Origin of the sequence: Pseudomonas sp. R11-23-07, assembly GCF_003852295.1 — a bacterium.
Classification (GTDB): Bacteria; Pseudomonadota; Gammaproteobacteria; order Pseudomonadales; family Pseudomonadaceae; genus Aquipseudomonas.
On record NZ_CP027761.1, the window covers coordinates 2623680 to 2680480 of the forward strand.

The 56801-nt window shown below is 61.0% G+C and carries 54 protein-coding genes and 2 pseudogenes (2 of these 56 cut by a window edge); 33 read left to right on the forward strand and 23 right to left on the reverse strand.

Annotated features, from left to right (window positions below):
- Positions 1-454: the 3' portion of a murein L,D-transpeptidase gene (locus tag C4J84_RS11915; protein WP_124429508.1), read on the forward strand. It extends 1148 nt beyond the left edge of the window; 454 of the gene's 1602 nt are visible here — the last part of the coding sequence; the start codon falls outside the window, past its left edge; it ends in the stop codon at positions 452-454.
- A 113-nt stretch (positions 455-567) separates the two neighbouring features.
- Here the strand turns inward: C4J84_RS11915 and C4J84_RS11920 are convergent, their stop codons facing one another.
- Entirely contained in the window at positions 568-1959 is a 1392-nt protein-coding gene (locus tag C4J84_RS11920; protein ID WP_124435394.1) for a HAMP domain-containing sensor histidine kinase, read from the reverse strand.
- Entirely contained in the window at positions 1937-2620 is a 684-nt protein-coding gene (locus tag C4J84_RS11925) for a response regulator transcription factor (RefSeq protein ID WP_122539638.1), read from the reverse strand. Before C4J84_RS11925 ends, C4J84_RS11920 begins: the two co-directional genes overlap by 23 nt.
- A 389-nt stretch (positions 2621-3009) precedes the next feature.
- On the opposite strand from C4J84_RS11925, the gene C4J84_RS11930 reads away from it, so the two are divergent.
- Positions 3010-3915 carry a hypothetical protein gene (locus tag C4J84_RS11930; protein ID WP_124362694.1) on the forward strand — a complete coding sequence of 302 codons (906 nt, stop codon included), beginning with the start codon at positions 3010-3012 and terminating at the stop codon, positions 3913-3915.
- A 224-nt stretch (positions 3916-4139) separates the two neighbouring features.
- Here C4J84_RS11930 and C4J84_RS11935 read toward each other — a convergent pair whose 3' ends face one another.
- Entirely contained in the window at positions 4140-5048 is a 909-nt protein-coding gene (locus tag C4J84_RS11935) for a MurR/RpiR family transcriptional regulator (protein WP_124362695.1), read from the reverse strand.
- Positions 5049-5130: 82 nt separating this feature from the next.
- The gene (locus tag C4J84_RS11940; RefSeq protein WP_124362696.1) at positions 5131-5334 is read right to left on the reverse strand and encodes a hypothetical protein; all 204 of its coding nucleotides are present in this window, start codon (positions 5332-5334) and stop codon (positions 5131-5133) included.
- Here C4J84_RS11940 and iolC point away from each other — a divergent pair.
- The 14 genes and pseudogenes from iolC (at position 5333) to C4J84_RS26725 (ending at position 20729) form a co-directional block, all read left to right on the forward strand.
- A complete protein-coding gene (gene iolC, locus C4J84_RS11945; protein WP_124435395.1) occupies positions 5333-7270 on the forward strand; it encodes a 5-dehydro-2-deoxygluconokinase in 1938 nt (645 codons plus the stop codon). The genes C4J84_RS11940 and iolC overlap by 2 nt on opposite strands.
- Positions 7271-7455: 185 nt before the next feature.
- Complete coding sequence (iolE, locus tag C4J84_RS11950; protein WP_124435396.1) at positions 7456-8343, forward strand: myo-inosose-2 dehydratase; 888 nt, start codon at positions 7456-7458, stop codon at positions 8341-8343.
- A gap of 2 nt (positions 8344-8345) precedes the next feature.
- On the forward strand, positions 8346-9134 hold the full coding sequence (gene iolB, locus C4J84_RS11955) for a 5-deoxy-glucuronate isomerase (RefSeq protein WP_124366901.1): 789 nt from the start codon (positions 8346-8348) through the stop codon (positions 9132-9134).
- Positions 9135-9160: 26 nt separating this feature from the next.
- Positions 9161-9976, forward strand: coding sequence for a TIM barrel protein (locus C4J84_RS11960; protein ID WP_124435397.1), 816 nt, complete (start codon positions 9161-9163; stop codon positions 9974-9976).
- A 10-nt stretch (positions 9977-9986) separates the two neighbouring features.
- Positions 9987-11918: a 3D-(3,5/4)-trihydroxycyclohexane-1,2-dione acylhydrolase (decyclizing) gene (gene iolD, locus C4J84_RS11965; protein WP_124435398.1), complete on the forward strand. Its 1932-nt coding sequence runs from the start codon at positions 9987-9989 to the stop codon at positions 11916-11918.
- 19 nt (positions 11919-11937) lie between these two features.
- Positions 11938-12948: a Gfo/Idh/MocA family protein gene (locus C4J84_RS11970; RefSeq protein ID WP_124435399.1), complete on the forward strand. Its 1011-nt coding sequence runs from the start codon at positions 11938-11940 to the stop codon at positions 12946-12948.
- A gap of 136 nt (positions 12949-13084) precedes the next feature.
- Positions 13085-14113 carry a Gfo/Idh/MocA family oxidoreductase gene (locus C4J84_RS11975; RefSeq protein ID WP_124435400.1) on the forward strand — a complete coding sequence of 343 codons (1029 nt, stop codon included), beginning with the start codon at positions 13085-13087 and terminating at the stop codon, positions 14111-14113.
- A gap of 128 nt (positions 14114-14241) precedes the next feature.
- Entirely contained in the window at positions 14242-14418 is a 177-nt protein-coding gene (locus C4J84_RS26275) for a hypothetical protein (protein WP_163001556.1), read from the forward strand.
- A gap of 49 nt (positions 14419-14467) precedes the next feature.
- On the forward strand, positions 14468-15403 hold the full coding sequence (locus C4J84_RS11980; protein WP_124404074.1) for a sugar ABC transporter substrate-binding protein: 936 nt from the start codon (positions 14468-14470) through the stop codon (positions 15401-15403).
- 65 nt (positions 15404-15468) lie between these two features.
- Positions 15469-17022, forward strand: a complete 1554-nt coding sequence (locus C4J84_RS11985; RefSeq protein WP_124362705.1) for a sugar ABC transporter ATP-binding protein — start codon at positions 15469-15471, stop codon at positions 17020-17022.
- 25 nt (positions 17023-17047) lie between these two features.
- Positions 17048-18070 (forward strand): ABC transporter permease, encoded by a 1023-nt coding sequence (locus tag C4J84_RS11990; RefSeq protein ID WP_124362706.1) that lies wholly within the window; start codon positions 17048-17050, stop codon positions 18068-18070.
- Between the two features lie 338 nt (positions 18071-18408).
- Entirely contained in the window at positions 18409-18813 is a 405-nt protein-coding gene (locus C4J84_RS11995) for a TraR/DksA C4-type zinc finger protein (protein WP_003191666.1), read from the forward strand.
- A 544-nt stretch (positions 18814-19357) separates the two neighbouring features.
- Positions 19358-20590: a methyl-accepting chemotaxis protein gene (locus C4J84_RS12000; RefSeq protein ID WP_372238207.1), complete on the forward strand. Its 1233-nt coding sequence runs from the start codon at positions 19358-19360 to the stop codon at positions 20588-20590.
- Positions 20536-20729 (forward strand): annotated as a pseudogene (locus C4J84_RS26725) (hypothetical protein). Before C4J84_RS12000 ends, C4J84_RS26725 begins: the two are co-directional and overlap by 55 nt.
- Here C4J84_RS26725 and C4J84_RS12005 read toward each other — a convergent pair.
- Together C4J84_RS12005 and C4J84_RS12010 are read right to left on the reverse strand one after the other, a co-directional pair.
- Positions 20695-20937, reverse strand: a complete 243-nt coding sequence (locus C4J84_RS12005) for a DUF2789 domain-containing protein (protein WP_124362708.1) — start codon at positions 20935-20937, stop codon at positions 20695-20697. The pseudogene C4J84_RS26725 and the gene C4J84_RS12005 overlap by 35 nt on opposite strands.
- 71 nt (positions 20938-21008) lie before the next feature.
- A complete protein-coding gene (locus C4J84_RS12010) occupies positions 21009-21239 on the reverse strand; it encodes a hypothetical protein (protein ID WP_124362709.1) in 231 nt (76 codons plus the stop codon).
- Between the two features lie 762 nt (positions 21240-22001).
- Here C4J84_RS12010 and C4J84_RS12020 point away from each other — a divergent pair.
- The 4 genes from C4J84_RS12020 to C4J84_RS12035 all read left to right on the forward strand — a co-directional run bounded on the left by C4J84_RS12020 (position 22002) and on the right by C4J84_RS12035 (position 24596).
- Positions 22002-22472 carry a hypothetical protein gene (locus tag C4J84_RS12020; RefSeq protein ID WP_057725140.1) on the forward strand — a complete coding sequence of 157 codons (471 nt, stop codon included), beginning with the start codon at positions 22002-22004 and terminating at the stop codon, positions 22470-22472.
- Positions 22473-22603: 131 nt separating this feature from the next.
- On the forward strand, positions 22604-23620 hold the full coding sequence (locus C4J84_RS12025) for an ABC transporter substrate-binding protein (protein ID WP_124435402.1): 1017 nt from the start codon (positions 22604-22606) through the stop codon (positions 23618-23620).
- Positions 23621-23746: 126 nt separating this feature from the next.
- Positions 23747-24184: a DUF3995 domain-containing protein gene (locus C4J84_RS12030; RefSeq protein ID WP_124435403.1), complete on the forward strand. Its 438-nt coding sequence runs from the start codon at positions 23747-23749 to the stop codon at positions 24182-24184.
- Between the two features lie 82 nt (positions 24185-24266).
- Positions 24267-24596, forward strand: a complete 330-nt coding sequence (locus C4J84_RS12035) for a hypothetical protein (protein ID WP_124362714.1) — start codon at positions 24267-24269, stop codon at positions 24594-24596.
- A 372-nt stretch (positions 24597-24968) separates the two neighbouring features.
- Here C4J84_RS12035 and C4J84_RS12040 read toward each other — a convergent pair whose 3' ends face one another.
- On the reverse strand, positions 24969-25331 hold the full coding sequence (locus C4J84_RS12040; RefSeq protein ID WP_124365144.1) for an NUDIX hydrolase: 363 nt from the start codon (positions 25329-25331) through the stop codon (positions 24969-24971).
- Between the two features lie 125 nt (positions 25332-25456).
- Between C4J84_RS12040 and C4J84_RS12045 the strand changes: the two genes are divergently transcribed.
- From C4J84_RS12045 to C4J84_RS12055, 3 genes are all read left to right on the forward strand, one after another.
- The gene (locus C4J84_RS12045) at positions 25457-26434 is read left to right on the forward strand and encodes a Gfo/Idh/MocA family protein (protein ID WP_124435404.1); all 978 of its coding nucleotides are present in this window, start codon (positions 25457-25459) and stop codon (positions 26432-26434) included.
- Positions 26435-26480: 46 nt separating this feature from the next.
- Complete coding sequence (locus C4J84_RS12050; RefSeq protein ID WP_124370601.1) at positions 26481-27110, forward strand: ribonuclease T2; 630 nt, start codon at positions 26481-26483, stop codon at positions 27108-27110.
- A 104-nt stretch (positions 27111-27214) separates the two neighbouring features.
- Complete coding sequence (locus tag C4J84_RS12055) at positions 27215-27802, forward strand: LysE family translocator (protein WP_124435405.1); 588 nt, start codon at positions 27215-27217, stop codon at positions 27800-27802.
- On the opposite strand, the gene C4J84_RS12060 is transcribed toward C4J84_RS12055, so the two are convergent.
- The 8 genes from C4J84_RS12060 to gloB form a co-directional block, all read right to left on the reverse strand.
- Entirely contained in the window at positions 27744-28637 is an 894-nt protein-coding gene (locus C4J84_RS12060) for an AraC family transcriptional regulator (protein ID WP_124435406.1), read from the reverse strand. The genes C4J84_RS12055 and C4J84_RS12060 overlap by 59 nt on opposite strands.
- Positions 28638-28653: 16 nt before the next feature.
- Complete coding sequence (locus C4J84_RS12065; protein ID WP_124435407.1) at positions 28654-30255, reverse strand: ABC transporter ATP-binding protein; 1602 nt, start codon at positions 30253-30255, stop codon at positions 28654-28656.
- A gap of 1 nt (position 30256) precedes the next feature.
- Positions 30257-31276 (reverse strand): ABC transporter permease, encoded by a 1020-nt coding sequence (locus C4J84_RS12070; protein WP_124435408.1) that lies wholly within the window; start codon positions 31274-31276, stop codon positions 30257-30259.
- Between the two features lies 1 nt (position 31277).
- The gene (locus C4J84_RS12075; RefSeq protein ID WP_124362722.1) at positions 31278-32351 is read right to left on the reverse strand and encodes a microcin C ABC transporter permease YejB; all 1074 of its coding nucleotides are present in this window, start codon (positions 32349-32351) and stop codon (positions 31278-31280) included.
- Positions 32352-34190: an extracellular solute-binding protein gene (locus C4J84_RS12080; protein WP_124429526.1), complete on the reverse strand. Its 1839-nt coding sequence runs from the start codon at positions 34188-34190 to the stop codon at positions 32352-32354.
- Entirely contained in the window at positions 34187-36016 is a 1830-nt protein-coding gene (locus C4J84_RS12085) for an extracellular solute-binding protein (RefSeq protein WP_124435409.1), read from the reverse strand. Before C4J84_RS12085 ends, C4J84_RS12080 begins: the two co-directional genes overlap by 4 nt.
- Before the next feature lie 212 nt (positions 36017-36228).
- On the reverse strand, positions 36229-37629 hold the full coding sequence (locus C4J84_RS12090; protein ID WP_124362725.1) for a transglycosylase SLT domain-containing protein: 1401 nt from the start codon (positions 37627-37629) through the stop codon (positions 36229-36231).
- Between the two features lie 98 nt (positions 37630-37727).
- Positions 37728-38495 (reverse strand): hydroxyacylglutathione hydrolase, encoded by a 768-nt coding sequence (gene gloB, locus C4J84_RS12095; protein WP_124435410.1) that lies wholly within the window; start codon positions 38493-38495, stop codon positions 37728-37730.
- Between the two features lie 65 nt (positions 38496-38560).
- Here gloB and C4J84_RS12100 point away from each other — a divergent pair, with 65 nt between their 5' ends.
- From C4J84_RS12100 to C4J84_RS26730, 4 genes and pseudogenes are all read left to right on the forward strand, one after another.
- Positions 38561-39319: a class I SAM-dependent methyltransferase gene (locus C4J84_RS12100; RefSeq protein WP_124370610.1), complete on the forward strand. Its 759-nt coding sequence runs from the start codon at positions 38561-38563 to the stop codon at positions 39317-39319.
- A gap of 29 nt (positions 39320-39348) precedes the next feature.
- The gene (rnhA, locus tag C4J84_RS12105; protein ID WP_057725161.1) at positions 39349-39801 is read left to right on the forward strand and encodes a ribonuclease HI; all 453 of its coding nucleotides are present in this window, start codon (positions 39349-39351) and stop codon (positions 39799-39801) included.
- 70 nt (positions 39802-39871) lie between these two features.
- Positions 39872-40612 carry a DNA polymerase III subunit epsilon gene (gene dnaQ / locus C4J84_RS12110; protein WP_164485286.1) on the forward strand — a complete coding sequence of 247 codons (741 nt, stop codon included), beginning with the start codon at positions 39872-39874 and terminating at the stop codon, positions 40610-40612.
- A gap of 84 nt (positions 40613-40696) precedes the next feature.
- A pseudogene (locus C4J84_RS26730) lies at positions 40697-40792 on the forward strand (N-acetyltransferase); the annotation flags it as partial.
- Between the two features lie 68 nt (positions 40793-40860).
- Here C4J84_RS26730 and C4J84_RS12115 read toward each other — a convergent pair.
- On the reverse strand, positions 40861-42495 hold the full coding sequence (locus tag C4J84_RS12115; RefSeq protein ID WP_124370612.1) for a methyl-accepting chemotaxis protein: 1635 nt from the start codon (positions 42493-42495) through the stop codon (positions 40861-40863).
- 226 nt (positions 42496-42721) lie between these two features.
- On the opposite strand from C4J84_RS12115, the gene C4J84_RS12120 reads away from it, so the two are divergent.
- Positions 42722-43552 carry an undecaprenyl-diphosphate phosphatase gene (locus C4J84_RS12120; RefSeq protein WP_124362730.1) on the forward strand — a complete coding sequence of 277 codons (831 nt, stop codon included), beginning with the start codon at positions 42722-42724 and terminating at the stop codon, positions 43550-43552.
- Positions 43549-43932 carry a DUF1294 domain-containing protein gene (locus C4J84_RS12125; protein ID WP_124370613.1) on the forward strand — a complete coding sequence of 128 codons (384 nt, stop codon included), beginning with the start codon at positions 43549-43551 and terminating at the stop codon, positions 43930-43932. Before C4J84_RS12120 ends, C4J84_RS12125 begins: the two co-directional genes overlap by 4 nt.
- Here C4J84_RS12125 and C4J84_RS12130 read toward each other — a convergent pair.
- Together C4J84_RS12130 and C4J84_RS12135 are read right to left on the reverse strand one after the other, a co-directional pair.
- Positions 43927-44277, reverse strand: coding sequence for an MmcQ/YjbR family DNA-binding protein (locus C4J84_RS12130; protein WP_124362732.1), 351 nt, complete (start codon positions 44275-44277; stop codon positions 43927-43929). The two genes, C4J84_RS12125 and C4J84_RS12130, sit on opposite strands and share 6 nt — an antisense overlap.
- Positions 44274-45182, reverse strand: a complete 909-nt coding sequence (locus C4J84_RS12135) for a LysR substrate-binding domain-containing protein (protein WP_124362733.1) — start codon at positions 45180-45182, stop codon at positions 44274-44276. Before C4J84_RS12135 ends, C4J84_RS12130 begins: the two co-directional genes overlap by 4 nt.
- A gap of 126 nt (positions 45183-45308) precedes the next feature.
- Here C4J84_RS12135 and C4J84_RS12140 point away from each other — a divergent pair, with 126 nt between their 5' ends.
- Positions 45309-45920, forward strand: a complete 612-nt coding sequence (locus C4J84_RS12140) for an FMN-dependent NADH-azoreductase (protein WP_124370614.1) — start codon at positions 45309-45311, stop codon at positions 45918-45920.
- A 192-nt stretch (positions 45921-46112) separates the two neighbouring features.
- Positions 46113-47150, forward strand: a complete 1038-nt coding sequence (locus tag C4J84_RS12145) for a dienelactone hydrolase (RefSeq protein ID WP_124366929.1) — start codon at positions 46113-46115, stop codon at positions 47148-47150.
- Here C4J84_RS12145 and C4J84_RS12150 read toward each other — a convergent pair.
- The 4 genes from C4J84_RS12150 to C4J84_RS12165 all read right to left on the reverse strand — a co-directional run bounded on the left by C4J84_RS12150 (position 47144) and on the right by C4J84_RS12165 (position 52016).
- On the reverse strand, positions 47144-48316 hold the full coding sequence (locus C4J84_RS12150; RefSeq protein ID WP_124370615.1) for an MFS transporter: 1173 nt from the start codon (positions 48314-48316) through the stop codon (positions 47144-47146). The genes C4J84_RS12145 and C4J84_RS12150 overlap by 7 nt on opposite strands.
- Positions 48317-48433: 117 nt before the next feature.
- The gene (locus C4J84_RS12155) at positions 48434-50020 is read right to left on the reverse strand and encodes an ABC-F family ATPase (RefSeq protein ID WP_124362737.1); all 1587 of its coding nucleotides are present in this window, start codon (positions 50018-50020) and stop codon (positions 48434-48436) included.
- Between the two features lie 142 nt (positions 50021-50162).
- Entirely contained in the window at positions 50163-51401 is a 1239-nt protein-coding gene (locus C4J84_RS12160) for an MFS transporter (protein WP_124370616.1), read from the reverse strand.
- Between the two features lie 228 nt (positions 51402-51629).
- Positions 51630-52016: a TIGR03067 domain-containing protein gene (locus C4J84_RS12165; protein ID WP_124362739.1), complete on the reverse strand. Its 387-nt coding sequence runs from the start codon at positions 52014-52016 to the stop codon at positions 51630-51632.
- A gap of 332 nt (positions 52017-52348) precedes the next feature.
- Between C4J84_RS12165 and C4J84_RS12170 the strand changes: the two genes are divergently transcribed.
- Positions 52349-53686, forward strand: coding sequence for a Wzz/FepE/Etk N-terminal domain-containing protein (locus tag C4J84_RS12170; RefSeq protein ID WP_124366938.1), 1338 nt, complete (start codon positions 52349-52351; stop codon positions 53684-53686).
- 267 nt (positions 53687-53953) lie between these two features.
- Positions 53954-54853: a lipid A hydroxylase LpxO gene (lpxO, locus tag C4J84_RS12175; protein WP_124370617.1), complete on the forward strand. Its 900-nt coding sequence runs from the start codon at positions 53954-53956 to the stop codon at positions 54851-54853.
- Positions 54854-54872: 19 nt separating this feature from the next.
- Here lpxO and ligD read toward each other — a convergent pair whose 3' ends face one another.
- Positions 54873-56801: the 3' portion of a DNA ligase D gene (gene ligD / locus C4J84_RS12180; RefSeq protein ID WP_124370618.1), read on the reverse strand. The gene runs 603 nt beyond the window's last position; 1929 of the gene's 2532 nt are visible here — the last part of the coding sequence; its start codon lies off the right edge, out of view; the stop codon is at positions 54873-54875.

Here is a 56801-nt window from a genome sequence, read left to right on the forward strand (position 1 = left end):
GAACCTGCAAGTGCTCGACGCCGAAGGCCACCCGCTGGCACCCGAGCAGGTCGACTGGGCGCGCCCCGGCAATATTTTGCTGCGCCAGGAGGCGGGGCCGCGTAACCCGTTGGGCAAGATCGTGATGCGCTTTCCCAACCCGTATTCGGTGTACCTGCACGACACGCCGAGCCAGCCGCTGTTTACCAAGGGGCCACGGGCGTTCAGCTCGGGGTGCGTGCGCGTTGAGCAACCGTTGTTATTGCGCGACCTGCTGGTCAGCCCGGCCGAACGCACGCGCACCGACGAGTTGCTGGCCACCGGCGTGACCCATGAATTCAGGCTGGCCACGCCGGTACCGGTGCTGCTGGGCTATTGGACGGTGGAAGTGGATCGCCAGGGCAGCCTGGTGTACGCCCCGGATATCTATGCGCGCGACCCGGTGTTGATCAAGGCGATGGGGGCTGTGCTGTAGTGTGGGAGGGGGCTTGCTCCCGATTGCGGTGGGTCAGACAAGAATGTGTCAGCTGACACCCCCTCATCGGGAGCAAGCCCCCTCCCACATTGGATCTGTATTCATTCAGCTAATTATTCCGGCATCAGTTGCTGACGGCATTCCAGCACAAGCCGTGCGCCGCCCAGTTCGCTGGTGCCGACTTCCAGCTTGAAGCCGTGCAGGTTGATGATCGCCGCGACAATCGATAGGCCCAGGCCGAAACCGCCTTGCTGATCACTTTCATCGACCCGGTAAAAACGCTGGAACACCGAAGCGCGTTCGGCGGCCGGAATGCCCGGCCCGGAGTCGAGGACGTCGATCCGCGTACTGCCCAGGTCATTGACCGCGCGCAGGATTACCTTGCCTTGGGGCGGGGTGAATTTGATCGAATTGCTCAGCAGGTTGGCCAGGGCCTCGAACAACAGGGCGCGGTCGCCGGTAATCCATGGCAGTGAGTCCGGAGTCTGCAGCACCAGTTCCAGCTCACCTTCTTCTGCCAGGGGCAGGTAGAAGTCGTGCAGTTCGCGTAACAGCGGCAGTGGGTCCATCAGCAAAAAGCCTGAACGACGCTGGTGGTCTTCCAGTTCGGAAATGCGCAGTAATCCGCGAAAACGTGCCATCAGCGTGTCGGTCTCGGCAATCGCGTCATCGAGTTTCACCGCATGGGCCGAGTCTTCCTCCGCTTGCTGCTTGATGCGGTACAGCTGTGCGCGCAGGCGCGTCAGCGGGGTGCGCAAATCGTGGGCGATGTTGTCGCACACGCCCTTGACCTCGTTCATCAGCTTTTCGATGCGGTCGAGCATGGCGTTGACGATGGCCGCGAGCATGTCCAGCTCGTCGCGCCGGTCGGACAGGGGCAGGCGGTGCGTCAAGTCGCCGGCGACGATGGCTTCGGCGCTGGCCTGGATCCCGCGAATGCGGCGCAGCGGACGCCGACGCAGCAGGTGCCAGCCGGCGGCGCCAGGGATGATGGTCAATGACACGGCCCACAGCAGGGCATGCCAGATAATCCGGGTCACCCCGAACAACGAACCGTTGGCACGCACCAGCACCAGCCAACGGCCGTCTTCGGTGCGGGTGGCCACGGCGTCGCAGCTGTCCTTGGGCAGTTTCGGGTCATCGGAATCGACGCAGTTGGCCAGGGCGTGGATCTTGCCATCCAGGGGCAGGTCGGGCGGTACTGCGCGGATCGGCCCGCTCAAGGGACGAAACTGCTCGTCGAACAGGCCATAGGCATCCACGCCCTTCATGTCGAAGGTCATGCTGGTGGTCAGTGCGTCTACCAGTTCTTCTCCGTCGAAATGCTGGAACAAATGCTGGCGCTGCATCAGCGAATGGCGCGACAGGTCGCTGAGATACCCCGACACCTCGTAATACAGCACCCCCATGAGGATGCAGCTCCACGCCACGAACAGCGAACTGTACAGCGCCAGCAAGCGGCTGCTGGAAGAGCGCCAGCCCTTAGAGGGGTTCAGCAATGACATAGCCCGAGCCTCGTACCGTGCGGATCAGCGGCGGCAGGCCCGGTGGGTCGATTTTTTTGCGCAGGCGACCGATGTGCACGTCGATCAGGTTGGTGCCGGGGTCGAAGTGATAGCCCCAGACTTCCTCGAAGATCATCATCCGCGACAGGATCTGCCCGGTGTTGCGCATCAGAAATTCGAGCAACTTGTACTCGGTGGGCAGCAGGCTCAGCGGCTGCTCGGCGCGGCTGGCTTCGCGGCTGATCAGGTTCAATTCGAGGTCGGCCACGCGCAGCGCGGTTTCGAATTCCTTGACCGTGCTTTTACGCCGCAGCAGCACCTCGACGCGGGCGGCCATTTCATCGGACGCGAAGGGCTTGGTCAGGTAGTCATCGCCGCCGGCGCGCAGGCCGCGCACGCGTTCGTCGACATCGGAGAGGGCGCTGATCATCAGGATCGGCGTCGACACCCCGATGGTGCGCAGGGTGGTGACGATGGCCAGGCCATCCAGTTCGGGCAACATGCGGTCGAGGGTGATCAGATCGTAATCACCACTGACAGCACGGACCAGGCCTTCGCGGCCATTGTCCACCCAGTCTACGTCCAGTCCATGGCTACTCAGCTCGGCGACGATCTCGCGGGCCGTTACGGCGTCATCCTCGATGGTCAAAATGCGGGTCATAGGATTACCTGGTGAGCGTTCACACTAGAAGTGCGGACATTTTGCCAAGAAGTTGCTGAATGTTTCCTAAATAAAACTTCATCTACGCAAATCGGTACTTCCAAGCCTTGCCCAATTCAGTGTGGGAGGGGGCTTGCTCCCGATAGCGGTGTATCAGTTAAGCATTGACAGAATGACCCACCGCTATCGGGAGCAAGCCCCCTCCCACAGGGAATGCATAACGCCCGCTCTCTATCGGCAATTCTTGCAACTTGCATGACTTTAGGAAGTTCAATTTAGTTAACTTGCTGAAATATAAGGATTTTATTTTTTGTTTGCACTGGCACGCTGCCTGCACTGTCCTTTTTGAGACTTGTAACACTATTTTTCATGCCTGGAGCAAAACAACAATGATCACATCCTCATCCACGCTGCAAGAGTCGAGCGCGCTCTCCGGGGTTTCCTGGGGGGCGATTTTTGCTGGTGCCGCTGCGGCGGCTGCGCTGTCCCTGATCCTGGTGCTGCTGGGCTTCGGCCTGGGCTTTTCGGCGGTATCGCCGTGGGCCGACAGCGGCATGAGTGCCAAGGGGCTTGGCATTTCCACGATTGTCTGGCTGGCTTTCACCCAAATCGTCGCGTCGGGCCTGGGCGGCTACATTGCCGGCCGGTTGCGCGTGAAGTGGGCCAACATGCATGGCGATGAAGTGTACTTTCGCGACACCGCCCACGGTTTCCTGGCCTGGGCAGTGGCGACGCTGATCACGGCGATGCTGGTGGTCGGTTCGGTCAGCAGTGTGGTCAGCGGCGGCGTGAAAGCCGGTGCCAGCGTGGCCTCGGGTGCCGCCAGCAGCATGACTCAAGCCGCCGGCAACGCAGCAAAAGGCGCGCACAGCGGTGATTTTGGCTACTACGTCGACAGCCTGTTCCGCGACGATCGCCCGGCAGCTGTCAGCGATGACGCCGCCCATGCCGTGGTCGGTCGCATCTTCGCTCGTACCCTGAGCAATGATGGCCAACTCGCACCGGAAGACCGTACCTACCTGGCCCAGTTGATCAGCCAGCGCACCAACCTCAGCCAGGCCGATGCCGAAGCGCGTATCGACAAGGTGTATGGCGATGCCCGCAAAGCCATCGAAGATGCCAAGGTCAAAGCCAAGCAAGCCGCTGACACAGCCGCCAAAGTGGCTGCTTACACGTCGCTGTGGACCTTCGTTGCCCTGCTGATCGGCGCGTTCTTCGCCAGCTTCGCCGCCACCTTCGGCGGTCGCCGCCGCGATGCTGTGGTGTACGTCGAAACCGAAACCTACGTTCGTTAATTCAAGGAGAACATGATGCGCTCATTACTGCTGTGGTTCCTCGGCATTCCAATTCCGTTGATCATCCTGATCGCAATTTTCATGCACTAAACCCGAGCATTACTCGGTCCCATGTGGGAGGGGGCTTGCTCCCGATGGCGGTGGAACAGTCGATGCTGCAAGCGACTGACACACCGCCATCGGGAGCAAGCCCCCTCCCACATTTGGTTTGCGGTGAGCCCGCTTCAGTCGTCGAACCCGACTTGCTCGTGAATCTCATCCACCTTCAGTTCCAAGCGATACGCCACCGCAATGAACAATGCCTGGCACAGGCACAACGTTGCGCTCAGTGAGCGGAAGGCGAACGACGATCCTTCATTGACCAATAACACCGCGTTTGCCCGCTTGGCCAGGGGCGACAGGTTGCTGTCGGTGATGATCAGGGTCTTGGCCTGATGGTGCTGGGCGATGCGCAGGCAGTGCTGGGTCTCTTTGCCGTAGGGCGTGAAGCTGATGGCGATGACCAAGTCATTGGCGCGCACGCTGCGCATCTGTTCGCGGTAGCTGCCGCCCAGGCCCGAGATCAGGTGGATACGCTTGTTGGTGTGCTGCAGGTTGTAAACCAGGTAATCGGCCACCGCGAATGAGCGGCGCACGCCGACCACGTAGATATTGTCGGCATTCACCACCAGGTCGACGGCCTTGTCGAAGGCCACGTCGTCGAGCTCCATCCCCAGGCGTTCGATGCCGGACAGCGTCGCGTTGACGCACTCACGCGCCAGGTCGCCGCCGCTGGCCTTCTGCGACTTGTTAGCGATCATGCTGCGGATGCGTTGCTGGTAGTTCTGCACCGGTGTGGTCTTGTGGGTGTACGCCTCGCGAAACAGCGCCTGCATCTCACTGAACCCGCTGAAACCGAACCGCTGGGAGAAGCGCACGATGGCCGAGGGATGCACTTCGCATTCACGGGCGATGTCGCTGATGCGGTCGACCATGATCCGGTCGCTCTGCTGGCTCATGTAGCTGGCGATGCGCTTGAGTTGGCGCGGCAGGCTTTCGTATTCGTCGGTGATCAGCTGCAACAGGCGTTCGGCATTGATCGGAGGGCTGGCGATTGTATCTTCCAGGTGGGTCTCGGGATCGGTGCGGGACATGGGCAATCCTTCTGGCGTGTTCGTCTGGTGCGCTGATGGGTGGCGCAAGTCTACAGGGTAGGCGCAAAAAAATACCTCGGCATCAAGGCCCGCCTGGGCTGCTGAAACGATGCACGACGGCTGCCGCAGCATTATGCTGGCTTATTGGAAAAAATATTCCACTAAAAATAATTATGGAATAAATATTGATTGCGGCCGCCGGACGTTCTAGTCTGCTCCCACCAAGAGCGTTTGCCGTCGCCACGGCGGCACAACGCAGGCTGATAAAAATAACAGGAGCCAGCATGGGCCAGACTCGTTTTGCCAGTGGGCGTCAATTGGATCTGATTTGCCTCGGACGCCTGGGCGTCGACCTCTATGCGCAGCAAGTGGGGGCGCGGCTTGAGGATGTGACCAGCTTCGCCAAATACCTTGGCGGTTCCTCCGCCAATATCGCCTTCGGCACGGCACGGCTGGGGCTCAAGTCGGCCATGCTCAGCCGCGTGGGCGACGACCACATGGGCCGCTTCCTCCTGGAATCCCTGGCCCGTGAAGGCTGCGACGTCAGCGCGGTCAAAGTCGACCCGGAACGCCTCACCGCCCTGGTGCTGCTTGGCCTCAAGGACCGTGAAACCTTCCCCTTGGTGTTCTACCGCGAAAACTGCGCCGACATGGCCCTGCGCGCCGAAGACATCAGCGAAACCTTCATTGCTTCCAGCAAGGCGCTGCTGATCACCGGCACGCATTTCTCTACCGATGGCGTGTACAAGGCCAGCATTCAGGCGCTGGATTACGCGGCCCGGCACAACGTCAAGCGCGTGCTCGACATCGATTACCGCCCGGTATTGTGGGGCTTGGCCGGCAAGGCTGATGGCGAGACCCGTTTCGTCGCCGACCAGCAGGTCAGCGAGCATGTACAGAAGATCCTGCCGCGCTTCGACCTGATCGTCGGCACCGAAGAAGAATTCCTGATCGCCGGCGGCAGTGAAGACTTGCTCACCGCGCTGCGCAAAGTACGCGAACTGACCCCCGCCACCCTGGTGGTCAAGCTCGGCCCACAGGGCTGCACGGTGATCCATGGCGCTATCCCGGAGCGCCTGGAAGACGGGGCGATCTACCCCGGCGTGCGCGTGGAAGTGCTCAATGTGCTGGGCGCCGGCGATGCGTTTATGTCGGGCTTCCTCAGTGGCTGGCTCAACGACGCAACCGATGAGCGTTGCAGCCAGTTGGCCAATGCCTGCGGCGGCCTGGTGGTGTCGCGCCACGCCTGCGCGCCGGCCATGCCCACACCTGTCGAGTTGGAATACCTGTTCAACAGCCCGGTGCCGATTACCCGGCCGGACCAGGACGCGACCCTGCAACGCCTGCACCGCGTCAGCGTGCCGCGCAAAACCTGGAAGCAACTGTTCGTGTTCGCCTTCGACCACCGCTGGCAATTGGTCGACCTGGCCCAACGCGGCGGCCAGGATCTGGCGCGCATCAGTGATGCCAAGCAACTGTTCATTCAGGCCATCGAACGCGTCGAGAAAAAACTGGCTGATCAAGGCATTGAAGCCGACGTCGGCCTGCTTGCCGACCAGCGCTTCGGCCAGGACGCGCTCAACGCGGCCAGCGGCCGGGGCTGGTGGATTGCCCGCCCGGTGGAAGTGCAGAACTCGCGGCCCTTGGCGTTCGAGCATGGCCGCTCCATCGGCAGCAACCTGATCGCCTGGCCTCAGGAACAGATCATCAAGTGCCTGGTGCAATTTCATCCCGATGACGCGCCGCTGCTGCGCCTGGAACAGGAAGCGCAGCTCAAGGCGGTGTACGAGGCGTCGATTGTCAGCGGGCATGAACTGCTGCTGGAGGTCATCCCACCCAAGGATCACCCCTCGACCTATCCCGACGTGCTCTACCGCAGCCTCAAGCGCCTGTACAACCTGGGCATCTACCCGGCGTGGTGGAAGATCGAGGCGCAATCGGCCGAGGACTGGAAAAAGCTCGACGAACTGATCGAAGAACGTGACCCGTACTGCCGGGGTGTGGTGCTGTTGGGCCTGAACGCCTCGGCCGAATGCCTCGCCGACGGCTTCCGGCAAGCCAGTCGAAGCACGACCTGCCGAGGTTTTGCCGTGGGCCGCACGATCTTCCAGGAACCGAGCCGTGCGTGGATGGCGGGGGAGATCGATGATGAGGTTCTGATTCAGCAAGTCCAGGCCACGTTCGAACAGCTCATCAACGCCTGGCGCAGTGCCCGAACCTGATCACAGTTCCAAATATGCAATGCAATTCCAATGTGGGAGGGGGCTTGCTCCCGATAGCGATAGTTCAGTTACAGGAGTGTTGCCTGACACACCGCTATCGGGAGCAAGCCGAATCGTCGCACCGCCCCTCCCACATAAAGCAGAAGCAGATCTCAGTGATACCTGAAAACAATAAAGGTGCAGCCATGCCCGCAATCCGAATTGGCATCAACCCGATCTCCTGGAGCAACGACGACCTGCCGGCCCTCGGCGGTGAAACGCCGCTGAGCACCGCCTTGAGCGAAGGCAAGGAAATCGGCTACGAAGGTTTTGAACTCAACGGCAAATTCCCCAAGGACGCCAAAGGTGTCGGCGACGTGCTGCGTCCCTATGACCTGGCGCTGGTGTCCGGCTGGTATTCCAGCCGCCTGGCGCGTCGTTCGGTGGCTGAAGAAATCGAGGCCATCGCCGGCCACGTCGAGTTGCTCAAACAGAACGGCGCGAGCGTATTGGTGTATGGCGAAGTGGCCGATTCGATCCAGGGCTCGCGCATCCGTTTGATCGAACGCCCGCGTTTTCACAGTGAACAGGCGTGGCAGGCCTACGCCGACAAACTCACAGAACTGGCGCGGTTCACCCTGTCCCAGGGCGTGCGCCTGGCTTACCACCACCATATGGGCGCCTATGTCGAATCGCCCGAGGATATCGATCAGTTGATGGCACGCACCGGCCCGGAAGTCGGCCTGCTGTTCGATTCGGGCCACTGTTACATGGGCGGCGGCGAACCGCTTGAGGTGCTGCGCAAACACATCGGGCGCATCTGCCATGTGCATTTCAAGGACGTGCGCAAACTCGTGGTGCAACTGGCGCGCAACCAGATGTGGAGTTTTCCCGACTGCATCGTCAACGGCACCTTCACCGTACCCGGCGATGGCGATATCGACTTTGCCGAACTGCTCGATGTGTTGTTGGCTGCCAACTACGCGGGCTGGCTGGTGGTCGAGGCCGAGCAGGACCCGGCCGTGGCGCCCAGCTACATCTATGCAAAAAAGGGCTATGACACCTTGCGTGCGCTGCTCAACGAGAGGACTTAACCATGAGCTTGCTGGTCAAGAGCAATAAACGTGGGCAAACCATGGTCGCCCTGGAAGCCGGGCGCCTGGAGTATGTGGGTTTTAGCGCTTATCGCCTGAGCCTGGGCGAAACCCTGCCGGTCAGCGCCGGCGATAAAGAGCTGTGCCTGGTGCTGCTCAGCGGCCGGGTGAATATCGAAGGCGAGGGCTTCGACTGGCAGAACCTGGGGGACCGTCAATCGGTGTTCGAGGACAAATCCCCGTTCGCCGCCTACCTGCCGCCGGGCACCCAGGCCCAGGTCAGCGCCTTGAGTGACGTGCAGATCGCTGTCTGCGCCGCGCCCGGTGCGAGCGGTTACACACCGCGCCTGATCCGCCCGGAGCAGTGCAAGCGCAGCGTGCGTGGCAAGGGCGCCAACACCCGCTACGTGTGCGACATCCTGCCCGACAGCGAGCCGGCGCATTCGCTGCTGGTGGTGGAAGTGCGCACGCCGTCCGGGCACTCGTCGAGCTACCCGCCGCACAAGCACGACACCGATGACCTGCCGCACCAGAGCTTTCTGGAGGAGACCTACTACCACCAGGTCAACCCGCCCCAGGGCTTCGTGTTCCAGCGGGTCTACACCGACGACCGCAGTATCGACCAGGCCATGGCCGTGGAAAACAGTGACCTGGTGGTGGTGCCCAAGGGCTATCACCCGGTCAGCGTGCCGTACGGCTACGAGTCGTATTACCTGAACGTCATGGCCGGCCCCAAGCGTGCCTGGCACTTCCATAACGACCCGCAGCACAGCTGGCTGCTGGACCTCTGAACGGTTTTGCACGGAGAACAACAACAATGAAGTCGCCGTTACGTTTTGCCCTTAACCGCATGGTCGCGCCCAACCTGTCCCTGCCGGATTTCATCCAGTTGGCCGTGGCCTTGAAGTGCGACGCCATCGAGATCCGCAATGACCTCAAGGACCGCCAGATCGAATACGGCGCCCCGGCCAGCCGCGTGCGCCAATTGTGCGCGGCCCAGGGCATCACGGTGCTGTCGATCAACGCGCTGTACCCCTTTGATGTGTGGAATGACCAGCGCCGTGCCCAAGCGATCGAGCTGGCCACCTATGCCCGGGAATGTGGCGCGCAAGGCCTGGTGATGTGCCCGTTCAACGAGCCGGGCGACACCCGCAACGAAGCCCAGCGCACCGCCGGTTTGCGCACCGCCTTGAGCGAGTTGGCGCCGATCCTGCGCGAGTACGGGATTCTCGGTTTTATCGAACCGCTGGGCTTCGAAGAATGCGCCATGCGCCGCAAGCGCGTAGCGGTGGACGCGATCCAGTCCATCGGCGGCCTGGATGTATTCCGCCTGGTGCACGACACTTTCCATCATCACTTGGCCGGCGAGCATGAGTTCTTCCCTGAGCTGACCGGGCTGGTGCACATCTCCGGCGTGGAAGATGCCGAGGCGCCGCTCAATTCGATCCGCGACGGCCACCGCGTACTGGTGGGCGAGGGCGACATCCTCGGTAACGCCGCGCAGATCGACACCTTGCTCAGCACTGGCTACAGCGGCTACCTGTCGTTCGAGCCGTTTGCCACAAGTGTGCATGAGCTGGCGGATATCCAGCAGGCCTTGGGGGCAAGCATCGCCCACCTGCAAAAACGTTAAGGGGCGCGACATGACCACAACCCGACTGACCATGGCGCAGGCCCTGGTGAAGTTCCTGGATAACCAATACATCGAAGTCGATGGCGTGCAGAGCAAATTCGTCGCCGGGGTGTTCACGATATTCGGCCACGGCAATGTGCTGGGCCTGGGCCAGGCGCTGGAGCAGGACAGCGGCGACCTGGTGGTGCATCAGGGCCGTAACGAACAGGGCATGGCCCACGCTGCCATCGGTTTCGCCAAGCAGCACCTGCGGCGCAAGATCTACGCGTGTACCGCATCGGTGGGGCCCGGCGCGGCGAATATGCTCACCGCTGCGGCGACCGCAACGGCCAACCGTATTCCGTTGCTGCTGTTGCCGGGCGATGTCTACGCCAGCCGTCAACCGGACCCGGTGCTGCAACAGGTCGAACAGTTCCACGACTTGAGCATCAGTACCAACGATGCGTTCCGCTCCGTGAGCAAATACTGGGACCGTATCAACCGCCCCGAGCAGCTGATGACGGCGGCGATCCAGGCCATGCGCGTGCTCACCGACCCCGCCGAAACCGGCGCGGTGACCCTGGCGCTGCCCCAGGACGTGCAGGCCGAAGCCTGGGACTATCCCGACTATTTCCTGCAAAAGCGCGTGCACCGTATCGAACGTCGCCCAGCCACCGCCGCGATGCTAGGCGATGCGCTGGCGGCCTTCACGGGCAAGCGCAAACCATTGATCATCTGCGGTGGCGGGGTTAAATACTCCGGCGCGAATGCCGCACTGCAGGCCTTCGCCGAGCGCTTCGATATTCCATTCGCCGAAACCCAGGCGGGCAAGAGCGCGGTGGTGTCCAGCCACCCGCTGAACGTTGGCGGCATTGGTGAGACCGGCTGCCTGGCGGCCAACCTGCTGGCGCCCGAGGCGGACCTGATCATCGGCATTGGCACCCGTTATACCGACTTCACCACGTCGTCCAAATCCCTGTTCAAGCACGCCGAGGTAAACTTTCTCAACCTTAATATCTGCCCTGGCGATGCGTTGAAACTCGATGGCGTGCAAGTGCTGGCCGACGCCAAGGTTGCCCTCGAAGCGTTGGCCGATGCCCTCGGTGATTACCGTTCCGGCTGGGGAGAGCAGATTGCTGACGCCAAGGCGCAGTTGGATGCCGAGGTGGACCGCGTGCATCAGGTCGAATACCACGGTGATGACTTCGTGCCGGAAGTCGACGACCACCTGGACCGCGCGGTACTGCGCGAATTCATCGAGCTGACCGGCTCATGCCTGACCCAAAGTCGAGTGCTTGGCGTGCTCAACGCGACGCTCGCCGATGACGCAATCATCGTCGCCGCCGCCGGCAGCCTGCCCGGCGACCTGCAGCGCGCCTGGCGCAGCAAGGGCGTTAATACCTACCACGTCGAATACGGTTATTCGTGCATGGGCTACGAGATCAACGCCGCCCTCGGCGTGAAGCTGGCCGAGCCGAGCAAAGAGGTGTACGCGCTGGTCGGCGATGGCTCCTACATGATGCTGCATTCGGAGTTGGCCACCTCGATCCAGGAGCGCCGCAAGATCAACGTGGTGCTGCTCGACAACATGGCCTTCGGTTGCATCAACAACCTGCAGATCGGCAACGGCATGGACAGCTTCGGCACCGAGTTCCGCTATCGCAACCCCGAGAGCGGCAAGCTCGACGGCGGCCTGGTGCCGGTGGATTTCGCCATGAGCGCGGCGGCCTATGGGTGCAAGACCTACAAGGTCAGCAGCGTGGAGCAGCTTGAAGCGGCTCTGGCCGATGCGCGTACTCAAACCGTGTCGACCCTGATCGATATCAAGGTACTGCCCAAGACCATGGTGCACGGCTACCTGTCGTGGTGGCGGGTGGGCGTGGCGCAGGTGTCCACCAGCGAACGCACCAACGCCGCCGCGAAAAAACTCAATGAACACCTGGCCAAGGCCCGGCAGTACTAATAACAAGAGGAGTGTTTGTATGTCGTTGAAGCTTGGAGTGATCGGTACCGGTGCCATTGGCCGTGACCATATTCGTCGTTGCAGCCAGACCCTGCTCAATAGCCAGGTGGTGGCGGTCACCGATATCAACCTGGAACAGGCGACCAAGGTGGTGGCCGAGTTGAAGCTGGACGCCGAGGTATACCCGGATGGTCACGCGCTGATCAACTCGCCGCAGGTGCAAGCCGTACTGGTGACCTCGTGGGGGCCGAGCCACGAGGAGTTCGTGCTTGCCGCCATCGCCGCCGGTAAACCGGTGTTTTGCGAGAAGCCCCTGGCCGTCACCGCTGAAGGCTGCCGCAAAATCGTCGAAGCCGAAGTCGCCCACGGCAAACGCCTGGTGCAAGTCGGGTTCATGCGCCCCTACGACGAAGGCTATCGCGCCTTGAAAGCCGTGATCGACAGCGGCCAGATCGGCGAGCCGCTGATGCTGCACTGCGCGCATCGCAACCCGACGGTGGGCGAAAACTACAAGACCGACATGGCGATTACCGACACCCTGATTCACGAACTGGATGTACTGCGTTGGCTGCTCAATGACGACTACGTCTCGGTGCAGGTGGTGTTCCCGCGCAAGACCAGCAAAGCCCTGGCCCACCTGCGCGACCCGCAGATCGTGCTGCTGGAAACCGCCAAGGGCACGCGCATCGACGTCGAAGTGTTCGTCAACTGCCAGTATGGCTACGACATTCAGTGCGAAGTGGTGGGGGAGAGCGGCATCGCCAAATTGCCCGAGCCTTCCCAGGTGCAACTGCGCAGCGGGGCCAAGCTGTCGAATGCGATTCTGATGGATTGGAAGGATCGGTTTATCGGCGCCTATGACGTGGAATTGCAGGCGTTCATTGACAGCGTGCGGGCCGGGCAGGTGGGCGGGCCGTCGGCGTGGGATGGCTATGCAGCAGCGGTGGCGGCGGATGCGTGTATTGAAGCGCAGGGCAGTGGGCAGATCGTCAAGGTCAGCCTGCCAAACCGCCCACACTTCTACGGCTGACACTCGGTCAATGTGGGAGGGGGCTTGCTCCCGATAGCTGTGTATCAGTCACTAAATCTGTACCTGACACACTGCCATCGGGAGCAAGCCCCCTCCCACATTGGATTGGGTTTGCACTTCAAAGAAGGAATAAATCATGCGAATCGGACTGGTCGGCTATGGCCATGGAGGGCGCTTTTTTCATGCGCCACTGATTGCAACATTGCCGGGCGCCACGTTTGTGGGGGTGGTGACCCGTTCACCCGAGCGGCGTCAGCAACTCAATACCGATCTGCCAGGGGTCAGGGCGTTCGACAGCATCGGCCAGATCGTCGAAGCCGGCGTCGATGCCCTGGTCATCTCCACCACCCTCAAGGGCCGCCCGGCGCTGGTGCTGGAAGCCATCGAACACGGCGTGGCGGTGGTCAGCGACAAGCCCTTCGCCGCCAACGCCGAGCAGGCCCAGGCCTTGATCACCGCCGCTGAACGCCAAGGCACGCTGCTCAGCGTCTATCAGAACCGACGTTGGGACTCGGATTACCTGACCCTGCGCAAACTCATCGATGCCGGTGCCTTGGGTGAGATCACCCGTTTTGAGTCCCGTGTCGAACGCTACAGCCCACAGGCAGTGGGCAATGCCAGCGGCGGCGGCTGGTTGCGCGACCTCGGCAGCCACTTGGTGGATCAGACCCTGCAATTGTTCGGCCCGGTGGACAAGGTATTCGCGCAATTGCAATTCACCCCTGAGCACCCCAACGTCGATCACGGTTTCTTCGTGTCCCTGACCCACGCCAACGGGGTGGTTTCCCATTTGTGGGGCAACGCCCTGCAGAACTGCCAGGCCCCGCGTTTTCGCGTCAGCGGCACCTTGGGTTGTTACACCGTGGACGGGCTGGATGGCCAGGAAGAAGCACTGATGGCCGGCAAGTCGCCGAAAACCGAAGGCGAGCACTGGGGCGCGGAGGAGCATCGACGCTGGGGCTGGTTCGAACAGGGGCCGGAACGCGAGCGAGTGCCCTCTGAAAAGGGCTGCTGGACCCAGTTCTATCGGCAATTGCAAACGGCGGTGCTAGGCCAGGGCCCATTGCCCGTGGACGCTTATGACGCGTTGGAAACCACCCGGATCTTGGACGCCGCACACCTCAGCGCCGAGCGCCAGCAGGTGGTTTCAACAAAAATAGAATAAAATTCTAAAACAGGTTGATATGGAAATTATTTTCCAATAAAGTCTTTTCCAGGTTGCATAAAGTACGTCTTGGGCTCGACCCCGGCGACTTAACAAAAACAAGATCAAAAACAACCAGGTACCGTCAGATGAAAATCTTCAACGCTGTACTGCGAGTTTTACGCCCTGCCCACACGCCACGCGCACTGCCCCGCGCCCGGCCGTTCTACTTCTCCTTCCTCAATGTGCTGTGCGTCGAAAACCAGGGCGCGCTGGTCTGCTGCATTCCAGGCGCGCCGGTGGTGCGGGTGCCCGCTGAACGCTGATAAAACGCAACGTCCATAAAACCAACAAGAAAGTGGAGACAGACCGTTCATGAAGACCCCGATCCGTTTTACCGCGCTGGCCCTGTCGATGCTGCTCGCCAGTGGCGTCGCCACGGCCGCCGACATCAAGGTGGGCGTGAGCATGTCCGCCTTCGATGACACCTTCCTCACCTACCTGCGCGAAGACATGGACAAGCAAGCCAAGTCTTATCCCAAGGGCGACGGCGTGCAACTGCAGTTCGAAGACGCCCGCGCCGATGTGGTCAAGCAACTGAGCCAGGTCGAGAACTTTATCAGCCAGAAAGTCGACGCCATCATCGTCAACCCGGTGGATACCGCCTCGACAGCCAACATCATCAAGGCCGCCACCGCCGCGAAAATTCCGCTGGTGTTCGTCAACCGCCGTCCCGACCAGAAAGACTTGCCCAAGGACGTGGTCGCGGTGACGTCCGATGACGTTGAAGCCGGCAAGCTGCAAATGCAGTACATCGCCGAAAAACTCGGCGGCAAGGGCAAGATCGTGATCCTGCTCGGCGACCTGGCGAACAACTCCACCACCAACCGCACCAAGGGTGTAAAGGAAGTGCTGGCCAACTACCCTGGCATCAAGATCGAGCAGGAACAGACGGGTACCTGGTTGCGCGACAGGGGCATGACCCTGGTCAACGACTGGCTGACCCAGGGCCGTGAGTTCAATGCCGTACTGGCCAACAACGACGAGATGGCGATTGGCGCGGCCATGGCGTTGAAGTCGGCAGGCACCAAGCCCGGCACCGTGTTGATCGCCGGGGTCGACGGCACGCCGGACGGCCTTAACGCAATCACCAAGGGTGAGATGGCCGCCTCGGCGTTCCAGGATGCCAAGGGCCAGGCCGTGGGCTCGGTGGAAGCGGCGCGCAAGATGGCCAGGAACGAGCCGGTGGAGCAGAACGTGGTGATCCCGTTCAAGCTCATCACCCCGGACAACGTCAAAGACTTCAAGTAGCCCTGACCTCACAACCCTAAGCCGGCAGGGCGGTCACGGCCGCCCTGCAGATGGAGTACCTTCCTATGCTCGCTCATGCCACTGTCTCGCAGCCGCCGGGTATCCAGCCGCTGGCGCAGGACGAACCCTACCTGCTGGAAATTCTCAACATCAGCAAAGGCTTTCCCGGCGTCGTGGCCCTGGACGATGTGCAGTTGCGGGTGCGCCCCGGCACGGTGCTGGCGCTGATGGGCGAGAACGGTGCGGGCAAGTCGACGCTGATGAAAATCATCGCCGGCATCTATCAGCCCGATGCCGGCGAAATTCGCCTGCGCGGCAAGCCGATTGTGTTTGAAACGCCCCTGGCGGCCCAAAAGGCCGGGATTGCGATGATCCACCAGGAACTCAACCTGATGCCGCACATGAGCATCGCCGAGAATATCTGGATCGGCCGTGAGCAGCTCAACAGCCTGCACATGGTCAACCACCGCGAAATGCACCGCTGTACCGCCGAGCTGCTGGCGCGCCTGCGCATCAACCTCGACCCGGAAGAACAGGTCGGCAACCTGAGCATCGCCGAGCGGCAGATGGTCGAGATCGCCAAGGCCGTGTCCTATGACTCCGACATCCTGATCATGGATGAACCGACCTCGGCGATTACCGAGAAGGAAGTCGCCCATCTATTTTCGATCATTGCCGACCTCAAGTCCCAGGGCAAAGGCATCGTCTACATCACGCATAAAATGAACGAAGTGTTCGCCATCGCCGATGAAGTGGCGGTGTTTCGTGACGGCCAGTACATCGGCTTGCAGCGTGCCGACACGATGAACAGCGACAGCCTGATCTCGATGATGGTCGGCCGTGAGCTGAGCCAGTTGTTCCCGGTACGCGAGACGCCGATCGGCGACTTGTTGCTGTCGGTGCGCAACCTGAGCCTGGACGGTGTGTTCACGGACGTTTCGTTTGACCTGCACGCGGGCGAAATCCTCGGCATCGCCGGGTTGATGGGCTCGGGCCGCACCAACGTGGCGGAAACCATTTTCGGCATAACCCCAAGCAGCAGCGGGCAGATCACCCTCGACGGCAAGCCGGTGCGCATCAGCGACCCGCACATGGCCATCGAGAAGGGCTTTGCGCTGTTGACCGAGGACCGCAAGCTCAGCGGCCTGTTCCCGTGCCTGTCGGTACTGGAGAACATGGAAATGGCGGTGTTGCCGCACTATTCGGGCAACGGTTTCATCCAGCAGAAAGCCCTGCGCGCCTTGTGCGAAGACATGTGCAAGAAGCTGCGAGTGAAAACCCCCTCGCTGGAACAGTGCATCGATACCTTGTCCGGCGGCAACCAGCAGAAGGCGCTCCTGGCGCGCTGGCTGATGACCAACCCGCGACTGTTGATTCTCGATGAGCCGACCCGTGGCATCGATGTGGGCGCCAAGGCCGAGATCTACCGCCTGATCGCCTTCCTCGCCAGCGAGGGCATGGCGGTGATCATGATTTCCTCGGAACTGCCCGAAGTGCTCGGCATGAGCGACCGGGTGATGGTGATGCACGAAGGCGAACTGATGGGCACCCTGGATCGGGCTGAGGCCACCCAGGAAAAAGTCATGCAACTGGCCTCCGGTATGACCGTGGTCCACTGACTCCAGAATAAGAAGGTAATTGGCTATGAACGCAATAACAGACAACAAGCCGGCGATGGCACCGGTCAAGAACCGTCGACGCATGCCCACTGAATTGAGCATCTTCCTGGTGCTGATCGGCATCGGCCTGGTGTTTGAACTGTTTGGCTGGATCGTGCGCGACCAGAGCTTTTTGATGAACTCCCAGCGCCTGGTGCTGATGATCCTGCAAGTGTCGATCATCGGCTTGCTGGCCATCGGCGTGACCCAGGTGATCATCACCACTGGCATCGACCTGTCGTCCGGCTCGGTGCTGGCCTTGTCCGCGATGATCGCTGCCAGTTTGGCGCAGACTTCCGATTTTTCCCGTGCGGTGTTTCCGTCCCTGACCGATTTGCCGGTGTGGATCCCGGTGGCGATGGGCCTGGGTGTGGGGCTGCTGGCGGGGGCGATCAACGGCAGTATCATCGCGGTGACCGGTATCCCGCCGTTCATTGCGACCCTGGGCATGATGGTCTCGGCCCGTGGCCTGGCGCGTTATTACACCGAAGGCCAGCCGGTGAGCATGCTCTCGGACTCGTACACGGCCATCGGCCATGGCGCGATGCCGGTGATCATCTTCCTGGTGGTGGCGGTGATTTTCCATATCGCCCTGCGCTATACCAAGTACGGCAAGTACACCTACGCCATTGGCGGCAACATGCAGGCGGCGCGTACTTCGGGGATCAACGTCAAGCGGCACCTGATCATCGTCTACAGCATCGCCGGCCTCCTGGCGGGCCTGGCAGGCGTGGTGGCCTCGGCCCGTGCGGCGACCGGCCAGGCCGGCATGGGCATGTCCTATGAGCTGGACGCGATCGCGGCCGCAGTGATCGGCGGCACCAGCCTGGCGGGCGGGGTAGGGCGCATCACCGGCACCGTGATCGGCGCGCTGATCCTCGGCGTGATGGCCAGCGGGTTTACCTTTGTCGGGGTGGATGCGTACATCCAGGACATTATCAAGGGGCTGATCATCGTGGTGGCGGTGGTGATCGACCAATATCGCAACAAGCGCAAGCTCAAGCGTTGAGCCTCAAGCGGCACGTTGTAAGCGGCAAGCGGCAAGTTAGATAAGCTCTACAGCTTGTCGCTTGCAGCTTGCCGCTTATAGCTGTTTTACGAACTTTCCTGCTATAAACGCACTCCGATGACCGTTCGCCAAGCCCGTCCTGGTGCTTTTGGGGGTTGATCGGGAAAAATGCCTGTCATTTCAGTTGCTGCGCCTTCAAGTCGGCCTTAGACTGCCGCCCCTCGTAAATTGAGTGCCGGGTGGCGCTTGGAACGGATGGCGCCTTTCCGAGACCTGTAGAGGTCGGCCGGAACGCTCCCTTATTCGCCTTAATGCACGTATTTTTTATAGAGAAATCAATGACAAAGGAAAAGTTGCTGGCCATGCCGGCGGATGACTACATGAATGCCGAACAGCACGCTTTTTTTGAGAAGTTGCTGCAAGACATGAAAGTGGAACACCACGAGCGCATTGAACAGAACCGTATCGCCATTGAAAGCCTGGACACGCCTGCCGACCCGGCTGACGCTGCTTCCGTGGAAGAAGAGCGCACCTGGCTGGTCAATGCCATCGATCGCGACCAGCGCATGCTGCCGCAACTGGAGCGTGCCCTGGAACGTATCAAGGAAGATTCCTTTGGCTGGTGTGATGACAGCGGCGAGCCTATCGGCCTCAAGCGCCTGCTGATCAGCCCCACCACCAAATACTGCATCGAAGCGCAAGAGCGCCACGAGCAGATCGACAAGCACCAGCGTCAAGCCTGATGCGCTGCACGGGGGGCCGCATGCCCGGCTCCCCAAAGAATTATTCGTTACGCCCTGGTTATTGATCTACTGCATGCACTTGCACTAAAGGCCCATGGATAATGGCCCGATAGTGGCGTTTAATGCAGACACAATAACGATAAGCAGCGGGGTAACGACAATGGCTGGAGACGGATCTCTGACGGGCGCAGCAGTGCCACCGCAATCGGTGGCGCGCGTGCTGCCCGGCTGGCTCACACCGCTCGCGCAGAGCGCCGCCCTGGTGCTGCTACTGCTGGGCCTGGCGTTTGCCCGCTTGCCACTCTATGTATGCCTGCCGCTGGCCTTGCTGGTGATCTGGCTACCCCGCCTGAAAAGTCCCAAGCCTGGGGTGGCGCACGCTGCGGCCAGCGATGCGATTGGCGAGCTGACGCGCGATCTGTCCTATACCACCAGCCATAACGCACTCTCCGCTGCGGGCGTGGCCTATTCGGTCAAGCAGCTGGCGGCGCGTTTGCAGTCGCAGCTGGGCGCCTCCCAACAGATCGTCAGCAGCGCACAAGTGATGATCAGCACCGAACAGGTCACTTCCCAGCTCAGCCGCCAGGCTTTAGGCGCGGCCAGCCAAGCCCATCAGCGCAGCAGCGAAGGCCGGGAAGTGCTGGTGCAGTCCATCACCCGCATGCATCAACTCAGCCAGCGTGCCGATGCCAGCCGCGAGCTGATCGAAGCCTTGAGCCAGCGCAGCGAGGAAATCCAGCGTGTGACGCTGGTGATCCAGTCTATTGCCAGCCAGACCAACCTGCTGGCGCTGAACGCGGCGATCGAGGCGGCGCGGGCCGGTGAACATGGGCGTGGCTTTGCCGTGGTCGCCGATGAAGTGCGCGGCCTCGCTGGCCGTACGGCCACGGCCACGGATGAAGTCGGGGTAATGGTCGCTGACATCCAGCAACGTACCGCCCAGGTGGTGGAGCAGATTCGCCAACTGTCGGCGGACCTGCACACCGGTGTTGAACAGGTGGAACATGCCGGCGAGCACTTGGCGAGCATCGCCAGCCTGGCGGCGGATGTGGAAACCCAAGTCAGTGAAATCGCCCATGGCACCGACACCAACCGCACGCAACTCGACAGCCTGTTCCACGCCGTGGAGCAGATGCGCAGTGACCTCACGGTAAGCGATCAGCAAACCCGCCAGCTCGCCGACGCCGCTGTGCAAATGGAAGGGCAGGCGGAAACCATCAGCGAGCGCCTGGCGCAAGTCGGCCTGGATGACTATCACCAGCGTATCTACGACTTGGCACGCGAAGGCGCCAGGCGCATTGCCGAACAGTTCGAGGCGGATGCGCTGAGCCGCCGGATCAGCCTCGAGGATCTGTTTGACCGCAACTACACACTGATTGCGAATACCCGTCCGAGCAAATATAAAACCCGTTTTGACGCTTACACCGACCAGGTGTTGCCCGCCATTCAAGAGGCGCTGTTGCCACGTCATGAAGGCTTGGTGTTTGCCATCGCCTGCACCCAACAGGGCTACGTGCCGACGCATAACAAAGCGTTTTCCCACGCCTTGACCGGGGATGACCAAGTGGACGCAGTGCAGAACCGCACCAAGCGCAAGTTTGACGACCGTACCGGCATACGCTGCGGTAGCCATCAACAGCCCATGTTGCTGCAGACTTACACGCGCGATACCGGCGAGCTGATGCACGACTTGTCGGTGCCGATCATGGTCCAGGGGCGCCATTGGGGTGGTTTGCGTTTGGGCTACAAGCCCCAAGGTGCAAAGCCAGGGCGATAACGATACGACGCGGCACCACCTTCACCAGCCGTGAGGAGGCGCAGGAATGCAAGGCTGCCTGGCAAGCGCTGATGCGCCGGAGCAATCAGGCAGCTTGCATTGCATCAAGCGGCGGGAGACTCGTGCAGCAGGGCGTTGAGGTCATCGACCGCAGGCGCCCATTCGGCGTCGATATGCAATTGTTCCCTGAGGAAGGCCGCCTGTTGCTCGCTCCAGAACGGCGCGTCGATGAGTTTGACGTCATCCGGCAAACGGTGTTCGGCGGTGAAGCGTTCGATGGCTTCCTGGCTGGAATCCAGGCCTAGTTGTTCGAACAGGGTTTCAAGTGTCGGGGTGGTGGTGTCCATAACATTCTCCATGCGGGCTGATCATCGTCCTGCATGTGAGGGGTATGGCACGCCAGAGTTCTATCGGATTATCAAGAACTGAGTGCGCCTGAATCCACGGCGGCTTTCAGCTCCTTGGCGGCTTCTTTCGCTGCGATGGCCGCAGCGTCGACAGTTTTGAACCAGCGGTCTTTTTCTACCTGATGCGCTGTGACTGTGGTCAACGGCGGTTTGGCCCGCATGATGATGACCGCTTGGAACTCACCGTCTACTTCCCTGGCATCGCCATGGATAAAAAATTCGCCAATATCAAATTCCGTCACGTATAGGCTTCTCTTCAAGGTAACTGCACTGATGAAACCTGACCCGCACGGGGCAAACTCCAATGGACGGGTCAGTATGGCAGTTGTTGAAGGGCCGCTGTGCAGTAAAGTCAGCCAGGTGACGAAACGAGTGTGCCGTGCAGGCTATACAAGTTGGCTTCCAGGGCTTTGGCCAGTGCACAAGCCTTGGTGTGATCGCTGCGAAAGCCTTTTATCCTGCCGCTGGTCACTTCCTGGATATGGAAAAAATTCCTTCCGGCCGGCACAACGCGATAAAGCACGGAATGGGAGTACCCATCGGGCGTAGGTAAGCAGTAGTATTGCGGTTCGTCCGGACATGATGAATGCGAGTGGAAGGACGTATCGTCGTGTTGACGTCGTAGCATGCTCAGCTCCTGTCGATCGACCTTGTTGATATAGCCGCCACGTTTCGGGTGGTTTGACTAGTGTTACTGTTTTAGTATTGTCGTTGGCGGCGCGCGCCTGGTTCCATGCCCAGGTGTTTTCTTTTGTGATGCGTGTCGGAAAACTGCGTTTTTAATCGGGTTATTCTCTGAAGTTGTTCGACCCGTATTCTCGGGTCGTTGAACCTGTGATTTGCTGTGTTGCCGGATGACCTCGCATAAGGGCCACCGCGCTTATCTGTACGGGTCTTATGGGGTTTCTTCAGGTTTTTAACGAGTCTGTGATCGTGCCGTAACGGCCGTTTTTTTGTGCTGCCCGCTCAAGCGGTCAGTGCTATTTCGATGTGGGGGCGTTTCCTTGGCAGTCAGTAATCTGGATATGCACGCGTTATTCGTGCTGGGTGATTTGCGCGCAAAGTTGGTCAAGCAGTTTCAATCTCGTTTTGTCTACGTCACCGAGCAGACACCGGAAGGTATCTACATCGCTGAGATCGATACCGAAGCGGCGTTGGTGGTGGACGACAAGCCACGCCTGGAACTCAAGGTCGGCGACCATTTTCGCGCGGCGGTATTGCCCAGCCGCGAAGGTGGCAAGTTCGAACTGAAATTCCGCGATATCAAGTTGACCGTATATGGCTTGGGCGACTACGCGTTTGTGTCATCGGCCGAGGGCGAGGGGATTGTGTTCAAGGAAGGCCACAGCGTCATGCTGGTATTTGCTGCCCACGAACAGCTGCAGGAAGGCCTGACCAAAACCCTCAAGGCCGTGACAGGCAAAGCCGCCAAGTGGCGCAAGGGCGAACTGGTGACGTTCAAGGCCAGCGAATAAATATCACCACGGCGAACTTCTTTTATCTTCCGGAACCTCTACTACAGTTGAGTTGACTTAACTATTCAGAGGCTTCGCGCTTAGCAGCAAAGCCGTCCGCTGATGGCTGCGATATCGCGAGGTGCGAGGGGATGAAAGGAATACGAACACTGTTGGCTGCATCGTTGACGGCCCTGGGCCTGTCACTGGCGTCAATGCCGGTATCGGCCGCCCAGGCGCCGGTGCACTTTGCCGACCTGAACTGGGAAAGCGGCAGCCTGATCACCGAGGTGCTGCGGTTCATTGTCGAGAAGGGCTACGACTTGCCCACCGACACCTTGCCCGGTACCACCATCACCCTGGAAACCGCCCTGGCCAAGAACGACATCCAGGTGATCGGTGAAGAGTGGGCGGGCCGCAGCCCCGTCTGGGTCAAGGCCGAGGCTGAAGGCAAGGTGGTGGGCCTGGGCGATACGGTCAAGGGCGCCACCGAGGGCTGGTGGGTGCCGGAATACGTGGTCAAGGGAGACCCGAGCAAAAACATCAAGCCCCTGGCCCCTGACCTGAAAAGCGTAAACGACCTGGCGCGCTACAAGGATGTGTTCCAGGACCCTGAGTCTCCCGGCAAAGGGCGCTTTCTTAACAGCCCCATCGGCTGGACCTCGGAAGTGGTCAACAAGCAAAAGCTCAAGGCGTACGGCCTGGACGACAGCTACGTGAACTTTCGCAGCGGCTCGGGGGCGGCACTGGATGCCGAGATTGCGTCGTCGATCCGCCGGGGCAAGCCGGTGCTGTTCTACTACTGGTCGCCCACGCCGTTGATGGGCCGCTATAAATTGATCCAGCTGCAAGAGCCACCGTTCGACGCCGAGGCCTGGAAGACGCTGACGGATGCGGACAATCCTGATCCCAAGCCGACGCGCTCGCTGGCCTCGAAATTGAGCATTGGCGTGTCTACGCCGTTCCAGAAGGAGCATCCGCAGATCGCGCAGTTTTTCGAGAAGGTTGAGTTTCCCATCGAGCCGCTCAACAAAGCGTTGGCAGCGATGAGCGAGCATCACACAGCACCCAGGGACGTCGCCCAGGCGTTCCTCAAGGAGCATCCAGACGTGTGGAAAGCGTGGTTGGCGGACGATGTGGCGCGCAAGGTCGAGGCGAGCCTCAAGTAGAGCGCGGGTCAACCTTTGGGAAATGAGCGCGCGGGCTTGTGCGGCGCGCCCGCTCTGCCGACGAAATACCTGCAGAAACCATCAGGGCGACTATCCTCATTCGCACATTTCTGTGAGGAGCCCGCCATGAGCTTCATCATCGCGCGCTGGATCGTCGCAATTTTCACCTGCATCAGCATGGTGCATCTGTACTGGGCCGCCGGCGGAAAATTCGGCAGCCTGGCCGCCATACCGCAATTACCCGGCGAATTCGCCGGCGGGCCAAGGCCGGCTTTCAAGCCCTCGACGCTGGGTACATTCCTGGTGGCGATGGGATTGGTGGCGATTGCGCTGCTGGTCTGCCTGCGCGCCGGACTGTATTTTTCGCCGGTGTCCCATGGGGCGCTGCAATGGGGGATCAGTGCGATTGCTGTGGTGATGTTTGCCAGGGCGATCGGCGATTCGGAGCTGGTGGGGTTTTTCAAAAAGGTGGTGGGCTCAAGGTTCGCCAGGCTGGACACCTACTTTTATTCGCCGCTGTGTCTGGTGTTGGGCGCTGGCCTGTTGGTAGTGGCATGGGCCTGAGATAAGGCAATCTGATGGCCCCTCTGTAACAAAATTCTCGCCAGAATCACTTTTATTTTCAGGTGGTTAGGTGAGGAAGCTAATGCGCACTGTTGGAATCATGCTGATTGCCTGTTCCCTGGCCGGCGGCGCGGCAGCCGCGCAGGCCCGGGAGTTGCGCGAGGGCGACAAGTATATGTGCAGTTGGGGCGCGGGCACGGCTGCCAGGGCTCAGGAACTCAAGCTTTCGGGGGTGTCGCTGTACGCCGCGCGGCAAAAGATCCAGACCATCAAATTCAACAAATCGTGGATGCGCATGATGGCCATGGGGATTACCGAGCAGACCTATGACAGCCGTTCACGGCTCAAACCCGAGGCGATTCGCCAAAGTTTCTACCAGGATTGCGTGCGCTATAAAGTGGCGCGTAAATAGTCCGGAACACGCATCGTACAATGAACAAACGGTGTTGGAAGTATGAAAGTGGAATAACTAATAACCCTTATTTATAAGTGGATTAAGTTCAAAGCCTCGCCCCTAACTTGCACCAAAAAGTGGCACAAATCTGCCTCTTTCCTTAAAAAACATGTGGTTATTGAATGACTTACGACGCTTCCATTCCGACGAAAGGAAGAAAATAATCTTGTGACGTGTTTTTGCAATCGCTACTATAGCCGTGCGTTCACCTCCCACGGTTTATGCATTTTTAAATCCCAAGTTTCCATCAGCTACTTGGGATTTTTTTTGCCTTGAATTTGACCCTGTGCACAGCAGTGGCAGCATGGCTCGCCAGTCAAAGCCGTCGCGTCAGAGGCGGCGCAGGAAGGACTTGACGATGTGCCGTGTGGCGTCAGTCGTGTCCAATTCATCGAGTGCGTTGTAGGCATACCACTGGCAGTCGACGATCTCGTTGCACGGCCGCGCCTCGTCGATGTTCACCACTGAGGCCTCAAACACATGGTGCAGGGTGTCGCGGGCCTTCAGCTCCTGCAGGTACAGCAAGCCGTCCACGTTCAACCCGGTCTCTTCTTCCAGCTCGCGCTCTGCCGCGCCCACTGGGCGTTCACCGCGTTCGACCTTACCGCCCGGCAACGCCCATTTCGATCTTGCCTTGCGCACAAAGAGGATATGCCCCTCGTGTTCGCATATGACCGTGGCCCGTATTTTCATCATCTTTGCCTGTAACGAAATCTCTGTCATAAAAGTGTAATGCAATTGTCATGCTAAGTGGTTATGGCGCGCCAGGGTGTGTATGTGGATACTGCCCGATTGACATAAACGAACGAGGAGAGCAGATGAGCACCGTACGTTGGGGCATGATCGGCTGTGGCAGTGTCACTGAATTGAAGAGTGGACCCGCTTTCTACAAAGCGCCAGGTTCCGCCCTGGTGGCCGTGATGGGGCGGCGCGAGGACGCCGTGCGCGATTACGCGACACGCCATGGCATTGCCCGCTTCTATACCGACGCCCAGGCCCTGATCGACGACCCTGAGGTGGACGCGGTGTACATCGCCACGCCACCCGACAGCCACCTCGAGTACAGCTTGATGGTGGCAGCGGCAGGCAAGCATTGCTGCGTCGAAAAGCCCATGTCGTTGAACGCCGAACAGAGCGCATTGATGCAACGCACCTTCGAGCGCGCCGGGCTGCACCTGTTCGTCTCCTACTATCGGCGCTCATTGCCACGCTTCCAGCAAGTGCGCAGCTGGTTGCAGGAAGGCCGTATCGGCGAGCTACGCCACTTGACCTGGACTCTATGCAAGCCCGCAGCGGAGGCCGACACCAATCCCGCCAATTGGCGCACGGATCCCGCGGTCGCCGGCGGCGGTTATTTTGCCGACCTGGCCAGCCATGGGTTCGACCTGTTCCAGTACCTGGCGGGAGATATCGTCGAAGTCTCGGGCTTCACCGCGCGGCAGGCCGGGCGTTACGCGGCGGAAGATGCAGTAACCGCCTGCTGGACCTTTGCCAGCGGTGCGTTGGGCATGGGCTGCTGGAACTTCGTGGCAGACCGCCGCGAAGACCGGGTCGAGCTGATCGGCAGTCATGGGCGCATCACGTTCTCGGTATTCGAAGACCAGCCGCTGCGTCTTGAAGGGGCGGTTGACGAGGTGCTGGAAGTGCCTTGTCATGCGCACATCCAATGGCACCACGTGCTTGCGATGAATGCCCATATCCGGGGGGAAGCCAAGCACCCTTCGCTGGCAATCGAGGCGCTGAAGACGGATCGAATCCTGGACAAGGTGCTGCAACGTTACTCTCAACATCCCTAGCCGTTGCGATAGCGTGGTGACTCACTTTGTTTAAACGGATATCGCGATGAAATACTGGATGGTGGGGTGGCTGCTGATCGTCACCGGGGCAACGGCAGCGCCGCGCAGCCAAGGGCAGCCAGGGGAATTTGATTTCTATGTATTGTCGCTGTCATGGTCGCCGACGTTTTGCCTGACACACCCGGACAATGAACAGTGTTCGGGCAAGGGCTATGGGTTTGTCCTGCATGGCTTGTGGCCGCAGTACGCGCGAGGCGGGTGGCCGGCCTCCTGTGCCCCTGACGTGCGATTGACCAACGAGGAAATGCGCAAGGGCGCGACGCTGTTTCCCACCCGTGCTCTGCTCAAGCATGAATGGGCCAAGCACGGCACCTGCAGCGGGCTCGTGCCGCTGGAATACCTGGAGAAAACCGATACGGCACTGGGGGCGGTGGTCATCCCGCCACAACTGCAGCCGTTCAATACGCCGCCGTCATTAGCGGCCAGCGAGATCGAGGCGCTGTTTCGCGACAGCAACCCACGCATGGGCAATCACGGGATGGCCGTCATCTGCAAAGGCAAAGTGCTGTCTGAAGTGCGGGTATGCCTGACCAAGGACCTGGCCTTCGCCGGTTGCCCGCGCAGTGTGAAAAGCCAGTGCCGCAGCGGTGATATCCGGATCCCCGCGCAGCGCTGAGCCTGGATGCCTCGCGCAGCTTGAGGGGCGTTTTGTTCAATACCGAGTTCGCTCCAGCCTATAGCGTGATGCCATCCCGTCTGGCATCACGAAAAGGAACCGCAATGAGCTTGATCATTTCCATGGCTGCCTTCGCCCTCGCCACCTCCATTACGCCAGGGCCGGTCAACGTGGTCGCCCTGAGCAGCGGCGCGCGCTTCGGGTTTGCCGCCAGCCAGAAGCACGTGTTCGGCGCTGCGCTTGGCTTCACGCTGCTGTTGATACTGATTGGCCTGGGCCTGCACGAGGTGCTGCTGCGCTGGCCGATCCTGACCCAGTTGATCCAGTGGGGCGGGGTGGCCTTTTTGCTGTACATGGCCTGGAAGCTCGCCGTGGATGATGGCCAATTGCAGGCCGATGGCGCCGCCACGGCGCCATCGATGGTATACGGCGCGATCATGCAGTGGCTCAACCCCAAGGCCTGGCTGGCCTGTGTGGCGGGGATGGGGCTGTTCGCGGCGGACGGCGATGCCGGGCAAGTCTGGTTGTTCGCCGGCCTCTACCTGGTGATCTGCTACCTGTCGGTGGCGTGTTGGGCCTATGCCGGAACGTTTCTGCGGCGCTACCTGCACAATCCCCAGGGTGTCAGGGTATTCAACCGCTCGATGGCCGCGTTGCTGGTGGCCAGTGTGGGTTATTTGCTGATGGCTTGAGTATTTCGCGGTATTGCCCGGGCGTGGCGGCGAAATGCTGTTTGAACGCACGCTGGAAATGCGCCTGGTCGGCAAAGCCTGCGGCCAGGGCCACGTCGGCGATCAGCTCGCCATTGCGCAGTTGGGTGCGAGCGAACTGGATACGGCGATTGACCAGAAAGGCATGGGGCGTGAGCCCGTAATACTGCTTGAAGGCGCGAATCAGATAAGACGGCGACAACTCGGCCGCCTGGCAAATGTCCTCGAGCTTCAGGGCCTCGGTGCAGTGTTCACGGATGTAGTCGGCGGCCCGCTCCAACTTGTGATTGACCTCCCGTACCGGTGCGAGCGAAGGGTTCAGGCGCTGCTGCACCTCGCTGAAGTAGCTCACCAGCGCGCTCTGTTTCTGCAGCAGTTCGGCCCGCTCATCCACCAGCAGGCGGTACAACGCCAGCAAGCCGTTGTACAACGACGGGTCCCGCGTATGGGGGATGTTGAACGGGCGGTAACCCTGGTCGGTACTGAAGCCCAGTTGATGCTGCAGGTCGGTCAGCCAGGGCGTGTCGAGGTAGAGCATATGGTAGGACCAATGCTCGTTTTCGATGGGATTGCAGGCATGCACGTCGCCGGGGTTCATCAACACCACGGTGCCGGCGCTGATCTGGAAGGTCTGCGCGCCATGGTGGTAATAGCTGCGCCCGCGGGTGATTGCACCAATGGAAAAATGTTCATGGGCATGCCGCGTATACGTCACCTTGCGTCCGTCGGCGATGGTGCGCGCCTCGATGAACGGCAAGCGCTCGGCGCGCCAGAAACGCGGCGAGTGCGAAGGGTGGGCGCGAGTGTTCAACGACATGGCGAGGGCTCCGACGTTAAGCGGGCACCAGAAAGGCCGCTTCCAGTAATTGCCGAGTATAGGGGTGTTGTGGGTTGGCGAAAATCGCCCCGGCATCGCCTTGCTCCACTACCTGACCCTGCTTGACCACCATCAACTGGTGACTCAGCGCCTTGACCACCGCCAAGTCATGGCTGATGAACAGGTAGGTCAGGTTGTACTTGGCCTGCAAACCGCGCAGCAGTTCCACCACCTGGCGTTGCACCGTACGGTCCAGCGCCGACGTCGGCTCATCCAGCAGGATCAGGCGCGGTTTGAGCACCAGGGCGCGGGCGATGGCGATACGCTGGCGCTGGCCGCCGGAAAATTCGTGGGGGTAGCGATGCCGCGCCTCCGGGTCCAGGCCGACTTCCTTGAGGGCGGCAATAATCGCCGCCTCCTGCTCGGCGGGCGTGCCCATCTTGTGGATGCGCAAGCCCTCGCCGACGATCTCGCTGACGCACATGCGCGGGCTCAGGCTGCCGAAGGGGTCCTGGAATACCACCTGCATCTCGCGGCGCAACGGGCGTACCTGTTGCTGGGTGAGGCGGTCGAGTTGCTGGCCTTCGAAGCGAATGCCGCCCTGGCTCGCGATCAATCGCAGGATCGCCAGGCCCAGGGTGGACTTGCCCGAGCCGCTTTCGCCGACGATGCCCAGTGTTTGCCCCTGGGGCAGGCTGAAGTTGATACCGTCCACGGCCTTGACGTAATCGACAGTGTTGCGCAAAAAGCCCTTCTTGATCGGGAACCAGACTTTCAGGTCGTCCACTTCCAACAGCGGTGGCCCGGCGGCGTTGGTGGCCGGCCCGCCGCTGGGTTCCGCCGCCAGCAATTCCTGGGTGTAAGGGTGTTGCGGCGCCTGGAACAGCGCCTCGCAATCGGCCTGTTCGACGATGCAGCCCTGTTGCATCACGCACACCCGGTGTGCGATCCGGCGTACCAGGTTCAAGTCGTGGCTGATCAGCAATAACGCCATGCCCAGGCGCGCCTGCAGTTCCTTGAGCAGTTCCAGGATCTTCAATTGCACTGTCACATCGAGGGCCGTGGTCGGCTCATCGGCGATCAGCAGCTCCGGCTCGTTAGCCAGGGCCATAGCGATCATTACCCGCTGGCGCTGGCCGCCGGAGAGTTCGTGGGGCAATGCCTTGAGGCGTTTGTGCGGCTCGGGGATGCCCACCAGTTCCAGCAGTTCCAGGGTGCGCCGGGTAGCGACCTTGCCGCTGAGGCCCTTGTGCAAGCCGAGCACTTCGTTGATCTGTTTTTCGATGCAGTGCAGCGGGTTCAGCGAGGTCATCGGCTCCTGGAAGATCATCGCGATGCGGTTACCGCGAATGTGCCGCAGGGTCTTTTCCTTGAGCGTCAGCAGGTCTTGCCCGGCGTAGTGGATGGTGCCGGACGGGTGCCGCGCCAACGGGTAGGGCAGCAGGCGCAGGATCGAATGGGCGGTCACCGACTTGCCCGAGCCGCTTTCGCCGACCAGGGCCAGGGTTTCGCCGCGCTTGATATCGAAGCTGACGTTATTGACCACGCGATGGTGATGCTCGCCGGTAACGAACTCGACGCTGAGGTCGCGGATTTCGATCAGATTGTCCTGATTCATCTCATTTCCTCGGGTCGAAAGCATCGCGAGCGGACTCGCCGATAAACACCAGCAGGCTCAACATGATCGCCAGCACGGCAAACGCACTCATGCCCAGCCACGGCGCCTGCAGGTTGGATTTGCCCTGGGCCACCAGTTCACCCAGTGACGGCGAGCCGGCCGGCAGGCCGAAGCCCAGGAAGTCCAGGGCGGTGAGGGTGCCGATGGCGCCGGTGAGAATGAACGGCATGAAGGTCATGGTCGAGACCATCGCATTGGGCAGGATATGGCGGAACATGATCGCGCCGTTCTGCATGCCCAGCGCACGGGCCGCGCGCACGTACTCCAGGTTACGCCCGCGCAGGAATTCGGCGCGCACCACGTCCACCAGGCTCATCCACGAGAACAGCAGCATGATGCCCAGCAGCCACCAGAAATTGGGCTGCACGAAGCTGGCGAGGATGATCAGCAGGTACAGCACCGGCAACCCGGACCAGATCTCCAGGAAACGTTGCCCGGCCAGGTCCACCCAACCGCCATAGAAACCCTGCAGGGCGCCGGCGATCACGCCGATGATCGAGCTGAGCACGGTCAGCGTCAGCGCAAACAGCACCGACACGCGAAAACCGTAGATGACTCGCGCCAGTACATCGCGGCCCTGGTCATCGGTGCCCAGCAGGTTGACGTTGGACGGCGGCGCCGGGGCCGGCACTTTCAGGTCGTAGTTGATGCTCTGGTAGCTGAACGGGATCGGTGCCCATAAGGTCCAGGCGTCCTTGGCCTTGAGCAATTCCTGGATATACGGGCTCTTGTAGTTGGCTTCCAGGGGAAACTCGCCGCCGAAGGTAGTCTCCGGGTAGCGCTTGAGCGCCGGGAAGTACCAGTCACCGTCGAAGTGCACGGCCAGCGGTTTGTCGTTGGCGATCAACTCGGCGCCCAGGCTCAGCCCGAACAGGATCAGGAACAGCCACAGCGACCACCAGCCACGCTTGTTCGCCTTGAACCGCTCGAACCGGCGGCGATTGAGGGGGGACAGGTTCATCTCAATGCTCCCGGCTGGCGAAGTCGATACGCGGATCGACCAGGGTGTAGGTGAGGTCACCGATCAGTTTCACGATCAGCCCCAGCAAGGTGAAGATAAACAGCGTGCCGAACACCACCGGATAGTCGCGGTTGATCGCCGCTTCAAAGCTCATCAGGCCGAGGCCGTCGAGGGAAAAGATCACCTCCACCAGCAGGGAACCGGTAAAGAAGATGCCGATGAAGGCCGAGGGAAAACCGGCGATCACCAGCAGCATCGCGTTGCGGAACACATGGCCGTAGAGCACGCGGTGGTTGGTCAGGCCCTTGGCCTTGGCGGTGACCACGTACTGTTTGTTGATCTCGTCGAGAAAGCTGTTCTTGGTCAGCAGGGTCATGGTGGCGAAGTTACCGATTACCAGGGCGGTCACGGGCAGGGCCAGGTGCCAGAAGTAATCGAGCACCTTGGCGCCCCAACTCAATTCGTCGAAGTTATTCGACGTCAGCCCGCGCAACGGGAACCAGTCCAGGTAACTGCCGCCGGCAAACACCACGATCAACAGGATGGCGAACAGGAACGCCGGGATTGCATAGCCGACGATGATCGCCGAACTGGTCCACACATCGAAATGGCTGCCGTGGCGCGTGGCCTTGGCGATGCCCAGGGGGATCGACACCAGGTACATGATCAGGGTGCTCCATAGCCCGAGGGAAATGGACACCGGCATCTTTTCCTTGATCAGGTCGATGACCTTGGCATCACGGAAAAAACTGTCGCCGAAATCCAGCCGGGCATAGTTCTTGACCATGATCCACAGGCGTTCCGGCGCCGACTTGTCGAAGCCGTACATTTTCTCGATTTCCTTGATCAGCGCCGGGTCGAGCCCCTGGGCGCCGCGATAGCTGGAACCGGCCACCGCGACTTCGGCGCCGCCACCGGCGATACGGCTGGTGGCGCCGTCAAAGCCTTCGAGCTTGGCGATCATCTGTTCCACCGGCCCGCCGGGGGCGGCTTGGATGATCACGAAGTTGATCAGCAGAATGCCGAACAGCGTGGGGATGATCAGCAACAGGCGACGAACAATATAGGCCAGCATTCAATCGCCTCCGCTCGCCGCTTCGGCGCTTTGCGTGGTGTCCAGGGGGATCGCCGGTTTGACGTCGGGTTTGGCCCACCAGGTGGCGGTTCCGACGTCATAGCGCGGCGAAACTTGCGGATGGCCGAGGTGGTCCCAATACGCCACACGGAAGGTCTTGATGTGCCAGTTGGGGATCACGTAGTAACCGAACTGCAGCACGCGGTCCAGCGCCCTGGCGTGGGCGATCAGGCTTTTGCGCGAGTCGGCGTCGATCAACTGCTCGACCAACTGGTCGACGGCCGGGTCTTTCAGGCCCATGTAATTGCGGCTACCGGGTTTGTCGGCGCTGGACGACTTCCAGAACTCACGCTGCTCATTACCTGGGGAGGTGGATTGCGGAAAGCTGCCCACCAGCATGTCGAAATCCCGCGAGCGCAGGCGGTTGATGAACTGCGACACGTCAACCCGGCGAATCACCAGGTCGATGCCCAGGTCGGCCAGGTTGCGCTTGAACGGCAGCAGGATGCGCTCGAATTCGGTCTGGGCCAGCAGGAATTCAATGGTGACCGGTTTGCCGGTGGTGTCGACCATCTTGTCGTCGACGATCTTCCACCCGGCCTCTTGCAACAGCTGATACGCCTCGCGCTGCTGCGCACGGATCATGCCGCTACCGTCGGTTTTGGAAGGCTCGAAGGACTGAGTGAAGACTTCGGCAGGGATCTTGTCGCGCAGGGGCTCGAGAATCGCCAGTTCATCCGGGCCGGGTAAACCGGTGGCGGCCATTTCCGAGTTTTCGAAGTAACTGCGCGTGCGGGTATAGGCGCCATTGAACAACTGTTTGTTGCTCCATTCGAAATCCAGCAACAGGCTGATGGCCTTGCGCACCCGGACATCCTGAAACATCGGTTTGCGCGTATTGAACACAAAACCCTGCATACCGGTGGGGTTACCGTTGGGGATTTCTTCCTTGATCAAGCGGCCCTGGGTTACCGCCGGAATGTTGTAGGCGTTGGCCCAGTTTTTCGCGCTGAACTCCAGCCAATAATCGAACTGCCCGGCTTTCAGGGCTTCCAGGGACACGGTGCTGTCACGGTAATAATCGGTGATGCGATTATCGAAATTGTAGAAACCCTTGGCGACCGGCAAGTCCTTGGCCCAGTAGTCCTTGACCCGCTCGTAGCGAATCATGCGCCCGGCCTTGACCTCAGCCACCTTGTACGGGCCACTGCCCAGCGGAATTTCCAGGTTGCCCTTGGAAAAATCCCGGCTGGCCCACCAATGCTTGGGCAGTACCGGCAACTGCCCGAGGATCAGCGGCAGCTCACGGTTGTTGGTGCGCTTGAATTTGAACAGCACCCGCAACGGGTCCTCGGCGACCACTTCATCCACGTCGGCGTAGTAAGTGCGGTAGAGCGGGGTTCCATCCTTGATCAGGGTCTGGAAGGTGAACACCACGTCTTCGGCGCGGATCGGGTGGCCATCATGGAAGCGTGCCTCGGGGCGCAGATAGAAGCGCACCCAACTGTTGTCCGGCGCCTTTTCGATCTTGCCGGCCACCAGGCCGTATTCGGTGATGGGCTCGTCCAGGCTCTGCATCGCCAGCGTGTCGTAGATCAACGGCAGATTGTCTGCGGGCACGCCTTTGCTGATGTAGGGGTTGAGGCTGTCAAAGCCGCCCATGGCTGACTCGCGGAAGGTGCCGCCCTTGGGGGCGTCGGGGTTCACGTAGTCGAAATGCTTGAAATCGGCGGGGTACTTGGGCGGCTCGTTATACAGCGTCAACGCATGTTGCGGGGCGGCCTGGGCCGCACTGCACAGCAACAGGCTGGCGAATAGAGTACTGCGCAAAGACATCATTGGGCTTTCTCCGAAGCTTTCAGCCACCATGCGCTCAAGCCCAGGCTGTAGGGCGGCGTGGTGACAAAGGCGAACCGGTTGCGGTACGCCAGGCGATGATAGTTGAGGTACCAATTGGGAATGCTGTAGTGCTGCCACAGCAGCACCCGGTCCAGGGCGCGGCCGGCGGCCAGTTGTTCTTCGCGAGTCTGGGCCGCGAGCAGTTGTTCCAGCAGGTGGTCGACTACAGGGTTGGCGATGCCGGCGTAATTCTTGCTGCCCTTGATGGCAGCCTGGCTGGAATGGAAGTACTGCCACTGTTCCAGCCCTGGGCTGAGGGTCTGGTTGAGGGTGACCAGGATCATGTCGAAGTCGAACTGGTCGAGGCGCTGCTTGTACTGCGCACGGTCAACGGTGCGCAGGTGCGCGTCGATGCCGATACTGATCAGGTTCTCGACATAGGGCTGCAGGATGCGCTCCAGGTTCGGGTTGACCAGCAGGATTTCCAGGCGCAGCGGTTGCCCGTCCTGGTTTAGCAGGCGTTGGCCGGACAGCTTCCAGCCGGCCTCGCCGAGCAGGCCCAGGGCGCGGCGCAGGGTATCGCGGGGGATGCCGCGACCGTCGGTCTGCGGCAGGCTGAAGGCCTGGGTAAACAGCTTGGCCGGCAGTTGGTCGCGGTAGGGCGAGAGCATCAGCCACTCGTGACCGACCGGGACGCCGGTGGCGGAAAATTCGCTGTTGGGGTAGTAACTCAAGGCGCGTTTGTAGGCATTGCTGAACAGGGTGCGGTTGGTCCATTCGAAGTCGAACATCAACCCCAGGGCTTCGCGCACCTGGGTCTGGCTGAAGGCCGGACGCCGGGTGTTGATGAACAGGCCCTGGCTTTGGGTGGGGATGCGGTGGGCGATCTGTGCCTTGATAACCTCGCTGCGGTTCACCGCCGGGAAGTGGTAGCCGGTGTCCCAGTTCTTGGCCTGGTGTTCGATATAAATGTCGAATTCGCCCGCCTTGAAGGCTTCAAAGGCGACGTCGCTGTCGCGATAGAACTCCACCTCGACCTTGTTATAGTTATACAAACCCTGGTTGACCGGCAGGTTCTTGCCCCAGTAATCCTTGACCCGTTCGAACACCAGCTGGCGGCCGGGGGTGACCTTGCTGATGCGGTACGGCCCGCTGCCCAGTGGCGGCTCGAAGGTGGTGGCCTTGAAGTCGCGGTTCTTCCAGTAATGCTGGGGCAGCACGGGCAACTCGCCCAGGCGCAGGATCAACAGCGGGTTGCCGGCGCGCTTGAACACAAAACGAATGCGATGGCGATTGAGGATGTCGACCCGCGCCACTTCCTGCAGGTTGGTGCGGTATTGCGGGTGGCCTTCGGTCAACAGGGTTCGGTAGGAAAACGCCACGTCATCGGCAGTAATCGGTGCCCCATCGTGAAAACGCGCCTCGTGGCGCAGATTGAACACGACCCAGCTGCGGTCCTCGCTGTATTCCACCGATTGGGCAATCAGGCCGTAGCTGGACGTCGGCTCGTCGCCGGAAGGGGCGTACTGGCCGGTGCCGACCATCAGCGGTTCGTTCAGCTCATTGACGCCATACTGCAGGAAATTGCCGGTGGAAACCGGGCTGGTGCCCTTGAAGGTATAAGGGTTGAGGGTGTCGAACGTGCCAAAGGCCATCACCCGCAGTGTCCCGCCTTTCGGCGCTGCAGGGTTTACCCAATCGTAATGGGTGAATTTGGCCGGGTACTTGAGTGTGCCGAACTGCGCGTAACCGTGGCTCTCGGTAATCGTCGCGTTCGCAGCAAAGCTCAAGGCCAGACTTATTAGTAGAAGGAGGGAACGCTTCAAGTCAGAGATCCGATCCGGGCGGCTTGGGCTTTATGATCGGTACAGTAACAGCTTGTTCCGGATGGAAAAAGGCTGCTGAGAGCAGTGAAGATCCAATGTGGGAGGGGGCTTGCCCCCGATAGCTTTGTGCCAGTCAGTACATAGGCTAACTGACCCACCGCTATCGGGAGCAAGCCCCCTCCCACAATTAGCTCTTCAGTGTTCTTGAGGTATCAGCGCGGCCCGGAAACCACCAGCATCTGCCCAGGCTTCAACGCCTGGCCGGTGCGTGGGTTCCAACGCTTGAGATGTTGCATCTCGACGTTGAAGCGCTTGGCGACCATGTACAGCGAGTCGCCTTTCTTGACCTTGTACTGCACCGGTTTGGTCGCGGCGGCTTTGCGCGTGTCCTGCATCACCAGGGTCTGGCCGACCTTGAGCGCCTGGCCGTTGAGCTTGTTCCAGCGCTGCAGGTCATGCACATCGACCTTGTTGGCCTTGGCGATCAGCGTGAGGTTATCGCCAGTGCGCACCTTGTAGCTGCGGGTACGCCCGGCCACCGCCTTGGTCTCGACTTCGTCGAACACCGGCTTTTTCGGGCGCATGCTCAACAATTCTTCCGGCTTCATCGTCGACAGGGTGCTGGTGAGCAGTTGCGCCTTGGAGGTAGGCACCAGCAAATGCTGAGGGCCGTCCAGGGTGGTGCGTTGTTTCAGGGCCGGGTTGAGCTGGAACAGCTCGTCTTCATCGATTTCCGCCAGCGCGGCGACCCGGGACAGGTCCATGCTTTGCTTGACTTCAACCACTTCGAAATACGGCGTGTTGGCGATCGGGTTGAGGTTGACGCCATACGCCTCGGGGGCCAGCACCACCTGGGACAACGCCAGGAATTTGGGCACGTAGTCCTTGGTTTCCTGGGGCAGCGGCAGGTTCCAGTAGTCCGTCGGCAGGCCGAGCTTCTCGTTGCGCTCGATGGCCCGGCTCACCGTGCCTTCACCGGCATTGTAAGCCGCCAGGGCCAGCAGCCAGTCGCCGTTGAACATGTCATGCAGGCGGGTCAGGTAGTCCAGGGCGGCGGTGGTGGAGGCGGTGATATCGCGGCGGCCATCGTAGGCGCGGGTCTGGCGCAGGTTGAAGTAGCGCCCGGTGGACGGAATGAACTGCCACAAGCCGACCGCATCGCTGCGCGAGTAGGCCATTGGGTTGTAGGCACTTTCAATCACCGGCAGCAGCGCCAGCTCCAGGGGCATATTGCGTTCTTCAAGGCGCTCGACGATGTAATGAATGTAGAGGCTGCCGCGTTCGCCGGCGTTCTCCAGGAAGGACGGGTTGCTGGCGAACCACAGGCGTTGTTGCTCGATGCGCGGGTTGACCCCTACGCCGTCCTGCAATTGAAAGCCCCGACGCATGCGTTCCCAGACATCCTGGGGCACTTCGGGGCTGGGCTTCTCTGAGAGCCAAATAGGTTTTTGCTTGATCTTGGCAGCAAGATTGGGTTTGGGTTGCACGGTGGATTGTGCAGCGTAATGAGTCGATTGGCAGCCCGCCAGAGTTGCGGAAACGGCCACCGCCACGGCTTGAGCCAGGCGGGTCAATGCGTCTGAAGAAATGGATTTACGAATAGATGACGACATTGGCTGGAAGTAAGTTCCGGGCAAAAATGTCGGGCGATTCTAGAAAGCGCTTCGGTTCCGGTCAACCATTCAGAAATTACGTATCAGATTGCGTCCGCTTAGAACTTATCTTTCCAAGCCCTCAAGCTAGCAAACACCTCGGCCCCAGAGCGGTTGTCGCGTCCGTTCCGTTCGTCCGCTTTTTGTTTAACGGATGTTTCAGAGGTGCGTAGAAAAGGGTTAGTGCGTTTTTCCAGGGCCAGGTTGGAAGGCAGCGTCATCTCGCCACGGGCGCGCAATTGAGCGACTCGCGCGACCCGTTCAGCGATGTCGGCATTATCCGGTTCCACGGCTTGGGCAAACTTGAGGTTACTTTGTGTGTACTCGTGGGTGCAGTACACCAAGGTATCGGCAGGCAGGGCAGCCAGGCGTTCCAGGGACGCGTACATCTGTTGCGGCGTGCCTTCGAACAGGCGACCGCAACCGGCGGCAAACAGGGTGTCACCACACAGCAGCACGCCTTGATGGTAATAAGCGATGTGGCCGAGGGTGTGGCCGGGCACTGCATACACATCGAAATCCCAGCCGAGCACGGTGATGCGGTCGTTGTCCTGCAAGTCGACGTCCCGTGCCGGGATTTTTTCGTTCGCGGGGCCATACACCCTGGCGCCGGTGACCGCCTTGAGTTGCTCGACGCCGCCGACGTGGTCATGGTGATGGTGGGTGACCAGGATATCGCTGAGGGTCCAGGCCGGGTTCTGCTTGAGCCAGGCGAGCACCGGCGCGGCGTCACCGGGGTCGACCACGGCGCAACGGTGGGTTTGCTCATCCTGTAACAACCAGATGTAGTTATCGGTGAAGGCGGGCAGGGCACTGATCTGTATCATTCTTCGATTCGCCAAGCTGAACACATTGGTGCATCTTAGAACGTCTAGGCGAGTTGGAGAATGCAATGACTGATAAAGCGTTCGCCCAGGCCGATCCTGAGTGGCTGGCCCTGATCGGTGCAGCCCGCGAATGGTTGTCCGGGCCGCTTGGGCAATTTCTGCTGGATGAAGAGCGGCGCATGCTCGATGACGAGCTGGGCCGGTTCTTTGGTGGCTACCTGGTGCATTACGGCCCGTCGGCCGAAACGCCGCCGTGCGCACCGCAGGTACAACGCAATGTACGCCTGGGGGCGCCGTTGCCGGGTGTGGAAATCGTCTGCGAGGAGCAGGCCTGGCCGTTGAGCGAACACGCCGCCGATGTGGTGGTGTTGCAGCATGGCCTGGATTTTTGCCTGTCTCCCCACGGTTTGTTGCGCGAAGCCGCCAGCAGCGTGCGTCCCGGTGGCCATTTGCTGATTGTCGGCATCAACCCCTGGAGCAGTTGGGGCCTGCGCCATGTGTTCGCCCAGGACGGTTTGCGCCAGGCGCGCTGCATCGCGCCTTCACGGGTGGGCGACTGGCTGAACCTGCTGGGTTTCGCGCTGGAGAAACGCCGCTTCGGGTGCTATCGTCCGCCGCTTGCGTCCGCCAAATGGCAGGGGCGCCTCGCCGGCTGGGAACGCCGCGCAGGTGCCTGGCAACTGTCGGGTGGGGGCTTCTATTTATTAGTGGCGCGCAAGATCGCGGTCGGGCTGCGGCCGGTGCAGCAAGTGCGCCGCGAACCGCTCGCCAAGCTGGTGCCGATGCCCCTGGCCAAGGTCAACCGCGAACAGCGCGAACCGTAAAACCTCTTTTGATTCAGGCTCAATAACCGATGACCGATAGCGTAGAACTCTTCACCGATGGCGCCTGCAAGGGCAACCCCGGCCCCGGCGGCTGGGGCGCATTGCTGGTGTGCAAGGGCGTGGAGAAGGAGTTGTGGGGCGGCGAAGCCAACACCACCAACAACCGCATGGAGCTGATGGGCGCCATTCGCGGCCTGGAAGAGCTCAAGCGGCGCTGCAACGTCCTGCTGGTGACCGATTCGCAATATGTGATGAAGGGCATCAACGAGTGGATGGTCAACTGGAAGAAGCGCGGCTGGAAAACGGCGTCCAAGGAACCGGTCAAGAATGCCGACCTGTGGCAATTGCTCGACGAGCAATGCAACCGGCATGACATCACCTGGAAATGGGTGCGTGGGCATATCGGTCATCCCGGCAATGAACGGGCTGACCAGCTCGCCAACAGGGGCGTGGATGAAGTGCGCGGCTACAAGCAGAGCTGAAGCCGGCTGACGTGTTAACATCGCGCCCTTTGACTCACCCCACACCGTTGAGAGCTGAACCCTGATGGCCATCCGATCCGTTGTACTCGATACCGAAACCACCGGCATGCCGGTGACCGATGGTCACCGGATCATCGAAATCGGCTGTGTCGAACTGATGGGCCGCCGTCTGACCGGTCGTCACTTTCACGTCTACCTGCAACCGGACCGCGACAGTGACGAAGGCGCGATCGGCGTCCACGGCATCACCGACGAGTTCCTCAAGGGCAAGCCGCGCTTTGCCGAAGTGGCCGATGAGTTTTTCGAGTTCATCAACGGCGCCCAACTGATCATTCATAACGCGGCGTTCGACGTCGGCTTCATCAATAATGAATTTTCCCTGATGGGGCAGATGGATCGAGCGGATATTTCCCAGCACTGCTCGATCCTCGACACCTTGATGATGGCCCGCGAGCGTCACCCGGGCCAACGCAATAGCCTCGATGCCTTGTGCAAACGTTACGGCGTGGACAACTCCGGCCGTGAACTGCACGGCGCCTTGCTCGACTCCGAGATTCTGGCTGAGGTCTACCTGGCCATGACCGGTGGGCAGACCAGCCTGTCGCTGGCCGGTAATGCCTCCGATGGCAACGGTTCGGCAGAAGGCTCGGGCAATCGTCCCTCGGAGATCCGTCGCCTGCCGGCTGATCGCAGGCCTACGGCTATCATCCGTGCCAGCGAGCAGGATCTGGCCGAGCATGCCGCGCGATTGGACGCGATCGCCAAGGCAGCCGGTGCGCCGGCGTTGTGGACTCAATTGACCCAGCAATGATCCTGGTTTGATGCAGAAAAAAAATGTGGGAGAGGGCAAGCCCTAATGCCGGTCAGTTAAGAAGTAGCAGGAGCGAGAACTAACTTGTGGCGAGGGAGCTTGCTCCCGCTGGGGCGCGAAGCGGCCCCAAACAATGGGACTGCTGCGCAGTCCAGCGGGAGCAAGCTCCCTCGCCACAGGTTCGGTGTCGCCTTAACTGACTGGCATTAGGGCTTGCCCCCTCCCACAGGGTGCTCATGACATGGGCGTCAGACTTTGAACTGGCGCAAGAGCCCGTCAAGCTGCTCACTCAAGCCGCGCAATTGCGCGCTCGCCACGCTCGACTGTTCAGCCGCCAGCGCGGTGCTGTGGGATAAGCCGGCCGCCTGGGTGACGTTCTGGTTGATGTCTTCCACCACATGAGCCTGTTGCAGGGTGGCACTGGCAATCGAGGCGTTCAGGCCGTTGAGATTATGCAGCGCCTGGCCGATGGCACTGAGGCTTGCACCGGCCAGGCCGGCTTGTTCGATGGTCAGTTGCGAGGCGCTGTGGCTGTCGCTGATGACCTTGACCGCCGCTTCCGAATGGCCCTGCAGCCGCTCGATCATCGCCTGGATCTCAGCCGTGGATTTCTGCGTGCGCTGGGCCAGCAAGCGTACCTCATCGGCCACTACGGCAAACCCACGACCCTGCTCGCCGGCGCGTGCGGCCTCGATGGCAGCGTTGAGGGCGAGCAAATTGGTTTGGTCGGCAATTGAACGAATCACTTCCAGCACGCCGCCGATCTGGGTGCTCTCGCTGGACAGGGTTCGGATAACCTCCACGGCCTGGCTGATGGTGCTGGAGAGCTGGTCGATCTGCTGCAAACTGCCGTCGATGTTGACCTGGCCTTGTTGCGCCTGGGCTTGGGCGTCGCGCATTTCGCTGGCGGCGTGCTCGGCGTTCTTGGCCACGTCCTGCACGCCGTAGGTGACTTCATTGATCGCGGTGGCCACCAGTTCCATCTGTTGCGACTGCTGCTGGCTGCGGTCGTGGGCCTGGCTGGCGTTGTGGCCCAGCTCGATGGACGACTCGCCCAGGGCGTTGGCGCACACCTGCAATTGGCCGACCACCTGGCGCAATTTGGCGGTGAAGGTATTGAAGTGCTGGGACAGCTGGGTGACCTCGTCGCGCCCGTGGGTATCGAGGCTGCGGGTCAGGTCGCTTTCACCGCTGGCGATGTTGCCCATGGCATTCACCGCCGCCTGCAACGGTTGCAGGATGCTGCGCGCGATCAACAGCACCAGCAAGGCCATGATCAGCGCGATGCCCAGGCCGATGGCAGAGGCTTTCCACACCTGGACGGTGAACTCGGCCTGAACGTCGTCCACGTAGACGCCCGAGCCGATAATCCAGCCCCAGGGTGCGAACAACTGGATGTAGGAGGTTTTCTGCACGGGCGCATCGGCCCCCGGTTTCGGCCAGCGGTAATTGACAATGCCGGCGCCCTTGGCCTTGGCCAGGCTCACGAACTCGTTGAACACCGCAAACCCGTCCGGATCGCGGATCGCCGAGAGGTTCTGGCCGTCCAGCTTGGGATTGGCCGCGTGCATGATCATCACGGGGGTGAGGTCGTTGATCCAGAAGTAATCGTCGTGGTCGTAACGCAGGCCGCGCACTGCGCTCAGGGCTTGCTGCTGCGCCGCTTCGCGGGTGAGCACCCCGGTTTTCTCCAGGTTCTGGTAGTAGCCCAATACCCCGCTGGCGGTTTGCACCACGTGCTGGGTCTGTTGACGCTTGGCCTGGTAGAGGTCGTCATGGATCTGTTTGAGCATCAACGCGCCCAAGGTCAGCAGCATCAGCACGGCGACTACCAGGATCAGCCAGAGGCGTCGGCTGATCGACATATTGCGCAAACTGTTCATCGTCCTGTCACTCCGTGCCCTTTATAATTGTGGGTGTTGCATCGACTTTTTCGGCTTGTCTGATAGGCTTTCGGCCCGTAATCGAAAAACCTGAGTACTGCCTGATTTTTCACGGAATTTTTGCAGTCCGGCATTGAGAATCGATGCCGGGCGCTGCAGCGCGCTCGTTGTCAGTGAACTTAAAAAACATAAGAGGCATGCCAGGCGCGTGACCTTTGGAGAAAGCATGGATTTTTGGACTGCCATACAGGCATTGATTCTTGGCGTGGTCGAGGGGCTGACGGAGTTCCTGCCGATCTCCAGCACCGGCCACCAGATCATCGTCGCCGACCTGATCAACTTCGGCGGCGAGCGTTTCGAGGCATTCAATATCATTATCCAGCTGGGCGCGATCCTGGCCGTGGTCTGGGAATTTCGCCGCAAGATCCTCGACGTGGTCATCGGCTTGCCCACTCAGCGCAACGCCCAGCGCTTCACCGTGAACCTGATCATTGCCGTGTTGCCGGCGGTGGTGCTGGGGGTGATTTTCGCTGACCTGATCAAGCATTACCTGTTCAACCCGATCACCGTGGCCACGGCCCTGGTGGTGGGCGGCGTGGTCATGTTGTGGGCTGAACGCCGCCAACATGCCGTCCATGCCGAAACCGTGGACGACATCACCTGGAAAGACGCGCTCAAGGTCGGCGTCGCCCAGTGCCTGGCCATGATCCCAGGCACTTCGCGCTCCGGTGCGACGATTATCGGCGGCCTGCTGTTCGGCCTGTCGCGCAAGACCGCCACCGAGTTTTCATTCTTCCTGGCCATGCCGACCATGGTCGGTGCAGCGCTGTACTCGGGCTACAAATACCGCGACCTGTTCCAGCCGGCGGACCTGCCGGTATTCGCTATCGGCTTTGTCACCTCGTTCATCTTCGCGATGATCGCGGTCAAGGGCCTGCTCAAGTTTATCGCCAACCACAGCTACGCGGCCTTTGCCTGGTACCGGATCGCGTTCGGCCTGGTGATCCTGGCGACCTGGCAATTCGGCTGGATCGACTGGACCGCCGTCAAGCCATGAACATTCAGCATCCGCGCCTGAAGGCGTTGGTCCTGCTAGTGCTGTGCGCCGCGCCGCTGCTGGGTGCGGCGCTGCTGTGGCAGCGCGGCGAGACGGTCATGCCGTTGGCGGCCTACGGGGTGGTCAGCGTGGTGGCGTTCTTTCTGTACTGGAGTGACAAGCGCAAGGCCCAGACCGAGGGCCGGCGCATCCCGGAAAACATCCTGCACGCCGTCGAGCTGGCGGGCGGTTGGCCGGGGGCGTTGATCGCCCAGCAAGTGTTCCGGCACAAGACGCGCAAGGTGTCTTACCAGGTGCTGTTCTGGGTGATCGTGCTGCTGCACCAGGTGTTCTGGCTGGACCAGCTGTTTCTCGGCGGCACGCTGCTGTCGGTTCTATAGCAACAACCCCACCTGCGTGCGCTTGGGCAACTTGCTCACCACCAGTTGGTGGGAGCGCTGCAACAAACCACGCAGTTCCTCGGGCGCCAGCGGGTAGGGCGTGTTCATGATGATCCATTGCGCGCGTGCCAGGTACGGCGCCGGGTGGATGCCTGGGCGGTCGACGTGGCCGAGGAACAGTTCCTTGTCGACCTTGAACGCCAGCGAGTCGCCGCGCAGGTTCTGCAGCGCGAACATCTTGTTGCCGGCAATCGAGAACACCCGTACGCCGCCCCATTTGTAGTCCTCGCGTGCGCCCGGCAGGCTCAGACAGAATTGCGCGACTTGCGCTTCGGTCATGCTCATAGCAGGCGATCTCCACAGCCTTTGAAACCTTCTTCCAGGTAGTCGATCCAGGCGCGAATGGCCGGCAGCACGCCGCGCCGGTGCGGGTACACGGCCTGCAACCAGCCGCCGGGCAACGACCATTGCGGCAGCAGCTGCACCAGTCGGCCACTGGCCAGTTCCTCTTCGCAATACATCATCGGCAGCACCGTGAAGCCCACGCCCATGAGGGCGCTGGTCTTGCGTACGATAAAGTCTTCGATGCCCAGGCGCGCCTCCATGACCAGCTCGTGAGCGTTGCCCTGCGGGTCGATGATGCGCTGGTGCACCATGCGGTCCGCCTCGAGTGCGCCCATTATCGGTAATTGCCTGAGGTCGTCCAGGCTGTCGACCTGCCGATCACGCAGCAGTGCCGGGCTGGCCACCAGCACTGTGTGTGCCTGGCGCAGGCGTTTGGTGACCAGCAACGGGTCTTCGTCGCCCAGTTCGCGCACGCGCAAGGCTACGTCGATCCCTTCGCCCACCAGGTCGACGCGGCGGTTGACCAGGGTCATGTCCAGTTGCACCAGCGGGTGGGCGGCGAGAAAGCCGGCCACCAGTTCCGGCAGGATCTGTTGGGCCAGGCCGACCGGGCAAGTCACCCGCAGACGCCCACGGGGCTCGGTGGACATGCTGGCCACGGCCTCATCGGCCATCTCCGCTTCCAGCAACATCGCCTGGCAGTGGCGCAGGTAGCGCTCGCCGACGGCGGTCAGGGTCAGTTGCCGGGTGGTGCGTTGCAGCAGGCGCGCGCCCAGGCGTTCCTCCAGCTCGGCAATGCGCCGCGACAGGCGCGATTTGGGAATTCCCAGCAGGCGGCCGGCGGCGGCGAAACCGCCGGCTTCGACGACTTTGGCGAAATAGTAGAGGTCGTTGAGGTCTTGCATGGTCAGCCTATTGTCCTGTCAGTGGGACAATCTATCGCATTCCAGATGGCTTATCGACTATTGGTTGGATGCGTAGCATCAACACCATCTGATCGCCCCTGTCGATCCCACCCTCGGAGATCCACCATGAAACTGTTGCATATCGATTCCAGCATCCTCGGCGACAACTCCGCTTCCCGTCAGCTCAGCGCCGGCGTGGTCAAGGCATGGCAGGCCGCCGAGCCGGGCGTGGAAGTGACTTACCGTGACCTCGCCAGCGAAGGCATCAACCATTTTTCCGGCGCCACCCTGGGTGCGTTGGGCACCGCTGCCGAACTGCGCGATGCCGCGCAAAAGCATGAAGCCGAACTGAGCGCATCGTCGCTGGCTGAATTCCTCGCCGCCGATGCCGTGGTGCTAGGTGCACCGATGTACAACTTCACCATCCCGACCCAGCTCAAAGCCTGGATCGACCGCATCGCCGTTGCCGGCCAGACCTTCCGCTACACCGAAGCCGGCCCTGAAGGCCTGTGCGGCAACAAGAAAGTCATCATCGTCTCCACCGCCGGCGGCCTGCATGCCGGCCAGGCGTCCGGTGCCGCCCATGAAGGCTACTTGAAGTTGCTGTTCGGCTTTCTCGGCATCACTGATATCGAAATCGTACGTGCTGAAGGCCTGGCCTACGGCGACGAAGTGCGCAGCAAAGCCTTGAGCGACGCCAACGTGCTGATCAGCGAGCACTTGTTCGCCGCTGCGTAAGGCTTGTGTAAATGTTCGTCGCGGCCGGTTTCAATCTGAAGCCGGGCGTCTAAACTCTGTATTCTGTTCGCCTGAGCGCGAGCGGGGTACGGAGTTTTTGCATTTATGGCCCAGGTTATGCACGCTTGGGTTGACTACCCTGGAATTTTCATACGGCATGCCGGTTCTCACGCAGCAAAGGTGGACATCCCCATGATGCGTCTCTGTGCTGTTTTGGTTCTTTCCCTGTGCGGCGGCCTGCTTTCAGTGCACGCCGCGCCTGCGCCGCACCCCCATTGGAGTGTGGGCTTTCATCGCATGAGCGTCCTGGACCCGCTGGATTCGCAGCCGATGAAGGCCATTGCGTTCTACCCCTCCACCGACACCGAGCACACCACGACGTTGGGCGCCTACCATGTGGCTGCCGGCGAAGACGCCAAGGTTGCCATCGGCCGTTTCCCGATGCTGATGCTGTCTCACGGCAATACCGGTACGCCGCTGGCCCTGCATGACCTGGCCACCTCGCTGGCGCGCAAGGGCTTTGTGGTGGTGGCGGTGCTGCACCCCGGCGACAACTACAAGGATCACAGCCGCCTGGGCACCGTGAGCAATCTGTATGGCCGGCCGATCCAGATTTCCCAGGCAATCACCGCGACGCTGGACGACCCGATGCTGTCGCCCTTCGTCGACATCGACCAGGTGGGCGTGATCGGCTATTCGGCCGGCGGTGAAACTGCGCTGATCCTGGCGGGGGCCAAGCCGGATTTCGAGCGTTTGCGCCGCTATTGCCAGCAGCGCCCGGAGGACCGTGACGCCTGCACCACCAAAGGCGAACTGGTGGTCGACCGTGACGACTTGCAGCCCCAGGCCGACCCGCGCATCCATGCCCTGATGCTGATGGCGCCGCTGAGCCTGATGTTTGGTCGCCACACCCTGGCTGACGTGCACGTACCGGTGCTGCTCTACAGTGGCGATGGCGACAAATTGGTGGCCGTGGACAAGAACGCCGCCGCCCTGGCGCGCAAACTGCCGGAGCCGCCGGACTTCAAACTGTTGGCCGGGGCAGGGCACTTCGTGTTCATGGCGCCGTGCGACAGCGACCAATTGGCGACGATGCCGGCCATCTGCACCGATGCCGACGGTGTTGACCGTGAGGGCATCCATCGCGACCTAGTCTCCGAGGCCGGGCGCTTTTTCAGTCACACCCTCGGCGAGGCCACCCGTGCCGGGTTACAGACGGCCGATCAGTAAGCGCGACGCTTGAGCAGCACGGTCAGTGCCAGCGCCGTGACTGACAGCAGCGCCGCGCAGAAGAAGATCCAGCCATAGCCGAGGTTCAGCGCCACCGCGCCCATCAACGGGCCGGCAATCGCCAGGGCCAGGTCGAAAAACACCGCATACGCACTCAGCCCGGCGCCACGGCTACTGTCTGGCACGCGCTTGATAGCCTCGACCCCGAGCGCCGGGTAGACCAGTGACAAGCCAAAGCCGGTCAACCCCGCGCCAATCAGCGCCACGCCGGTCGACGGCGCCAGCCACAGCAGGGTGAGGCCCAGGGTTTCGATGAGCATGCAGGCGATAGCGGCGGTGAAGCCGCCCACGCGGCTGATGGCGGAAATGAACACCAGGCGCGACGCGATAAAACACACGCCGAATACCGTCAGGCAGTACGCTGCGCCGGCCCAGCCGCGATTGAGGTAGTACAAGGTGATAAAGGTGGTCAGCGTGCCGTAGCCAATCGAAGCCAGGCAGAGGCTGGCGCCAAACGGTGCGATACGTCCGAACACCGCCCAGAACGGCAGGCGTTCGCCGCGCACCACTGGCACCGAGGGTTTGTTGCGGATCAACACCAGGCCCAGCGCGGCCAGCCCCGTCAGCGCCAGGCCCAGGCTGGCGAAGCCATAGTCGGCCACCATCACCACACCCAGCGGCGCGCCAATGGCGATGGCGCCGTAGGAAGCGATACCGTTCCAGGAAATCGACCGGGCCGTGTGTTCGGTGCCGACCGCGCCCATGCACCAACTGATGGTGCCCACGCCAATCAAGCCCTGGGCCACGCCCAGCAACAGCCGACCGGCGATCAGGATGGTCAGGCTTAGCGCCGGCAGGCCCTCCAGCAGCACCGCGATAAACGTCAGCACGCCACTGATCAGGATGCCAGCCAGGCCCAGCACAATGGCGCGCTTGGTGCCGACGTTGTCCGACATGCGCCCGGCCATCGGCCGGCTGAGCAAGGTGGCGAGATATTGCGAACCAATGGTGACCCCGGCCACCACGGCGCTGTAGCCCAAGTGCTCGTGCACATAGCCTGGAATTACCGCAATCGGCAGGCCGATGCAGATGAAGGCAATGAACGTGTAGAAGACGATGGAGACGATCTGCAGGGTGATCGACAGGGAGGAGGGGGCGGCAGGCATGTGAACTCGTTCGCTGGCGGGCGGTGCGGTCATGATGCCACTGCGCTGTTCAATGTGGGAGGGGGCTTGCCCCCTCCCACATTTGAACCTGTTTGGCCCGGCAGCTATGCGCTGTTCTTAGAACACCACACCCTGGCTACGCAGGTAATCGTCATAGGTGCCGCTGAAGTCGATCACGCCGTCTGCGCTCAACTCGATGATGCGGGTAGCCAGGGACGATACGAACTCGCGGTCGTGGCTGACGAAGATCAGCGTGCCCGGATAGTTCTCCAGCGCCAGGTTCAGCGCTTCGATGGATTCCATGTCCAAGTGGTTGGTCGGTTCGTCCATGATCAGCACGTTCGGCTTTTGCAGGATCAGCTTGCCGAACAGCATGCGGCCTTGTTCACCACCGGAGATCACTTTTACCGACTTCTGGATTTCGTCGTTGGAGAACAGCATGCGGCCCAGGGTGCCACGAATCATCTGCTCGCCCTGGGTCCACTGGCCCATCCAGTCGAACAGGGTGAGGTCGTCTTCGAAGTCATGGGCATGGTCCTGGGCGTAGTAGCCCAGTTCCGCGGCGTCGGTCCACTTGATGCTGCCGGCGTCCGGGGTCAGTTCGTTGACCAGGGTGCGCAGCAGGGTGGTCTTGCCGATGCCGTTCGGGCCGATGATCGCCACGCGCTCGCCGGCTTCAACCTGGAAGCTGAAGTCTTTGAACAACGGCTTGCCGTCAAAACCTTTGGCCATCTTCTCGACCATGACTGCCTGGCGGTGCAGCTTTTTGTTCTGTTCGAAACGGATGAACGGGCTCACACGGCTCGAAGGCTTGACCTCGGCCAGTTGGATCTTGTCGATCGCCTTGGCGCGGGAAGTGGCCTGCTTGGCTTTCGAGGCGTTGGCCGAGAAGCGGCTGACGAAGGACTGCAGTTCGGAGATCTGCGCCTTCTTCTTGGCGTTGTCCGACAGCAGTTGCTCGCGGGACTGGGTCGCCACGGTCATGTACTCGTCGTAGTTGCCCGGGAACAGGCGCAGCTCGCCGTAGTCCAGGTCAGCCATGTGGGTGCACACGCTGTTCAGGAAGTGACGGTCGTGAGAGATGATGATCATCAGGCTGGAGCGCTGGGTCAGGATGTTTTCCAGCCAGCGAATAGTGTTGATGTCCAAGTGGTTGGTCGGTTCGTCGAGCAACAGCACTTCCGGGTCGGAGAACAGCGCCTGGGCGAGCAATACGCGCAGCTTCCAGCCGGGCGACACTTCGCTCATCGGGCCGAAATGCTGTTCCAGGGGAATACCCAGGCCCAGCAACAGCTCACCGGCGCGGGATTCGGCGGTGTAGCCGTCCATCTCGGCGAACTCGGTTTCCAGCTCGGCCACGGCCATGCCATCTTCTTCGCTCATTTCCGGCAGCGAGTAGATGCGGTCGCGTTCAGCCTTGACCTTCCACAGCTCTTCGTGGCCCATGATCACGGTGTCGAGCACGGTGAATTCTTCGTAGGCGAACTGGTCCTGGCGCAGCTTGCCCAGGCGCACGTTTGGCTCGAGCATGACCTGGCCGCCGGACGGTTCAAGGTCGCCGCCGAGGATTTTCATGAAGGTCGACTTGCCGCAACCGTTGGCACCGATCAAACCATAGCGGTTGCCGGCGCCGAACTTGACCGAGACGTTCTCGAAGAGCGGCTTGGCGCCGAACTGCATGGTGATGTTAGCTGTGGAGATCAATTACTTTACCTATCAATGGGTTGCGAGCGTGACGGCAGGAGCCTTCAGGCATGCGTCAACAGCGACATCGAGGCGCGAAACCCGGTCGCTGAGCGCAAAATCTGGGATGTGTGTTGGAATTTGGCGCGCATTGTCGCATATGTCAGGCGACAGGTGTATGGCGAGCGAAGGATGGTTTTGCCAGTGTCTCGGGCATGGCCAGCCCTACCAGCAGCAAAGCGACGGCCGCCACCCCGGCCAGGGTCAGGAAGGCGGCGTTGTAGCCGGCCATTTGCACCACGAAGCCTGCCAGGCTGCTGCTCAGCGCCGCGCCCAGGCCAAATACCGTGGACAGCGCGCCGAGGCTGACATTGAAGCGGCCGGTGCCTTGGGTCAGGTCCTTGACGATCACGGGGAACAGCGCGCCGAAAATGCCGGCGCCGATGCCGTCGAGCATCTGCACGGCAACCAGCCAGTAGGGGTCGCTGGAGAGGGTATAAAGCACGCCGCGCAACGGCAGAATCATGAAGCCGGCCAGCAGCAGCGGCTTGCGCCCCCAGAGGTCGGCCTTGGCCCCCACCAGCATAGCCGTCGGCACCATCACCAATTGCGCGGCGACGATGCAGGCCGAGGTCAATGGCGTGGCCATCTGCAGGTTGATCTGCGACAGCTTCTGGCTGACCAGCGGCAGCATCGCGGCATTGGCCAGGTGAAACAGCGCACAGCAGATGGCGAACAGCAACAAGGGGCGGTTGGCGAGCAAGACGTTCAGGCCCGAGGGCTGCTCATGGTCAGTGTGATGCGCGGGGTCGAAGCCCCGGGCCACCTCATGGTCGATCGCCTTGCCCGGCACGCAACCGACCGCGATGACACTGGCGACGGCCATAAACGCCATCAGGTAAAACACCACCACCGGCCCGAACAGATAGGCCAAGCCCCCGGCCAGCAGTGCGGCCACGGCGTTACCGGCGTGATTGAAGGTTTCGTTGCGCCCGGTCCGCCGGGTAAACGCACGCGGCCCGGTAATCCCAAGGGAAATCGCGGAAATCGCCGGGGCGAACACCGACGCGGCGATGGCGCTGGCGGCCTGGGTCAGCGCCACCCAGCCAAACGAACTGACGAAGGGCAGCATCAGGCAACTGAGCGTGACCAGCAGCGCGGCAAGTGCGATCACCGCGCGCTTGCTGCGGGTACGGTCGATCAATGCGCCTGCCGGACCCTGGGTGATCAGCGCGGCAATGCCCGCCAGGGTCATGACCACGCCAATGCTGGCCGGGTCCCATTGATGGACCGCCAGCAGATAAATCGCCAGGTACGGGCCCAGGCCGTCGCGCACATCCGCGAGGAAGAAATTCAGGCTGTCCAGGGACAAGGCAGTGCGCAGGTCTGAGTGATGGGCCACGATGCAACCTTCCAGAGCGCTGTCCAGGGGCCGGACACGCGTTGGGCTAGTGACCTGCGCGCCTGGCGATAAGTTTCGCGCTGGCCCAGGGCATTTTTCTGCGCGCAAAAAAAAGCCCGCACATAACGGCGGGCCAAGGGAATCACTGGAGTAGGTAGGCTTCACCCTATAGGCCTGAAAGTGAAGGCCTTGTGAAAATGCGGTGATCAAAGCGGATAAGAGCGCCGTTCATGCCCGGCGTACGAAGGTGCGCATGGTTTGCCCCGGGCCGGTGCTGAATACGGTGGGCCGGGGCATGCCTTCATCGGCAGCGATAAATACAAAATGATCACCTTCGAGCCGGTAGCTGGCCGGTAGCGACTTGCCGGCGTCCGCGCCGATGGCGTCCACCCAGGTAATGCTCTTGGGCGTGGTGTCGGCGTCCAGGACAAAACGCCCCGCCAGCAAGAGGTCGCCCTCGACCGTGACGACTTCAAACGTGTCCCCGCTGATCCTGGTGATGGCACCTGGCGCGCTATGTGCATCGGCAGGATTGAGTACGCCATTGTCTTCCAGGGCGGTTTGCTCCCAGGCACCTTGCAGGGCGTGGTAATCCGTGACTGAAGGGGATGACATGCAACTTCCTTTTGCTGAAGGGGGGAGGGGGATTGTATCCGCACAGGACCAGTGCTTTCAGGTGGCAGGATTTTTCTTTATAGGACAGCTATTTGACAGCATTTTCATGTTGTATTAGCTACGCTTGTAGCGTGATTAATCCCACATCAAAATATCTTTCTGGCTACACATCGACATAAAGCAGAAATAATCCTTAAATACGCGGGATTTTTCGTCAGACTCAGTAGTCAGATTGCCATTGGTCCGCCGTGCTCAGGGCGTTGTCCCTGATTTGAAGCTTTTAGAGCTTCTTCGAGTGATGGCCTTTTAGTATTAATTAAGGTGTGCTTATTTTGAATCGTACTTCCCCGCCTGCGCCCGCTGTAGCGTCTGATGAAATTGATCTGTTTGAATTGTTTCACGCCATCTGGCGACAAAAAAAGCTGATCGTGGGGTGTACGGTTCTGGCGGGCGTTTTAGGCGCGGGGTATGCCTTCCTGGCGCCCAAGACCTACGAGGTCAGCAGCGTGCTACGGCCTGCGGCGATCAACGAGCTGGACGCGTTGAACCGCTCTGAAGTGTATAAATTGCCGCCCGCCGATGCGTTGCTCAAAGTGGGCGCGCAGTTGGACTCCTACGAGGCTCGCCTTGGGTTCTTCAAGGATCACGAGGAATTGTTCAAGGCGTTTCAGAAACCGGGGCAAACCCTGGAGCAGAGTTTTGAAGCCTTCAATCGGAACTCGGTCAATCTGATCCTGCCGGACCCGAAGAAGTCCGACTCGCTGAGCAACTACATCCGTTTGGAATTGCAGTACCCGACCGATGTTGATGGGGTGAAAATTCTCAACGGGTTTGTCGACTACGCCATTGCCGCAGAGCGTCAGCAGGTCGGCGCCGACCTCAAGGTGATCGTGAACAACCGGCTGGCTGAGCTCAAGGGCAAGATCGACGCCGCCCGAGCCAACTACGACACCGAAAAGGAATCGAAAATCGCCAAGTTGCTCGAGGCGGACCGTCTCAAGCGCGCCCAATTGCAGGACGAACTCAGCGCCCTGCGCTTGCAGATGAAAATGGAGCGGACCAACCGCCTGGCGGAATTGGCTGAAGCCATCGGCATCGCTCAGTCCATGGGGATCAGGACACCGACCACGCCATCCTCCATGGCCGACTCCGCGCGAACCGGCTCGAGCCAGGTGATGCGCACCGAAGTCAACAATCAGAAGATTCCGCTGTACTTCATGGGTACCGAGGCCCTGGAGGCCGAACGCGCCGCGCTGCAAAAGCGCACCAGCGATGACTTCACCAATCCGCGTATTGCCGAAATTGGCAAGGAGCTCCAGCTGTTGGACGCCAACCGCGAAGTTGAAGTGCTGCGCAAACGTGGCAATGAAGACATCTTCCTGCAGGACGTCGAGCCGCTTCGCGCCGAAGTCGCCAGGTTGCGTGGTTTGAACATCGACATGAGCAACCTGAAGCTGGTGACAATTGACCGTCGCGCCCAGGAGCCTCTGGCACCGATCAAACCGAAAAAAGCTCTGGTCATTGCGTTAAGCCTGGTGGGCGGGTTACTGCTCGGGCTGATGGTCGCGCTGGTCCGCCACCTCATGTTTACCCAGCGTCAGGCGGTACCGTATTCGGCATTGGAAGACAGCAGTTTTTCACGCCGTGAACGTAAGGACGATCAGCTTTAAGCCGTAGCGACGTCTCTGGCCGGCGGGTCCTGGGGGCCCGCCTGCGCAACCTCCCCAACACACTCAGTGGACAGCTTTTCACAATTCTTAGTTAACCTTTGGTTACAAAGTATGGCTAAATAACGGCCAATGGTCACACATCGGAGGGTCCTCCAGCCGGTCGTGTCGCCTGTATGTGAATTGTGATTTCAGGTGCTGCTTATCCATCCTCGGCCGTTGTGGGCACGCAGGAGCAGCCTGTTCTCTCCCTGACGTGTGACGAATCCCTTGAAACTCATCATTGTTGCTCTCTACGTTGCCTCCATCGCGTATGTACATTTGCGTGGCCGGGTGCGACACAAGTTGGGCCGCCAGCTTAGCGACCACTCGACGTTCCTGGCGCCGATCAACTGCTTCCTGTATCTGTTCTCCAAGCAACCCAGTCGCCCCTATCTGTCGCCCAGCGATTTTCCGGACCTGAGCCCGTTGCAGGCGCACTGGGAAGAGATCCGCCAGGAAGCCCAGAACCTGATGCGCGCCGGGGAGATCAAACGCTCGGAGCAATACAATGACGTGGGCTTCAACTCGTTCTTCAAGTCCGGCTGGAAGCGCTTCTATCTGAAGTGGTACGGCGACAGTCATCCTTCGGCAATGAAGCTGTGCCCGCGCACCACCGAACTGGTGCAAAGCATCGGCTCGATCAAGGCCGCGATGTTCGCCGAGCTGCCGCCGGGCTCCAAACTGGTGCGTCACCGTGACCCCTATGCGGGCTCCTACCGCTATCACCTGGGGCTGGATACCCCAAACGATCCGGGTTGCTATATCAATGTGGACGGCGAGAGCTATTACTGGCGCGACGGCGAGCCGGTGATGTTCGACGAGACCTATATCCACTACGCGGAAAACACCACGACCCACAACCGCATCATTCTGTTCTGCGACATCGAGCGGCCGATGAAATACCGCTGGGCAGCCGCGTTCAACCGCTGGTTCAGCCGCAATGTGATGGCCGCTGCGGGTTCGCCCAATGATGAAGGCGACAAGACCGGCGGCCTCAACCGCGCCTTTACCCGCTTGTACAAGATCCGGTTGCGCGGCAAAGAGCTGAAAAAGCGCAACCGTACGCGCTACTACCTGGAAAAGTGGGCGATCTTCGCTGGCCTCGCGCTGATCTTCATCCTTATCTGAGCCCCACCGGTGGCGCGGATCACTTCGGTGGCTTCGCGCCCAGCTTGTCCCACATCTTCTTGCTGATCTTCTGTCGGTTGGCATAGCCGGCCCACGGGTCGCCCTGCAAACTCTGCAAGCGTTCGTGCAGGTTGGCGACTGTCCATTGCTGGGAACTGCGCAATCCATTCAACTCTTCCCGACTGACCGGTACCGAAACCGGCAGGCCGGGCCGCGCCCGCACGGAGTAAGCGGCAACCGTACTGGCGCCCCGGGCGTTGCGCAGATAATCGATGAAGATTTTGCCCACGCGGTTTTTCGGGCCGCTGGTGGCCGTGAAGCGCTCGGGCAATTGCTGGGTCATGAATTGGGCGATCGCCTTGGCGAAGGCTTTCACGTTGTCCCAGTCATCTCGCCGGGCCAGCGGTACGATCAGGTGCAAGCCTTTGCCACCGCTGGTTTTGACGAAGGCCTGCAAGCCCAATTCATCCAGCACCGAGAGGGTCAGTTGCGCAGCTTCCAGCATGGCCTTCCAGGGCAGGGCGGGGTCCGGGTCGAGGTCGAGTACGAACAGGTCGGGGGTTTCGATCTTGTCCGTCGTGGCGCCCCAGGTGTGCAGCTCGACCGTGCCCATTTGCACGGCGCCGACCAGGGCGTCTGCAGTGTCTATTTCCATCAGGCGTGCATGGCCGGGGTCCAGGGCCTGGTCCAGTTGCTTGATGTGGGGGATCGTCATGCGTTCGATGTGCTTCTGGAAGAACTGTTCGCCTTCGATGCCCTCCGGCGCCCTGAGCAGCGACACCGGCCGGTTGCGCAGGAACGGCAGGATCCACGCGCTGGTGTCGGCGTAGAACTGTGCCAGTTGCTGCTTTTGCGTACCGCTCTGCTTGTCGATGACGCGATCAGGGTGGGTGATTTTCAGGTCCTTCACGGTTTTCACCTGCTTCTCGGTTTTTTTCGCCGCAGACGCCTTGACCGATTTGGCCGCGCGCGGCAGTTCGTGAATGATCTGCGCGGCGGGCTTGTCGGTGCGCATGCCCACAAACGCGGCCTGGCGCACCACGCCTTCACGGGTCCATTCGGCAAATTGCACCTCGCCGACCAGGCTCGGTTCGACCCAGTGCACGCCACGCGCCTGGGCGCTGGTCAACGGCTTTTGCAGTGGCGAGTCGTCGCGTTCGAGCGCGGTGAGCTTGGTGTAGATGGCTTTCAGCGATGCCTGGTCGAAGCCGGTGCCCACGCGCCCGGCGTATACCAGCTCGGCGTCGTCGTTGACCGCCAACAGCAGCGCGCCAAACCCGGTGCGCGAGCCTTGGGGGCGGGTATAACCGACAATTACGAACTCCTGGCGCAAGCGGCATTTGAGCTTGATCCAGTCGTCACTGCGCCTGGACACATAAGGGCTGCCGGCACGTTTGCCGATGACGCCTTCCAGGGCCAGGTCGCAGGCGCTTTCGAAAATGTCGTGGTGGTTGGCCGCAAACGCTTCGGAGAAGCGCAGCAGCTTGCTCTTGCTGGCGGACAGCGCGGATTTGAGCGCGGCGCGACGCGTTTCGACCGGGTCTTCGCGCTGATCGCGGCCATTCAGGAAGGGCGCGTCGAACAGGTAATAGACAATGTCGAGGCTGCGGCCGATGTCGAAGGCATTCTGCAACGCCTGGAAATCCGGCAGGCCGTCGCCGTTGAGGCTGACCACCTCGCCGTCCAGCCAGCTGTCCTTGAGCTTGAGCGCTTGCAAAGCCTTGGCCTGACGCGGCAGGCGCTCGGTCCAGTCGTGCCCGTTGCGGGTGAACAAGCGCACTTCACCTCCCTGGATGCGCGCGAGGATGCGGTAACCGTCGAACTTGATCTCGTACTGCCAGTCACCTTCGGGTGCCCGATCGACCAGGGTGGCCAGTTGCGGGGAGAACTGCTCGGGCACGGCGGTGGCCCGCTTGCGCGTGCTCGCCTTGGGAGCTGCCTTGGCTGC

Excerpts from the sequence above, each read along its gene's own strand:
- C4J84_RS12075 (WP_124362722.1), bottom strand. The coding sequence starts at position 32,351 with ATGCTGGCCTATATTGTTCGTCGCCTGTTGCTGATCATCCCCACGCTG.
- C4J84_RS12000 (WP_372238207.1), top strand. The coding sequence starts at position 19,358 with ATGATCAGCACCGAACAGGTCACTTCCCAGCTCAGCCGCCAGGCTTTA.
- C4J84_RS11980 (WP_124404074.1), top strand. The coding sequence starts at position 14,468 with ATGAAGACCCCGATCCGTTTTACCGCGCTGGCCCTGTCGATGCTGCTC.
- C4J84_RS12045 (WP_124435404.1), top strand. The coding sequence starts at position 25,457 with ATGAGCACCGTACGTTGGGGCATGATCGGCTGTGGCAGTGTCACTGAA.
- C4J84_RS11970 (WP_124435399.1), top strand. The coding sequence starts at position 11,938 with ATGTCGTTGAAGCTTGGAGTGATCGGTACCGGTGCCATTGGCCGTGAC.
- C4J84_RS12165 (WP_124362739.1), bottom strand. The coding sequence starts at position 52,016 with ATGTCATCCCCTTCAGTCACGGATTACCACGCCCTGCAAGGTGCCTGG.
- C4J84_RS12030 (WP_124435403.1), top strand. The coding sequence starts at position 23,747 with ATGAGCTTCATCATCGCGCGCTGGATCGTCGCAATTTTCACCTGCATC.
- C4J84_RS11995 (WP_003191666.1), top strand. The coding sequence starts at position 18,409 with ATGACAAAGGAAAAGTTGCTGGCCATGCCGGCGGATGACTACATGAAT.
- C4J84_RS12040 (WP_124365144.1), bottom strand. The coding sequence starts at position 25,331 with ATGAAAATACGGGCCACGGTCATATGCGAACACGAGGGGCATATCCTC.
- iolE (WP_124435396.1), top strand. The coding sequence starts at position 7,456 with ATGCCCGCAATCCGAATTGGCATCAACCCGATCTCCTGGAGCAACGAC.
- C4J84_RS12070 (WP_124435408.1), bottom strand. The coding sequence starts at position 31,276 with ATGAACCTGTCCCCCCTCAATCGCCGCCGGTTCGAGCGGTTCAAGGCG.
- C4J84_RS12090 (WP_124362725.1), bottom strand. The coding sequence starts at position 37,629 with ATGTCGTCATCTATTCGTAAATCCATTTCTTCAGACGCATTGACCCGC.
- iolD (WP_124435398.1), top strand. The coding sequence starts at position 9,987 with ATGACCACAACCCGACTGACCATGGCGCAGGCCCTGGTGAAGTTCCTG.
- C4J84_RS12025 (WP_124435402.1), top strand. The coding sequence starts at position 22,604 with ATGAAAGGAATACGAACACTGTTGGCTGCATCGTTGACGGCCCTGGGC.
- C4J84_RS12120 (WP_124362730.1), top strand. The coding sequence starts at position 42,722 with ATGGATTTTTGGACTGCCATACAGGCATTGATTCTTGGCGTGGTCGAG.
- C4J84_RS12140 (WP_124370614.1), top strand. The coding sequence starts at position 45,309 with ATGAAACTGTTGCATATCGATTCCAGCATCCTCGGCGACAACTCCGCT.
- C4J84_RS11940 (WP_124362696.1), bottom strand. The coding sequence starts at position 5,334 with ATGCTGGCTCCTGTTATTTTTATCAGCCTGCGTTGTGCCGCCGTGGCG.
- C4J84_RS12125 (WP_124370613.1), top strand. The coding sequence starts at position 43,549 with ATGAACATTCAGCATCCGCGCCTGAAGGCGTTGGTCCTGCTAGTGCTG.
- C4J84_RS11920 (WP_124435394.1), bottom strand. The coding sequence starts at position 1,959 with ATGTCATTGCTGAACCCCTCTAAGGGCTGGCGCTCTTCCAGCAGCCGC.
- C4J84_RS11960 (WP_124435397.1), top strand. The coding sequence starts at position 9,161 with ATGAAGTCGCCGTTACGTTTTGCCCTTAACCGCATGGTCGCGCCCAAC.
- C4J84_RS12100 (WP_124370610.1), top strand. The coding sequence starts at position 38,561 with ATGACTGATAAAGCGTTCGCCCAGGCCGATCCTGAGTGGCTGGCCCTG.
- C4J84_RS11990 (WP_124362706.1), top strand. The coding sequence starts at position 17,048 with ATGAACGCAATAACAGACAACAAGCCGGCGATGGCACCGGTCAAGAAC.
- C4J84_RS12050 (WP_124370601.1), top strand. The coding sequence starts at position 26,481 with ATGAAATACTGGATGGTGGGGTGGCTGCTGATCGTCACCGGGGCAACG.
- C4J84_RS12130 (WP_124362732.1), bottom strand. The coding sequence starts at position 44,277 with ATGAGCATGACCGAAGCGCAAGTCGCGCAATTCTGTCTGAGCCTGCCG.
- gloB (WP_124435410.1), bottom strand. The coding sequence starts at position 38,495 with ATGATACAGATCAGTGCCCTGCCCGCCTTCACCGATAACTACATCTGG.
- C4J84_RS11975 (WP_124435400.1), top strand. The coding sequence starts at position 13,085 with ATGCGAATCGGACTGGTCGGCTATGGCCATGGAGGGCGCTTTTTTCAT.
- C4J84_RS12115 (WP_124370612.1), bottom strand. The coding sequence starts at position 42,495 with ATGAACAGTTTGCGCAATATGTCGATCAGCCGACGCCTCTGGCTGATC.
- C4J84_RS11930 (WP_124362694.1), top strand. The coding sequence starts at position 3,010 with ATGATCACATCCTCATCCACGCTGCAAGAGTCGAGCGCGCTCTCCGGG.
- rnhA (WP_057725161.1), top strand. The coding sequence starts at position 39,349 with ATGACCGATAGCGTAGAACTCTTCACCGATGGCGCCTGCAAGGGCAAC.
- iolB (WP_124366901.1), top strand. The coding sequence starts at position 8,346 with ATGAGCTTGCTGGTCAAGAGCAATAAACGTGGGCAAACCATGGTCGCC.
- C4J84_RS12035 (WP_124362714.1), top strand. The coding sequence starts at position 24,267 with ATGCGCACTGTTGGAATCATGCTGATTGCCTGTTCCCTGGCCGGCGGC.
- C4J84_RS12055 (WP_124435405.1), top strand. The coding sequence starts at position 27,215 with ATGAGCTTGATCATTTCCATGGCTGCCTTCGCCCTCGCCACCTCCATT.
- C4J84_RS12080 (WP_124429526.1), bottom strand. The coding sequence starts at position 34,190 with ATGATGTCTTTGCGCAGTACTCTATTCGCCAGCCTGTTGCTGTGCAGT.
- C4J84_RS26275 (WP_163001556.1), top strand. The coding sequence starts at position 14,242 with ATGAAAATCTTCAACGCTGTACTGCGAGTTTTACGCCCTGCCCACACG.
- C4J84_RS12135 (WP_124362733.1), bottom strand. The coding sequence starts at position 45,182 with ATGCAAGACCTCAACGACCTCTACTATTTCGCCAAAGTCGTCGAAGCC.
- C4J84_RS12060 (WP_124435406.1), bottom strand. The coding sequence starts at position 28,637 with ATGTCGTTGAACACTCGCGCCCACCCTTCGCACTCGCCGCGTTTCTGG.
- C4J84_RS12065 (WP_124435407.1), bottom strand. The coding sequence starts at position 30,255 with ATGAATCAGGACAATCTGATCGAAATCCGCGACCTCAGCGTCGAGTTC.
- C4J84_RS11985 (WP_124362705.1), top strand. The coding sequence starts at position 15,469 with ATGCTCGCTCATGCCACTGTCTCGCAGCCGCCGGGTATCCAGCCGCTG.
- C4J84_RS12145 (WP_124366929.1), top strand. The coding sequence starts at position 46,113 with ATGATGCGTCTCTGTGCTGTTTTGGTTCTTTCCCTGTGCGGCGGCCTG.
- C4J84_RS11925 (WP_122539638.1), bottom strand. The coding sequence starts at position 2,620 with ATGACCCGCATTTTGACCATCGAGGATGACGCCGTAACGGCCCGCGAG.
- C4J84_RS12005 (WP_124362708.1), bottom strand. The coding sequence starts at position 20,937 with ATGGACACCACCACCCCGACACTTGAAACCCTGTTCGAACAACTAGGC.
- C4J84_RS11935 (WP_124362695.1), bottom strand. The coding sequence starts at position 5,048 with ATGTCCCGCACCGATCCCGAGACCCACCTGGAAGATACAATCGCCAGC.
- C4J84_RS12150 (WP_124370615.1), bottom strand. The coding sequence starts at position 48,316 with ATGCCTGCCGCCCCCTCCTCCCTGTCGATCACCCTGCAGATCGTCTCC.
- iolC (WP_124435395.1), top strand. The coding sequence starts at position 5,333 with ATGGGCCAGACTCGTTTTGCCAGTGGGCGTCAATTGGATCTGATTTGC.